This window comes from Kitasatospora cheerisanensis KCTC 2395, from assembly GCF_000696185.1.
GTDB lineage: Bacteria > Actinomycetota > Actinomycetes > Streptomycetales > Streptomycetaceae > Kitasatospora > Kitasatospora cheerisanensis.
On the sequence record NZ_KK853997.1, the window covers coordinates 6,066,002 to 6,123,672 of the forward strand.

The following is a 57,671-nucleotide window of genomic DNA, read 5'->3' on the forward strand; positions in this document are numbered from 1 at the left end:
CGAGGCGCCGGTGGAGCATGAGGGTGCCGTTGACCTGCTCGACCACCCACCGCTTCGGTTGCGGGACGAACCCCTTGCCCGCGTCGTCGGGGTTGCGCCGGACCACCTCGACGGTGATGTCCTTCACCGCCCCGTGGATGATCACGGCGTCCTTGAAGCCCTGGTCGACCAGGGCCTTCTCCAGACGCATCCCGCACCGTTCGGCCGCCTGGTCCAGCAGAGCGATGCCGGCCTCGTTGTCGTGTGCGCTCGCGGCCAGGACCACCACGCCGATGATCAGGCCCAGCACGTCGACGGCCAGTCCCCGCTTCCTTCCGGGCGTCCTCTTGTTTGCGTCCAGCCCCGTGGTCTCCTTCGGCACGCCGGCCGCCGCGCGGACGGACTGAGTGTCGATGATCACCAGGGACGGGTCCTCTAATCGGCGGGCCCGCTCACGCACCTGGCAGCGCAGGATCTCCTGGATCCGCTGGTCAAGGCCGTCCTGGCGCCACAGGGTGAAGTAGTAGAACACCGCCGACCAGGCAGGTAGGTCGTGCGGCAGGAGCCGCCACTGACAGCCCGTCCGGTTCTGGTACAGCAGGGCGTTCACGACCTCGCGCAGGTCACAGGAGCCCGGGTCTCCGGTCGCCGATCGCGACACCCGCTCCTTCTTCCAGGCGGTGACCAGCGGCTCGATCAAGGCCCATTGCCCGTCGGACAAGTCTGTTGAGTACGGCATCCGTTCCATGCCCCGACCCCATCATGCACACGACACGCGAGTCGGCTCGAAAGCCTCCGTACCCACGAACGGGCGACACCAGATCATCCAGAAACGGACTTAACGTCCTCTGAGTTCTCGACCTTCATGACCTCATGCAGGGAAAGTGCTTCGATCGGCCACTTGATCTCGAGGCACAGGCCGCGACGCCTGCCCGGGTCCACGACGACCACGTCCAGATCCCGTCGGTCCTGACCACCGGGACCCGTTCCGCGACCAAGGTGCCGGGCGTCGTGCGTAGCCAGGCAGCCCATGCTGCTGCGCGCTCGCCTTGTTCCCTACCTATGCGACCGAATCCCCCAGAGGCATGGGCGGCCGAGCGAAGCATGATCGGGTCCACAGCCCTAGGCGTCACGAGGGGCGGGCAGACGATGAGGACATCGCCGTGTCGGATCAGCGGGGAGGTCCTGCACGAGCGCCCGGTCCGGTAAGTGAGCCTTTCCACTACCAGAGCCCGGTGTGCCTTCGAGACGTTCGGGCACATCTCCGCGATGACGGCCATCAGCCGGGTGTAAGCCAGGTGGAAGAGCGTCGTCTCCAGCCGGGAGAGTCTGTGCGCTGTCTGCTCACACAGGGAGGCGATCCCCATGATCACAGCCAGGACGCTGATCATGTCGCCGGCGGTCATCCCTTCACCCAGGGGACAGGAGTCAGGCACCTGTCCTTCGGGCACCGACTGCCGGTATGCCTCGATCGTCGTGGAGGCACGCTGGACGGCAGCGCGCAGGACCTCTGGTGGCGGGGTGGTCCGAGAGTCGACAGGCCGAGTGGAGATCCATCGGCGCTCCATCTCGGAAAGCTCCGGTAGCCGTGTGGGACGAGCGTCGCGTTCGAGGAACATGTCGGCTACTTCGGCCGATGCGTTCCAGCGGTGGCGCATCCGGAAGTTTCCCCTGGTCATCCGTACCTGATAGGCCCCGCTCCGCACGCCGGTCTCCACCAAGTCCAGCCGTTGGACTGCCGCCGCGGCAATGACGATCTCGGCTGCGTCCTTCTCCGAGCACGTGCCCGTGCCGAAGGGATAGTCGTGGTGCCAGACGACGAGCTGGGCGAGGACGCTTTCCCACGGCAGGTCCGTCATCATTCCTGCGCTGATCTCCATCGCGCGGAGTTTCGTCGCCGTCCGGAGAAGGTCGTAGATCCGCTCCGGTCCGGAGTTCCAGCCACGCAGTGAGCGGACCTGGTCACGAGCGCTGGCTATGGTGTCCAGCAGGTCCAGTTCGGGTTTCACACAGGCTCCACTTGTGGACGATCGGTGTTCGACAGGCCCTGCGGCGTCTGGCGGGGCCGCTGGTGGGGAAGGCAGAGCGCGGGCCCTCCCCACCGGGCATTCACAGGGTGGGGTCCCAGTACCCGACTTTCGAGCCGTCCGGAGAACCGAAGAGGTGCCAGCGGGAGAGGTTCCGGTTCCAGGACTGACAGGCCGTCTCGGGGAGCTGGAGGCAACCGTGGTCCGCACCCTCGTTTGTGATCATGCAGTTGGGGTCGTACAGACAGGAGTCGTTGTCGACGGCCCGGCTAACGACCGCGTCGAGGTTCTGCTCAAGTACGGTCCGCATGGCACCGAGGCTGAACTCGCTTCCGCCGTTGGGATAGATGGCGAAGGCCAGGTCGTACGGGAACAGGTATTCGGACAGGCTGGTCTCGCTGTACCCACTGTCGACTGCCAGCGCCCGCAGGAGCTGATGTGACAGGGAGTGGAGCAGACCGAACAGCTCGTGGACGGGCAGGTCGGGATGCCCCGGTGCGGGGCGGGTCTCGTGTGAGAGGGCCTTGCCGTCGCTCGGACCGAGCTGGTGCACCAGCCACTGCCCGACGCCGCCGGCGTCGTCGAGGGTGCGTCGACTCACGAGCTCGTTGCGGACCAACCACCGGCTCACCCGTTCCCTGTCCACCGGGAAGAGCAGTGCCTCCGCCTGTGTGGGATGCGCGTAGAGCAGGGTTTTCTCAGGGGTGCCCCGTGAGGCGCGCCCCCGGTAGGGCACGAGATCCGCCTCCTCGGGGCTGAAACCCGTCCGGCTGTAGCCGATCGCGAGGTAGGTGATCGGGAGATCGCTCACCAGACAGGTGTCCCGGCCGAGGCCGGCAGCCGCAAGGACCTCGGGGTAGCGCTCGTACAGGGCACGGCGCTCGGCGTTGCGTGCCTCCCGCTGGAGGCGGGGGACGCCTAGGCGCTCCAGGTTGAGGACTCGACGGTAGGTGTGCAGCTCGGCTGCGAGCCCGCGGGCGTCGTCGCTCTCGGTGTCGAGTCCGAGAGCCTTGCCCACCCGCTCCTTCAGGTGATCCACCTCGACGGGCATGAAGCGCGCCCGCAGCGCACGCGCCTGGTCGTGCAGACCGGCCTCCTCCATCACACGGATGCTCTCGACGACCTCGTCGGGGACATCCACCGTGTGCCCGTCCGTGAGTCGCCGGAACTCCTCCTCGGTGATCTCACCGAGCCACCAGCCGAGCACGGAGGCCGTGTACAAGGGGTTGCTCTGACGGGTGGCCTCTTCGGTCGTCGTCACGTTCACGAGCGTCAGGCCTTGGCCGACATGCGCAGTCCCCGCCGTGTGGAGCAGGGGATGCATGAACTTGTCCGGGTAGCTGCACGAGGAGTTGCTGCAGCTCCACTGCACACCCAGCGGGAAGCCGCATGTCATGCACTCCCACCGGAAGTCACGGAACCGACTCGCACGGTCGTCCAGTCGGAACCGGGTGTGTCCCCTCGGGCACTTGCTCGGCGGGTACATCGGTGACATCTCGCCGCACCTGTGTGCGAACACGAACTGGAGCTGCCGGTTGCCGACGGCGTTGCCGCACGCGGGACAGGCCGGCGGCCAGTCATCCGTCCCCGGCCGGGGGTCACTGGCCGACCAGACGTGTCCGCACCTGCCGCTGGCGCAGCGCACCACCCGGGGCCAGATGCGGCAGAAGACCTTGCCGGGGACCACGACCTCGTAGTGGCGATCGGCGAGCCGGTCCTCGTCTCCGGGAAACTCGGGTGCCCGGTCGGAGCCGGCGGCGAACGCACGGCCGGCAGCCCGCCACCTGCGTACGAACCGCATGGCCTCCTGGACTAGGTGTTCGCGGTCGAGCGAGGGGCCGTCGAACTCCTCGTCCCGTCCGAACTGCACCACTTGGGCGGTGTAGCCACCACGGTGGTCGAAGGTCTGACCGGGGCGGTACCGGTAGAGGACCTGGCCCCGGTCGCGGGCCATGTCGTCGTTCCTCGGGTTGAACGCCATCACGACCTCCTGCCGTCGGACACGATGTGGAACGGGATGCCCTCGGACACATCCCGGAGACTCGTCATGGGCCGGTACTCGAGGCCCAGGTAGTCGCCCGTTGCGCGGTATCCGCGGTTGTTCCCACCGGAGAGGCCGGCAGAGGCTCCGGCGGAGCGGAGGCTGGCGAGTGCATGCTCCACCATGTCCTCGAGATCACTGTGGAGCTCCTGCCCCTCCGGGCGCTCCGACTGGAAGACCGTGTGAAGTGCCTCCAGCAGTTTGGTGAGCTGGACGCCTTCGAGTCCTCCGACAGAAGGATCACGGAGCGCGGCCTGCATCTTCGAGAGGTCGTGCAGGTGCCCTGGTGCGTTACCCGCTTGCCACCAGTCGCGGTTGGCGATCTGGAGGAGGTGGCCCATCAGTATCCCGGGGAGGGTCCTGCGCACGGCGAACCGGCTCCAGCGGTTGATGGCCACGGGCTCGACCATGCGGTCCAGGTACTCGTGGAACTTGCCGTGGTACCGGTAGTGCGACCGGTCCCGTTCCCTCACAGGGTTGAAGAGCATGAACACGAGGCCGTGGTACGCACGGCCTACCCGCGACGACGCCTGGATGTACTCGGCCATGGACCTGGGCATCCCGTTGAACAGCATGAGGTTCAACCGGTCCACGTCGACCCCGTGGCTGACCATGCTCGTCGCGACGACCATGCCCGTGCTGCCGTTGGTGCTGCCCAGGTCGTCCAGGACGCCCCGCACCTCGTCCAGGCGTGTCTCGCCCTTCAGCTCGGCTACGCGGAGATCCGGGAACCCCTCCCTGCGCAGGGCCTCGTTGACCTGGGTGTCCAGCGAGCGCCGGATACGCCCGAAGTCCACGAGGGTGGTCGCGTACGTGAGACTTGTGCGGTACAGGTCTACGACTGTGCGGAGCTCCTCCTCCGGCCAGGCTTCGAGAGCCGGGGGGAGATCACGACGCTGGTCGAGCTTCCAGAGAGCGCGGTGCGCGGACGTCAGGATTCTGACCAGCGTCATCTCCGCCGTACCCCGTGTCGGCATGACCCCGACGAAGCGACGCAGGGGAAGACTTCGGTCGAGACGCCAGTAGAAGCTCTCGTCGAGATTGGGCCCCGGAAGCGGTACCACCACCGACCGAAGGCCGAAGAGGTGCTCGCTCTGGCGGTCCTCGCCGCGGATGGTAGCGGTGGTCGCGACCACCTTCATCCGGACGCCGCGTCCGTCGGGGCGCTGCCTGGCTGTCAGTGTGCGCTGGACCTCCGCCAGAAGCCCCTCGTAGTGCCCCGAGAACGCGCCGAGTTCCTCGTTGACCATGTGGAGTTCATCGATGATCTCCAACGAGGGGGAGGGGTCGTAGAGGGGAGCCCCCAAGGCCTTGGGAGGCGACTTCGGATGCCCCGGGGCATGACGCTCGTGGCACTTGCCGCCCCGACCGAACCCGTGGGGGGTGCACCAGCAGTCGACGTCCCCGAAGAGCGCGCCGAACCGGTCCGACAGCCCGATGTTGGCGAGCTTGTCCAGAGTGCCGACCACGACGGTGGGGAGGTAGCGGTAGATCTCCGTGTCCACCACGACGATCGGGAGGACCTTGCCGCACCGTTCGTTGCCGCAGACGTGTTCCAGCCTGAGTCGCTGAGGGTCAGGCGGCGGGATCCGTACCGACCGTTCCCCGCAGTAGGGGCAGTCGTGCACGAGCCGGTACGCGTGCCGCTCCGCCTCGCTGGACCGAAGGCGGTCGAACGTATGGTCGGCCGTCAGTGAGTTGGGGGTGTTACCGCCGCCTGCGTAGAACCCGATGAAGAAGGGCCACCCAGGGTCGCCGCCGATCTTCCTGAACCTGTCGGCGTTCCGGTCCCGGACGGTGTCCGCGGCGGCGACGACGTCGAGCTGCCGCTGCGTCTGCTGCAGCGTCAGCAGCCTGAGAGGGAACCGGCACCAGGCCGAGACCCCGACCTTCTTCCCCCTGGCCCGGTCGTAGAACATGCACACCAGAACCAGTCCGAGGTACGCCTCGGTCTTGCCGCCTCCGGTCGGGTACCAGACGACGGTTGCGGCCTCGGTCGGGTCCACGCCCTGGTCATCACCCCAGAGTCCGGGGGAGAAGAGGTGCTGGGGGTGCTCCCGCCAGGCCAGGGCGCCGAGCTGGCTGACGATGGCCACGAGCTGGAACAGCCGCCATCCCCGGCTCGGCCGCTTCCGACGCTGGTTGAGCTCCATCATGGACTCGTTCGCGAGCTGGAACGCGAGCAGCAGGCGCTCGTCCCGTCGCAACCACGCGATGCCGTCTCGGAATCGCGAGACCTCAAGCGCGGCGGCCCGGCGGTCGGCCTCCTTCCGGTCGGCCAGCCCGGGCCTGTCCTGGAGGTCCGCTGTGCTCCAGGCCGGCGCGTCCAGGTACGCCTCCATCTCGTTGGCGAGATCGTCGAGGACCGGTAGCGGATCGGCGGCGAGTGTCGCGTAACCCCATCGCTCGTCGGTCCGGGCCACGGCGCGGTGGGTGTCATGCTGCGGAACGGGCACGCTGCGCACGGCGACGAGCTGGCCGTCGTGCCAGCGTGACTCGACACCGCAGTTGTTCGAGTACGCCCCGAGTTCCCCGGAGTAGCGGTAGGCGTCGGCACCGAGGTCCATGGTGATCGGCAGCAGGCGGTCGCCCTCGACCTCCAGGCATGCTCGGAACAAGGCGTTGTCCCTGGCCTCGTCGCGGCGCGTACGGCCAGCGTTGCTGCCCCGGCCTTGGACCGTCACGACAGGGTCTGTGGCGAGGTTCTGCAGTGTGGCGGTGACACGGAGTCGGCCTGAAGCCACCGGCCTCGACGTGACGACGACATGTGCGGCGGGGGACGGCACCACTGGGCTCCCGACCACCTCCTGAGCGAGCCACTGCTCGAAGGCCCTGTCGTCCACCATGGCGACGGGAGGGACCAGCCGCTCCCTGCGATCGTTGCCGACGCGGCGGTCGATCCTCGGGTCCCGAAGAGCCTGCTCGACGGCCTCCTCGAAGGCATGCCGGAACTCGTGCTCCATGGTCTGACGCAGTCCGGCCTCGTGCCCGAGAACGATCTCGACCGGTCCGACGGCCACTTCGAGCCGCTTGAACAACGGCGCCAAGCGGTAAGGTTCCTCGCGCTCACCAGCCCACTCCCGTTGCTGGGCTCGGGTCGGAAGGGCCGCGTAGTAGAACGACGCCCGTGCCTTGACCGTGATGGAACTGGCGTTTTCGGCCTCGAACTCAAACCCGAGGCTGTCCGGAGTGGTGCGCCCGTACCTCGGGGCGGCGCCGCCCGGCTCGACGGTGTGGGGGCCGAGGCTTTCCATGAAGTAGCGCGCGCTAGGAGGTTCGCCCAGGCAGACGCCGCCTTGGGCCTCCCCGGTCGCGTCACTGACCACCGCGTTAACGAGATGTTCGACGAGTGCTGTCTGCTGGGCCACAGTCGGCTCGTACGGGGGAGAGGTCACAGCGTCCTCCCGCGGGCCCGAGCGTATGCCGACGGCAGCGGGGAAGGACTGCGGGACGACGTGTTGCAACAGGTGCGGTCGCTTGCGAAAGAGCGACGCTGGAACCGATGCGGCTCCGAAGCGCGTGCCGGGGAAGGGGCGCATGCCCAGCCGGCCCGCAGGACAAGGGTGTCCACGGGAACTCCAAGGTCCGTGAGTCAGAAGCCGCCATGGCACGACGCCATAGCCGGACATCCTCTGCTTCTTCGAACCTGAGCAGCATGGGCTCAGGTGGTGCGAAGTCGCAAGCCGCTAACCCAAGTTGACCAAATCTGTCTCGAACAATTCGATCTCTTGCCTGAATCGATCACGCGCGCCGATGAAGTCCTGCTCGGCGTGGTCGGCAGCCCCGTCCTCTTCCACCGTGAACGGGGCTGCCGACCTCTGCTGCGGGAGCAGGCTACGAATAGTCCCGCCCTCGCCTGACCGGTTCGGTCTCCCGGTGAGCCTGCTCTGCTCGGCGGGCTGTCAGGCACCTTGAGACCGTCGCCACCTCTACCGCTTGGCGGCCTGCCCAGGAGCCCACCTGGCGAGCAGCGCCTCCACCGGCAGCCCGGTGACAGGCGCCGGTTCCGCACCGATATTGAGCGCACGATTTTCGCGCTGGTCGCCAATCAGGCCATCGCTCCCGCCTCCAAGCTCGCCGCCGCCGACTGGGCCATCCATGGCCAGGTGATCCCCGGTCTGGACGCGCTCACCGAGCAGCACGCCACCGGGCCATGGGCCTGCTCATCGGGGCCAACACCCAAGGCGCCGTGCAGGAAGCGGTGTTCTTCGCCGCTGCCCACATGGGCGGGTTGGAAGAAGCGATTCGGGGACGTCCCGGGGACCACGCGGCGATCGCCACCGCCTCCGAGACGCCTTTCGGTGAACGAACAGCGCGGGCTGTCTACCGTCTGACGTGCAGCGATGGCCATCGCCGGGCGACTCGGGGTCAAGGGGGCGCAGGTTCAAATCCTGTCGTCCCGACCAGCGTTTTCGCAGGTCGGAGGCCGTTTCCACCGAATGGTGGGGGCGGCCTCTTTCCGTTGGTGGTCGTTGGGTGGTCGTAACTCTGGCCGTCGGTGTCTCCGGGCATCGGATGTCGTTCTATGTCGCTCGTCCGTATTGGGGTTGGGAGCCGGCGTCGACAGCTTGGTGGGCGGTTCGTGACGTGAGGTGGGCGTAGAGGGACACGATCGTGAGGCCGACGCCATCGCTGAGGGCGAGGGTGGCGCAGGTGGTGGAAGCTGCTGCGGGAGACGTCGGCCTGGCGGGCGAGGTTGGAAGTGGTTGAGGACGTACTCAGGGCGGAGCGGGCGACCGTCGGCATGGTGGAAGACGAGCGTGGCACCGGCCGGCCTGCGTGTGGGCCTCCCGATGCCTTGCTGTGCGGTGCGGCGTCGAGCAAGGGGCTTGTGGAGTAGGGGTGAGATGGGAGCGGGAGGAGAAGCGGGCGGCCATACTGCCCCTCGCCCCCGCGGCTCGCCGGCGTTGACCTGGCGACGTTCGGCCACCTGATTGCCGAGGAGGTGGACGACGATGGGTTCATCATCGCCTGCGAGACCGCGGAACTCGCCGCCGGCGCGCTCGTGGTCGATCGACATCCTGATCGACGAGCTCTTTCAGGACGTCAAGGCGGCTCGGCAAAGGCCCGAGCGTCGCGCAGTGCGACGCCGTGTTCTTCCAACTCGACGGACTGCGGGAGCAGTTCGTTCACCTGTGCACGCCGCTGTTTGCCCGCAAGCTCATGGTTGCTGCTGTGGAGCTGACGGGTCGCCTGTGTCGGCCCGACTCTCGGCAGCTCGACAGTCTCCGTCGAGGAAATGCTGCTCCGGCTCTATGAACGGGCCGAAGCGATCCTTGACCTCCCCGGACTGCTTGACGACGTCGAGGAAATGCTGGCGTCCTTCCGGGAGAACGTGTTCGAGGACTCGGACCACGAACTGCTCTACGACCCCGCCGTGGACGACGTCTGGGAGGGTCCTCCGGCGGTGCACCCTGGCATCGCCCCCTCCGGGGTCGGCGAATGGTTCGTGCCGCTGCCGCGGGTCATCCCGCCTACCCCTACCTTGCAGCAGCCGGCGTAGGGCCTGGGTCCGGAGAGGATCGGTCAATGGGAGACCAGTCGTGGCCTTGGGGCAAGGTCGTCAGTGCGACGCTGGAATCGGCGGACCGCGGAACCACCTTGGTCTGCCTGGCAAGGTGCAGACGCCCAGGTCCGCGATGGCCCTGCTCGTTGTCGGTGCGGGCGTCATCTGTCCCGGCTCCACCACAAGGTGCGGCCCGAGTTGTGGCGGATCTTCGCGGCAGGCGGGGGATCCCCATCTGCTGGGCCGTCGTGGAGGTCTCTGGGACGTTCGCCGTCAAAGCCGACCGTGGTCGGAAGCCCTTCGCTTCTCGCCTGCAGCGGTGCATCTTCGAAACTTTCGGTGATCTTCCGCTGAGAAGGCACCCGCGAACCTTTCATTTCGGCGGGAAGGGACGGTGCCTTGGGTGCCGCCGCCGCCTTTGAGCTCCTGACCTGTGTGTATCTGTGCGTCACCGGGCGGTGCGACATTCGAACGTATCGATATTCCGAACGAAAGCGTTGACACTCCGTCAGGGCCCGCTCGACACTGGCGCCGTCGACACGGCCGACCGGCCCGGAGTCGGGCCCGTGTGTGGGCCCCGGTCGGTGTCAACCATGTTGACGGTACGTCGGTCACGTGCCGTGCTGCGCGACGTCCCCGCCTCTGCGAGGCTCGTCGGCGTCCGCAGCGCCGCACCCCACCCCACCCACCGGCAGAACGGATGATCTCCGTGAACTTCCCTCACCCCCACAGTGGTTCGGTCAGCCGCCTGCGGCGACTGCTCGGCAGGACGCGCGTCCTGGCCGTGGCCTTCGCCGCTGTCCTGCTCCTCCCGGGCACCGCCGATGCGGCGACCATCACGACGAACCAGACCGGCAGCGACGGCGGATACTTCTACTCGTTCTGGACCGAGGGCAGCGGCGCGGCCTCGATGTCCCTGAACGGCGGCGGCAACTACAGCACCTCGTGGACCAACGCCGGCAACTTCGTCGCGGGCAAGGGCTGGAGCACCGGCTCGCGCAACCCGGTGACCTACTCCGGATCGTGGAGCACCAGCGGCAACGCCTACCTGTCGCTGTACGGCTGGACCACCAACCCGCTGGTCGAGTACTACGTCGTCGAGAACTACGGCTCGTACAAGCCCACCGGCACCTACAAGGGCACCGTCACCAGCGACGGCGGCACCTACGACATCTACGAGACGACGCGCGTCAACGCCCCCTCCATCGAGGGCACCAAGACCTTCAACCAGTACTGGAGCGTCCGCCAGAGCAAGCGGACCGGCGGCACCATCACGGTCGGGAACCACTTCGACGCGTGGGCCAGCCACGGCATGAACCTCGGCACCATGAACTACGAGATCCTGGCCACCGAGGGCTACCAGAGCAGCGGCAGCTCCAACCTCACGCTCGGCTCCTCCGGCGGTGGCGGTGGCGGTGGCGGCACCGGTGGCAGCTGCACGGCGACGCTCTCCGCGGGCACCTCGTGGAGCGACCGCTACAACCTGAACGTCTCGGTCACCGGTTCGAACAACTGGAAGGTGACCGTGAAGGTCCCCTCCCCGGAGAAGGTCAGCTCGACCTGGAACATCAACGCCAGTTACCCCGACGCCCAGACCCTCGTCGCCACCCCCAACGGCGCGGGCAACAGTTGGGGCATGACCATCATGACCAACGGCAGCACCACCTGGCCGACGGTCTCCTGCGCGGCGAGCTGACGTCCCCACAGCTCATCGACCGGACAGTGCGCGTGACGGCCGCCGGGCCGTCACGCGCCACCGCATGTCAGTTCGGCGGTGCCGAAGGGGTCCTGTTGGAGGAGACGGTCGGCCGCCGCGACCTGGACGGGGGAGGCTTCCTTCCGGCTGAGGAGCACGGCCAGCTGGGCTCGGCAGGTGAGGTCGCCGAGTTCGGCGCTTTTTGCTGCCGCGAGTTCGAGGGCGGCCTCGGCAAGGACGGCCTTTTTCGGCGATTCGGCGCTGAGACCGTGGAGGGCACGTCCGACGCAGGAGCAGCTTGCCGGGCCCAGGCCGGACGGTGGCGCTGCCGCGAAGGCCGGCTGACGTGTCGGCTTCTACGGCCCGGCCTGCCGAGTGACCCGCAGCCATCGACGGGCGGTGAGTTTTCGGGCCTGCAGGCAGCCCTCATCTGCGGTCAGGTTTGGGCGAATGGACGGGAGTAGGGGCCGGTGCCCGGCGTAGGCCGGATGTCGGGGTGGCCTTGCCCGGGTCCGAGTCCCGGCAGCATCTCTGCGACTGCTTCGCTCGAGGTGCGACGGGGCGGTGCTTCTGGACGGCGTGTCGGAAGGAGTCGGCCGGTGGGTGCCGGTGGTGCCGTCCGTGAGGATTCCCCCGGTGCCGCTCGGCAGCGGCTGGTGGGACGCAGGGGCCAGCCGTGCAACGCTCCTTCGAGTACCTGCCAGTAGGACTGCGTACCGGTGGTGGAGGTGATGAGCCCCTCGACCGTGTCGTCGGTACAGGCGTGTCCGAGGTCGCAGGTGGTGACGATTTACGGCGAGGTACGGTCCTCGCGTCGTGCCCCTGACCGGCGACGGGAGGTGGGAAGCAACGGTAGGACGAGTGCTGGCAGCGTCGGAGAGCGCCCGAACGCGGATCGACCTGGACCCCCACCTGCACGCCCACTGAGACAGCAGCTGCGACGGCCCGCTCTCCGCCCTGTTCCGTTCCCGGGTGGACGGCTCCGGCGGCCCCGTCCAAGGCGTCCTTGAATGCGGGTTGGCGCCGTCGACGTCCGGCCCGGCGATGAGAACGACCGGGCCGAGCAGCACCTGTCTCTGCGCCCGGACGTCGACGGCTGGGAACCCGAAGGGTCATTGATCCCTCGCCGGCCGCAACGGAAGAGCTGGAACAGCTGCGTCCGGGGGATCCGTACCTGCGGCCAAGGTGACGACTGAACCGCGAATGCTCCGATGCCGAACGGCTTGGACGGCCCGAACGCCTTCGGCGGTCCGGTCCACGTGTGACGGTGTGCACCCCGCTGCGGGCGGGAGAACGGTGTCGGTGTGCAACTGAGTTGATTGATCATCAGATCTGATGATTTGATGCGCCTGCGCCGCCATCCCCAGGCCCTCAGGCCGCCTCCCCCAGTGCGGCGCGGAAGCGAGGTACGCCACCTATGGCGAAGAAGTACCGCTACGAGCTGCCGGAGCACCCTGTTGACTACGGGGTGAAGGTCGCTGCGGCTGACCTCAAGATCGAACAGGAAGCTCAGCGTACGCTCAACCTGGCCCGTGCTCGGGCAATTGCCGCCGAGATCAAGCCGCATGCGCTCGGGTCGATCATCGTTTCCCAGCGGTCGAACGGCGATCTGTACATCATCGACGGGCAGCACCGTCGTGAAGCGTGCCGCATCGCGGGCATCGACACGCTCGTGGCAGAGGTCCATCGCGGCTTGACGATCCAAGAAGAAGCCACTCTGTTCCTCATCAAGAACAGGGAAGCATCGAAGACCAACGCTCACGACGAGTACCGGATTGGCCTCACGGCCGGCCTGCCGCTGTTCGTCGACACTGAGAACGTGCTTGTTTCGCACGGTCTCAAGATAGGCAGCACCTCGTCCAACCAGATCGGTGCCGTTCAGGGAATCCTGGCGATCACCGACAAGTACGGTCCTGATGTGCTGGACGACGTTCTCACCGTTGCCGAAGCGGCCTACGGTCGCACCGCAGAGGCATGGGATGGGATCGTCGTCGGCGGACTGGGCGAGTTTCTCGGCCGGCACCGTGACGTCATCAGCGGCGATGCCGACCTTGATGAGCTCGCTCGCAAGTTGGCGAAGCGCTCTTCGGCGGCGCGACTCATCGGAGATGCGCGCAGCCAGGCAACGGGCTACGGCTCGAAGTCGGACGGCACTGGATCCCGGAAGATGGCTGCGTACCGGCTCGTCATCGAGGCGTGGAACAGCGGACGTCGCAAGAACAGGATCGGTGCCAACTAGCCACCTGGGAGTGGCGGCGGCCCCAGGATCACACGGTGTGCGAGGAACTCGACAACTGCAGTCGACTGTGCCCGTGTGGTGAACTTGGTGGGCCCTGACCTGCGGAAGCGACTCGCGCCAGGACCGGGGGCAAGGGGCCGCAGGGGCAGATTCTGTCAGCCAGACAGCGATGTCGATGGTGAGAGCCGGCACTTGGGAAGCCAGGTGCCGGCTCTCTGACGTCCGGTCAACTGGCGGTCGCATGACGGTCGTCGGGGCTGCGGGTGACGACAGATCATCCGATCTGGTCGCGCGGCGCGTTGGTACTTGCACATGCTTCCGAAGAGTCGGTCTCGGCGTTGGATCTCGAGGTGCTCCGGGTCTGCGGGGCCGGTCAGGGGTGGGGGGTGGGGGCGTGGTGCGGGTGAGGGTTTCGAGGGGGCGGGTGAGGATGTCGGAGAAGGCCAGTTCGGCGGCGCCGATCAGGATGGTGTCGTCGCCGAGTTCGCTGACCCGCAGGCGCAGGTTCTCCCGCAGGGCGGCCAGGGCGTTGGTGTTGATGCGGCTGCGGACTTGCGCGGCGGAGCCGAGGAAGACGTCCCGGAGGGTGCCGCCGAGGACGACCAGGTCGGGGTCGAAGAGGTTGACGACGTTGGCGATGCCGATGCCCAGCCAGTCGCCGACGCGGTGCAGGGCTGCGCGGGCGGTGACGTCGCCGAGGTCGGCGGCGGTGACCACCGACCGGACGGCGTCGGTCCCGGTGGTGCGGACGTCGCGGCCGGCCGCCTCCAGCAGGGCGCGTTCACCGGCCTCGGCCTCCAGGCAGCCGCGGGCGCCGCAGCCGCACGGCCGGCCCTGGAACGGATTGACGGTCATGTGGCCGACCTCGCCGGCGTATCCGCGCTCGCCGCGCAGGAGTTCGCCGCCGCTGATCACGCCCGCGCCGATCCCGACCTCGCCGTGGAGGTAGACCAGGTTCTGGCTGCCGCGGCCGATCCCGCGGCGGTGCTCGGCGAGCGCGCCGAGGTTGGCCTCGTTCGCGATCAGCACCGGGACGTCCAGGCGGAGCCGGTCGGCGAACGCGCCGGTGAAGTCGAGGTCCCTCCAGCCCATGTTGGGGGTGAGCCCGATCAGCCCGTCGGGGTGGCGGACGATGCCGCGCACCGCCACGGCGACGCCGACGCAGGACCCGCCGGCCGGTGCGTCCGCCAGCATCTGTTCCGCGAACTCGGCCAGGACGGCGGCGACTTGGGCCGGATCGGCCGGGTGCCCGTCGGGCCACGGGCACTCGCGCCGGCCCAGGAACACGCCGCCGAGCCCGATCAGGGCCGCCGCCAGCCGTTCCACCCCCAGGTCCACCGCGAGGACGTGCACGCGGGTGGACTCCGGTTTGACGACCAGTGAGGGCCGGCCGGCGCGACGGGTCTCCTGCGGCAGTTCCTCGCGGACCAGGCCCGCGGCCGTCAGCTCGCCGACCAGGCCCAGGATGGTGCTGCGGTTGAGGCCCAACTCGGCGGCCAGCACGGCACGCGAGGTCGGCCCCTGGAAGTGCACGTGGCGCAGCAGCGCACCCAGGTTGTGCTGGCGGACCTCTTCCTGGGAAGGACCGGCTTTCATCGCGGGCGGCTCTCATCGTCGGGCGGTGCGGCGGCGGGACATGGCGTCCACACCGGCGGCCACCAGCAGGACCGAGCCCGTGACAGCGTACTTGACGCCCGAGCTGTATCCCATCAGTCCCATCCCGTTCTGGATCACCGCGACGACCAGGCCGCCCAGCACCGCGTCCACCACCCGGCCCCGGCCGCCGAACAGGCTGGTGCCGCCGATGACGGCACTGCCGACGGCGAGCAGCAGGACGTTGCTGCCACCGGTGTTGGGGTCCACCGAGTTGCCCCGGGAGGCGGCGACGATGCCGCCGACGGCGGCGAGGCAGGAGCAGATGACGAAGGCCGCGATCCGGATGAACGCCACGTTGATGCCGGCCCGGCGGGCGGCCTCCGGGCTGCCGCCCACGGCGTAGACGTGCAGGCCGAAGCGGGTCCGCTGGAGGGCGAAGGTGCCGAGCAGCAGCAGGGCCCCGATCACCGGCACCACGATCGGCACGCCCTTCAGCGAGCCGACCAGCACGTTGCGGCTGCGCTCCTGGTTGAGCAGGTACACGGCCGCGCCGCCGAGCACCACCACGGCGCCGATCCGGATCGCCAGCAGGGCTGCCGGGGTTCCGGCCAGGCCCCGGCCGCGGCGGTCGCGGCTGCGGCGCAACTGCAGGGCGGCGTACCCGGCGGCGCAGCCGGCCAGCAGCAGCCAGCCCAGCACCGGGCTGAGGTTGTCGTTCGCGATCGCCAGGACGGTCGGGTCCTTGACGGAGATGTTGGTGCCTTCCTTCAGCAGCATCAGCACGACGCCCTGGAAGCCGAGGAACGCGGCGAGCGTCACCACGAAGGACGGGATGCCGACTTTGGCGACGAGTGTGCCGAGCAGCAGCCCGATGGCCGCGCCGGTCAGTACGGCGGCGGCCACCGCCGCGTACCAGGGCCAGCCGTGGTCGGTCAGCAGGATCGCCAGCACCGCGGCGCAGACCCCGCTGGCGTAGCCGGCCGACAGGTCGATCTCGCCGAGGAGGAGGACGAAGACCAGTCCCATCGCGATGGCGATGCTGCCGGCGCTCTGGGTGAGCAGGTTGGCGAAGTTCAGGTTGGACAGGAAGACCGGGCGCAGCAGGGAGAAGAACACGCACAGCACGACCAGGCCTGCGACGGCGGGCAGGGCGCCGAGCTCGCCGGCGCGCACCTGCTCCAGGTAGCCGCGGCCGACCGCGTCCAGGCCGGTGGCCGCGGGCCGGTCCGGCGAGGGGGCGGCGGGCAGGTCCGGTCCCTCGGGCTTCTCCGACGTCTCGGGGGCGGGGGCGGTCATGCGGCGGCTCCGTGGGGGTTGGTCTGCGGGCCCAGGTCGCCGCTGCGGCCCGAGGTGATCAGTTCGACGACCTGAGCGTGCGTCACGTCGGTGGCCTTGACCTGGGCGGCCATCCGGCCGAGGTACAGTGCGGCGATTCGGTCGGAGACCGCGAAGACGTCGTTCATGTTGTGCGAGATGAGGACGACGGCCAGGCCGTTGTCGGCCAGTCGGCGCACCAGTTCGAGGACCTGCGCGGTCTGGGCGACGCCCAGGGCCGCGGTCGGCTCGTCGAGGACCACCAGCTTGCTGTTCCACAGCACCGCCTTGGCGATGGCGACGGTCTGGCGCTGGCCGCCGGAGAGGCTGGAGACCTTCTGGCGAAGGGACTTGACCGTGCGGACCGAGAGGCTCCGGAGCGTCGCGGCGGCCATCTCCTCCATCGTGGAGTCGTCGAGCACCAGGCCGCGGAGCTTCTCCCGCCCGAGGAACATGTTCTGCACGATGTCGAGGTTGTCGCAGAGCGCGAGGTCCTGGTAGACGATCTCCACCCCGAGCGCGGCGGCTTCGCGCGGGCTGTGCACCTGCACCGGGCGGCCCTCGAAGAGGTAGCTCCCGGCGTCGATGGGGTGGATTCCGCCGATGCACTTGACCAGCGTCGACTTGCCGGCGCCGTTGTCGCCGACGAGTGCCGTCACCTGCCCCGCGTAGGCGCTGAGCGCGACGTCGTGCAGGACCTGGACGGGACCGAAGCTCTTGTCGATCCCGCGCAGTTCGAGGATTGGTGTTTCTGCCATGGGTGGGGCTCCTGGGGATGGGCGGGGCGGGCCCCGGCCGGGCGGCGGCCGGGGCCCACGGGTACGGCCTGGCGCGCTAGTTGATCCCGTTCTTCGTGCACAGGGCCGCGTAGTCGCCGGTGCACAGTTCCGCCTTGGTGACGAAGCCGTCGGCGACGACCTTCTGCACGGTGTCCTTGAAGATCGCCTCGGGGGCCAGCAGCACCGACGGGACGTCCCGGTTGCCGGTCGGGTCGTGGACGGTGGCGGTGGTCTGGCTCTTCTTGCCGGCCGCCAGCTCGACGGCGAGGGCGGACGCCGCGTCGGCCTCCTTCTTCACGGCCTTGTAGACCGTCATGCACTGGTCGCCCGCCAGGATGCTCTGCAGCCCCTGCACCGTGGCGTCCTGACCGGTGATCGGCACCTGCCCGTTGCGGTGGTTCTTGCGCAGCACGGCGACGGCCGCGTTGGCCAGGCCGTCGTTGGCCGCGAGGACGCCGCCGATGTCCGGCCGGCTGGTGTACATCTGCTCGAAGATGGTCTGCGCCTGGGCGTTGTCCCAGTCCGGCACCGACTGGTTGGGGCCCTTGGTGTACTCCCCGGAGGCGAACTTCGGGTCCAGCACGCCGTTGTAGCCGTTGGCGAACAGGGTGGCGTTGTTGTCGGTGGGGGAGCCGTTGAGCTCGGCGACGACGGGGTTCTTGGCGCCCATGTCGGTCAGGCACTTCGTCAGGCCCTCGCCCTGCAGCTTGCCGACCTGGGTGTTGTCGAAGCTGACGTAGTACTGGGCGGAGCCGCCGAGGGTGAGCCGGTCGTAGTCGATGGTGGCCACGCCCTGCGCCTTGGCCTTGTCGAGCACGGCCTTGCCGGTGCCGCTGTCCAGGTTGACGATGACCAGCACGTTCACGCCGCTGGTGATCATCTGGTCGGCGATGGTCTGGAACGCCTGCTTGTCGCCCTCGGCGTTCTGGATGTCGTAGTCCACTCCGGCCGCCTTGAAGGCCGCCGCGAGGTACGGCCGGTCCGCGGTCTCCCAGCGGACGGACGACTTGCTGTCCGGCAGGATCACGCCGATCTTCGGCTTCTTGGCACCCGAGGAGCCGGTGCCGCCGGAGTCCGCCGAGGAGCAGGCGGTGACGGTGGAGAGCAGGGCCGCCGACACGGCGGCGGTGGCGAACAGGAGCCCCTTGCGCATGGGCAGGGTCCTTTCGGGGCGTGTCCGACCTGCGCCGGACGTGCATGGGTGGGGGAGGGTGGGGGCGCGGACACGTAGCGGGAACCAGCCGACCGCTGTCGCGCGCCTATTTGTTGCCTGCGACAACATACGGGTTGGGGTGGGGCCCGCCAAGACCCTGAGCCGACGCGCGCGGGTAACGATCGCGTCACCGGAGCCGGGCGGCGCGGCGGGGGCGGGGCGGTGTGCGGGGGTGTGACGGATCGGCGGTCGGGCGGTCGGGCGGCCCGGTGGGCATGCGCAGCGCCGTCGGGTGTTCGAGGCAGACCGGACGGTGTCCGGCGGGAGGTGGCCGCGGTGAGCGCAGGAGCTGTTCGGCGCGCAGGGCCGGGCCCGGACACAGCGGCCTTGGACGGCATCGTGTGTCGGGCTCTCCGTCGCGGTGGCGTCGAAGCTGTCGGAATACGCTGTGCCGCTATGGACTGGCTGGAGCGGGTGGCGAAGCTGAGACGGTGGACGAGCAACGACGTTCGGGCGCCGCACAAACCACTGCTGCTGCTGTACGCGCTGGGCAGCTACCAGCGTGACACCGATGCTGAACTGCGGTACAGCACGGTCGAGGAGGAGCTGAAGCGACTGCTCGACGAGTACGGACCGTCCCATCCCACCACCCCCGCGTACCCCTTCCACCATCTGGTCAGCGACGGCGTCTGGGAGGTCAGGACCGACCGGGGGCCCGGGAGTCCGGGGAGCGGCGTGCGGGTACTGCGCTCCAGCGGCGCCACCGGGCGGCTCGCGCCCGAGCTGCGGGCGGCGCTGCGGAAGGACCCGGCGCTGCTGGGCCGGCTGGCGCGGGTGCTGCTGGACTTCCACTTCCCGCCGTCGTTGCACACCGAGCTGTGCGAGGCCGTCGGACTCGACCTGGACCTGGCCGACACCGAGGGCCTGGCCGGGGGCGTCCCGGGCGGGGCGAGGGAGCGGGCGGCACGGCGGCAGCGAGACCGGCGGATGCGCGAACTCGTGCTGACGGCCTACGAGTTCCAGTGCGCGTTCTGCGGCTACGACGGGATGCTGGGCGCGAGTACGGTCGGCCTGGAAGCAGCCCATGTGCGGTGGTGGTCCTACGACGGGCCGGACGAGGTCGACAACGGCCTGTGCCTGTGCTCACTCCATCACAAGCTCTTCGACAAGGGCGTCCTGGGGCTGGGGGAGGGGCACCGCGTTCTTGTCTCCCGGCGCTTCGTCGGCCGCAGCGAGGCCAGCAGGCAGCACGTGCTGGCCCTGAGCGGTCGGCCGGTGATCGGCCCGCAGCCCGGGACCTTCCCGGTCGCGGACCGGCACAGAGCGTGGCATGCGGAACAAGTCTTCCGCGGCGAGCCGCGAGAATTCCCGAACCTGCTGTCCACCGTCTGACCGCGGCCGTCCGACCGCCGTTCGGTCGGCATCGACCGCAGGCGCGGCCGACGGGCGGACGTCAGCCGCGGCGGAGGTGCCCAGCTCCCTTGCCCGTGGTGGAGACGTTGCCGTGTTCGTCCGCCTCCAGCCGGGACGCCGAGGCGAGTTCCGGGGCTTGGGTCAGCGCCCGCTGGACGTACTCCGGGCGAGGAGCCCGGTGGGCGGGAGTGGGCCGGACGTGCGGTGGTGGGGGCGGGGGCGTTCACTGGGCCAACTGCGGGGCCTGGCGCGGCGCGTGATTCTCGGCGCTGCGGAGAGTGCGGGTGTGCGGTGCCGACTGTTCCGCGACCGTGCCGGGCAACTTCGTCGTGCCGAAGCCGGAGTGACGTGCAGTCAGAGGGCTTGCTCCGGTGGCCCGGTGGGACGGCTCAGGCGTCGAGTTCCCGGGAGCGTGCGGCCCATCGGACCACGAACGGGATGGCGAGGCCGGCGGCGACGAAGAGGGTGCCCATGGCCAGCCAGCCCGGGGCGCCCCAGGTCAGGCAGAGCAGGCCGAGCAGGGCGGGGGCGACGGTGTAGCAGAGGCCCATGCCGATGCCGAACATGCCGGAGTACTGTCCCTGGGCGTGTGCGGGGGCCAGGCGGAAGCGCAGTTCGAGCGAGCCGGCCGCGTGCCAGAGCGAACCGAGGGTGTGGACGGCGACGCCGGCCAGCATGATCGCGGCGGCGGCCCAGCCGGGCAGGCCCGGGGCCAGGGCGATGACGCCCATGCCGATCAGGAACGCCAGCCCGGCACGTTGCGTGGCCCGGCCGGCGAGGCGGCCGCCCTTGATCCCGCGGCTGGTGCGGATCTGGAGGAGGACCACCAGCACGGTGTTGACGGCGAGTGCGACGCCGGTGAACCAGCGCGGCGCCTCGGTGTGCAGGACCACCCAGAGCGGCAGCGCGTACGTCACCACCTCGCCCTGGATCCACAGGATGCCGTCCAGCACGACGAACGCCATGTACGGCCTGTCCTTCAGCGCGAGCCACCGGTCCGACCCGGTCGAGGCCGGGAGCGGCTCCAGCCGGGGCAGTCGGAGCAGGACGGCCGCGCAGCCGAGGAACGTCAGGGCGTTGGCGACGATGAGCGCCCGGTAGGCGGCGGAGGAGTCGAGCTGGATCACCACGCCGGCGGCCAGCGCGCCGAAGGTGCTGGCCAGGAAGGCGACCGAGCGCAGGTAGGAGCGGAACTTCGGCACCTCGTCACCGCCGAACCGGCGGATCATCGGACCGCGGGCCGCACCCCCCGAGGCGCCGGCCAGGTCGGTCACCGCCACCGCCGCCATGAACGCCACGAACGAGTGGGCGAACAGCAGCGACACCATGGCCGCGGTCTGGATCAGCAGGGTGGCCAGGAAGACGCCGTTCGGGCCGCGACGGTCGGCGAGGTGCCCGACGGGCGGCCCGGCGAGCAGGCCGACCACTCCGGCGACCCCGAGGCCGAGACCGACCTGCCCGACGGACAGGCCGATCACCCGCATCGCGTACAGCGGCGCCGTCGCGAGGAAGGCCGCGGTGCCGAGTTGGTTGACGAAGCCGCCGAGAGCCAGCCGGCGCTGCGGCCCGGACTCGAGGAGCAGCCCCCGCCGCACTAACCAGGACCGACGGTCCGGTGGGGCGGCCTCCTGGCGGTCGGGGGACAGGGTGCTGTTCGGGTTCACCTGGTTCTCCTGGCGGTCGATCACGACTGGGACGGGACGGGGTGCCAGGGGGCGCCGTGTTCCAAGTGCCCGCAGCCGGGGTGCGGTTCACCGACCCGCGGTCGAGGCACCGGCCGCAGTCACGCTCCGCCGGCACGGCCTCGTCCCTGCCCCCCGTGGCCCTCACGAACGATAGGTCATCGCGGTGCGCCTTCGGCCCGGGCGGGTGCGGTGCGGGGAGGTGAGGGTGTGCTGCCGGTCAGGTCGAGGGGTCGGGGTCGGGCCGGAGGACGGTGTGGGGGAGGGGGGTGAAGCCGTTGAAGCCCTGGGTGAGGTAGCTGACGGCGTAGGCGCCGGTGGAGAGGATCCAGACCGGGTCGCCGGAGGCGAGGGTGCGGGGGACGGGGGTGCGGCCGGTGGTGCGGGTGTGGGGGAAGGTGTCGTCGCTGTCGCAGGTGGGGCCGGCGACGACGGCGGGGACGGGGTCGGGGGCGGGGTCGGGGTGGGTGGGGAAGACCAGGCGGTACTGGAGCTGGTCCATCTCGTAGAGGCCGTTGAACTTTCCGCAGCTCAGGTAGAGCCAGTGCTCGTGCTCGCCGTCGAGCTGCTGACGGCTGGTCAGGCGGTAGACGTGGGCGCGGACGGCGCCGTGGTCGGCGACCAGGTGGCGGCCGGGTTCGAGGACGAAGTCCAGTGCGCCGCCGTGGAGCCGGCGGAGCTCGTCGACGCCCTGGCGGACGGTGTGGAAGATCTCGTCGAGGGGCGGGTCGAGGGCGGCGCCGTGGCGGTCGAGGTAGCCGAGGGCGGGGAGGCCGCCGCCGAGGTTGAGGTGGTCGAGTTCGATGCCGTGGCGCCGGAGGTCGAGCAGGACCTCGCCGAGCAGGTCGAAGGCCGCGCTCCAGGCCTTGGACGTCAGTTGCTGGGAGCCGACGTGCACGGAGAGGCCGGCCGGGGTCAGGCCGGCGTCGCGGGCGGCGGTCAGGACGCGGACGGCGTCGGCCGGGGAGCAGCCGAACTTGCGGCTGAGGCCCCAGAGGGCGCCCTCGCCGTCGGTGGCGAGGCGGCAGAACACCCGTGAGCGCGGGGCGTGCCGGGCGATGGCGGTGACGTCCGGGAGGCTGTCGGTGGCGAAGGTGCGGATGCCCAGGCGGTAGGCCTCGGCGATGCCCCGGTCGGACTTGACGGTGTTGCCGTAGTGCACGCGGTCGGCGGGCACCCCGGTGCGCAGCGCCTGGGCGATCTCCTGCGGGCCGGCGGCGTCGAACCCGGCTCCGAGGGAGGCCAGTTCGGCGAGCACCTCGTCGACCGGGCAGGCCTTCATGGCGAACCGGACGGCGACGCCCGGCAGTTCGTCCAGCAGGGCGGTGCAGCGGCGGGCGATGCCGGCCAGGTCGTAGAAGATCCGGTCGTCGGTGGACGCCGTCAGGGCGGAACGCAGCGCGGGGCTGAGGGAGTTCAACGGGCCGGGTCCTTGTCGTGCCGGGACGGGAGGTCGGGCGGGTGCTCGCCGAGCGGGGCCGGGAAGGTCTCGTCGTCCGTGGTGGAGTACGGGCGGGCGGTGCCGGGACGGTCCGTCGGCAGGCGGTCGCTGCCGGGGAGACGTCGGGCGGGCGTCGGGCAGGCGTCGGGCTCTACTTCATGACGGCGCGTACGGCGTCGCGGAGTTGGTGGCGCCCGGGTTGCAGGGCGCGGTCGAGCGGGAGGGCGAACGGGAGGACGGTGCCGTCGGGGCGGGTGACCCGGCGGGGCGGGGCGAGCAGGCGCATCTCCTCGGCGGCGGTGGCGAGGATCTCGGCGGCGATGCCGCAGCTCCGGTTCGAGTCGTCGACGACGACGAGGCGGCCGGTGCGTTCGAGGGAGGCGGCCAGGGCGGGCCAGTCGAAGGGGTGGAGGGTGCGCGGGTCGAGGACCTCGACGGAGATCTCCGGGGCGAGCTCCTCGGCGACGGCCAGGGCCTCGTGGACCAGGTGGCCGACCGCGACCACGGTGACGTCGGCGCCCGCGCGGTGGATCCGGGCCGTGCCGAGCGGGATGGGCGCCAGCTCCCAGGTGACGGTCTCGCGGACCGGCAGCGCGGCGGCGGGGGCGAACACGACCACCGGGTCGGGGTCGGCGATCGCCGAGCGGAGCAGTCCGTAGGCGTCGGTGGGGGTGGCGGGGACGACGGTCTTCACCCCGGCGTGCGCGAACAGGCTGTACGGGTGGTCGGAGTGCTGGCCGGCCCAGCCGTCGCGGGAGCCGGAGCCCGGCACCAGGCAGGTGAGCGGGACGGCGGCCTGACCGCCCGTCATCAGCGAGAACTTGTGCGCCTGGTTGACGAGTTGCTCGAAGACCAGGAAGAGCAGCGAGGGGATCTGGAACTCGATCACCGGCCGTCGCCCGGTCAGTGCGGCGCCGATGGCCATCGAGGTGAAGGCCTGTTCGGAGAGCGGGGTGTCGACGATCCGGCCGGGCCCGAAGCGGTCGAGCAGGTTCAGGGTGGGGCCGGCCAGGCCGGCGCCGATGTCCTCGCCGAAGACGCAGACCGCCGGGTCCTCGGCGAGGGCGTCGGCGAGGGCCCGGTTGAGCGCCTTGGTGTAGGAGAGCCTCATGCCCGCGCCCCCGTCCCCGCCGCCGACTCCGTCACTCCCACCGGTCCCGCTGCGCCTGCCGCGGCCGACACGCCCGCTGCGCCTGCCGTGCCCGCCGCGCCCGCCCTCGGGCGCAGCCCGTCGGCGTACAGGTGGTCCAACGCCCCTTCCGGCGAGGGGTGTTCGGAGGCGAGGGCGAACTCCCGTGCGGCGGCGAGCTGTTCGGTGACCGAGGCGTCCAACTGCGCGGCGAGGCCGGGCGGCAGGAGGGCAGCGGCGCGGGGCAGCGGGTCGTGGCCGCGCCAGTCGGTGATCTCCTCCGGGGTGCGGTAGCGCAGTTTCATCAGCCGTTCCATGGTGTGGTGCCCCTCGAAGCGGTAGGTGCGGCATTCGAGGAAGCCGGGTCCTTCGCCGGCGGCGGCCCGGGCGACGGCCTCGGCGGTGGCCGCGCGGACGGCCTCGGTGTCCATGCCGTCCACCTCGGCGGCCGGGATGCCGAAGGCGGCGGCCCGGCCGGTGGCGCTGCCGGCCACCGCGGTGGCGGCCGGCAGGGTGGTGGCGTAGCCGTTGTTCTCGCAGACGAACAGCACCGGCAGTCGCCACATCGCGGCCAGGTTGAGGGACTCCAGCAGGACGCCCTGGTTGAGTGCGCCGTCGCCGAAGAAGGCGACGGCGACCCGGTCCTCGCCGGCCTGCCGCGCGGACCAGGCGGCGCCGACGGCGATCGCGCCGCCCGCGCCGACCATGCCGTTGGCGCCGAGGATGCCGAGCGAGAAGTCCGCGGCGTGCATGGAGCCGCCCCGGCCGCGGTTCAACCCGCCGGTGCGGCCGAGGAGTTCGGCCAGCAGCCGGTCGGGGGCGGCGCCCTTGGCGAGGACGTGGCCGTGGCCGCGGTGGGTGGAGGTGATCCGGTCCTGCGGGCGCAGCGCCGAGCAGACGCCGACGGCCACCGCCTCCTGGCCGATGTACGGGTGGATGCCGCCGGTGATCGCCCCGGACCTCACCAGGCCGAGGGCGAGTTCCTCGAAGCCGCGGATCAGCCGCAGCATCCGGTAGCGCCCGGCGGGGGTGCCGAGGTCGGGCAGCCCGGTCACCGGGCTCCCCGCCAGATCACCGGGCAGATCTCGGGGTCGGCGTAGTCGGGGCGGCCGTCGGCGGTGCGGCGGACCAGCACGTCGTGGTTGTAGGAGGCGGGGGTGCCGTCCGGGCGGGCGGCGTGGCGGTACTGGTTGGCGCCGTCCTGGAGGTGCAGCGAGATCGCCCGGCGCGGGAAGTCGGCCAGGTTGGCGCCGCTGCCGTGGTAGGTGCGGCAGTGGTGGAAGCTGACGTGCCCGCGCGGGATGACGACCGGGACCTTGCGGACCTCCGCGCCGTTGTGGGCGGCGTTGGCGGCGAGGATCGACTCCAGTTCGGAGCGGTCGCGCTGGGCGAAGTGCCGGGTGGCGTCCTCCGCGGAGGGCAGTTCCTCCCAGCGGTTGCTGCCGTCGACCATGGTGATGGTGCCGTTCTCCACCCCGCAGTCGTGGAACGGGATGAAGGCGGTCAGCATCTCCTCCGAGGTCGAGGTGTGCCAGTAGTGCTTGTCGAAGTGCCACGGCACCTGGTTGGAGGGCTCCTCGGGCACCGGCGGCTTGAGGATGAGGGTGGACTGGAAGATCCGGATCTCCTCGGCCCCGGCGAGCACGGCGGCGACGGCGCCGATCAGCGGCTTGCGCAGGATCGCGGCGATCGCGTCGCTCTCGTAGTGCACGTAGTCGTTGTGCCGCTGGACCGGACCGTGCGCGGGCTGCCAGGCGGCGAGGTTCGGCGGCCGGACGGCGAGGGTGCGGTCGCGCCGGCCCTCGTAGTAGTCGTCGGTGGCGGCCTGGAGGGCGTCGATCTCCCGGTCGGTGAACAGCTGCCGGGACAGGTACCAGCCGTGCTCGCGGTACTCGGCGACCTCCTCGGGGGTGGGCAGCAGGGCGGTCTCGGCCGGGGTCAGGACGAACGCGGGGGCGGTGGTCACGGGGTGTGCCTCCTCGGAGGACGGGTGCGGGGCGGGCGGGGTCGGGTCAGACGGAGGCGCGCTGGCGCTCGACGGCCTCGTAGAGCGCCTTGATGTTGGCGGTGCCGAAGGTGCCCGCGCCCTGACGCTCGATCAGCTCCAGGAAGAAGGTCCGCCGGGGGTGGGTCGAGCGGGCGAAGATCTGGAACAGCTGGCCGCCGTGGTCCTGGTCGACCAGCACGTCCAGTTCGCGCAGCGTCTCCACCGGGATGGCGGTGTCGCCGAGCCGTTCGGCGAGGCCGTCGTAGTAGGCGCCGGGGGTGGCGAGGAACTCGACGCCGCGCGAGCGGGCGGTGCGGACGGCGGTGGCGATGTCCTCGGTGCGCAGTGCCAGGTGCTGGACGCCCGCGCCGCCGTGGTCGGCGAGGAAGGTGTCGATCTGGCCGGCCCGGCGGCCGGTGTCGGGCTCGATCAGGGTGAAGGTGACGTCCCCGGAGGGGCTCTGCACCACGCTGGAGTCCATCGCCTGCTCGCCGACCGCGATGTACTCGCCGAAGATCCGGTGCATGCCGAGCGCGGCCTCGCAGAACAGCACGGCCGCCGCCAACTGCCCGGCGGGCACGCAGATCGCGACGTGGTCGAGGGCGTCCAGCAGTTCGCCGCCGGCCGGCTGCGGGGCGTCGTCCGGCAGTGGGACGAGGCGCAGCGCGGTGTCGCCGAAGCCGGCGATCAGCGCGCCGTCCCGGTCCAGGACCTCGGCGCCGTGCCGTTCGGCCCGCTCCAGCGCGGCCCGCGGGTCGGTGCAGCCGAGGGCCAGCACGGCGACGCCCTCGCCGTGCCGCTCGACCCAGCGGGCCACCGGATGGTCGCCGAACTCGCTGGATTTCAGCCGTAGTTGGATGGTGCCCTGGCGGAGGTGGACGGCCTGCACCCCGGGCTTCCAGGCCGGCTGCTCGGCGTCGCGGCGGAAGCCGAAGCCGGTCTGCAGCTCGCCGGCGGTCCGTGCGGCGTCCGCGCAGTGGTACTCGACATGGGTGATCGTCTGGATCGACAACTGGACTCCCTGCAAGCGGAGTTGAGTGGGAATGGGGTGGCCGCGGCGCTACTTGGCGGTGCGGGTGGGCGTCGGCCCGAAGACCAGGCTGGTGTTGTGGCCGCCGAACGCGAAGGCGTTGCTCAGCGCGGCCCGCAGGACGGCCGGGCGGGCGGCCCCGCGGACGTGGTCCAGGTCGCAGGCCGGGTCCGGCTCCGCCAGGTTGAGGGTCGGCGGGAGCAGGCCGCGGGCCACGGCCAGCGCGGTCACGGCGGCCTCCACCGCCCCGGCCGCGCCCAGCAGGTGTCCGGTGGCGCCCTTGGTGGAGCTGACGGCGGGCCGGTGCGCGCCGAACACCGCGTTCAGCGCGGCCGATTCGGCGACGTCGCCGAGCCTGGTGCCGGTGCCGTGCGCGTTGACGTAGCCGATGTCGGCCGGGGCCAGGCCGGCACTGGCGAGGGCGGCGCGCACGGCGTCGGCCGCGCCCGCGCCGTCGGGGCGGGGCATCGTCGGGTGGTGGGCGTCGGTGCTGGAGCCCCAGCCGATCAGTTCGGCGTACCCGGCCGCGCCCCGGGCGGCGGCGTGTTCGGCGCTCTCCAGCACCAGGACGGCGCTGCCGTCGCCCAGCACGAAGCCGTTGCGGCGGGCGTCGAACGGCCGGGACGCCTGCGCCGGGTCGTCCCAACCCTGGGCCAGTGCCCGGGCGTTGGTGAAGGCGGAGACGATCGTCGGGTGCAGCGAGGCGTCCGTTCCGCCGCACACCACCACGTCGGCGTCGCCGGCGCGGATCAGCCGCAGGCCCTCGGCCACCGCCTGGGCGCCGGCCGCGCAGGCCGTCACGATCGCGGTGCTGAAGCCGCGGATGCCGTGCTTGATCGCGATCCGGGCGGTCGCCATGTTGGAGAGCATCCCGGGCAGCAGGTACGGGCTGACGCCGGGTCGGCCGCGCTCCTGGCGGCGCTGCGCCTGCTGCTCGTAGGTCTCCAGGCCGCCGCCGCCGGTGCCGAGCACCACGGCGGTGCGGCGGGCGTCGGCGTCCCGGCCGACCAGCAGCCCGGCGTCGGCGAGGGCGTCGTCCGCGGCGGCCATCGCCAGCAGGACGAAGCGGTCGACGCAGCGGGTCTCGGTCGGCGGCAGCACCTCCCGGCCGTCGATGTGCGGGGCGATCCCGGCGGCGGGCAGCCAGCCGTGCGCGACGTGGCCCTCCGGCACGGCGGTGATGCCGCTGAAGCCGGAGGTCAGCGCCTCGAAGACCTCGCCGGGCTTGCGGCCGAGCGAGGTGACCAGTCCGATGCCGGTGACGACGGCGCCCGGCCGGGTCATCGGGCGGCCACCGCGGCGAGGTGGCGCTCGCGCAGCAGGACCTTGCGGACCTTGCCGGTCGGGCCGAGCGGGAGGTCGTCGGCGCCGACCACCAGGACGGAGCGGACGGTGGCGGCGGTGTGCTCGTCGAGCGCGGCGAGCACCTCCGCGGTGCGGTCGGCGGCCGGGTCGGCGCCGTCCGCGAGCAGCAGCAGCACGTCGGTGACCACCCGCTCGCCGTCCTTCACCGCGACGACCGTGCAGTCCAGCACGCCGGGGACGTCGGCCAGCACCCGCTCCTCCGACATCGCGGTGTACAGCCGCCGGCCGCCGCCGAGGTCGACCGAGTCGACCAGCCGGTCCACGTGGTAGTAGTAGCCCTCCTCGTCCCGGTACATCAGGTCGCCGGTGAGGAAGCGGCCGCGCAGCCGGGTGCGGTAGGTGGTGACCGAGTCGTTCCAGTAGCCGGGCGCCAGGGTCGGTGAGGCGGTGGCGAGTTCGCCGACCTCGCCGGGGCCGAGCGGCTCGCCGTCCGGGCCGACCACCTCGCAGTCGACGAAGGTGTGCGGCCGGCCCACGCAGCGGCCGTACTTCTCGGTGCCGGGGGCGTGCGTGATGTGGAAGTGCGAGTGGCCCATCTCGGTCGAGCCCAGGCCGTCGACGAACACCGAGCCGGGCAGCCGGCCGCGGCCCTCGCGGGTGACGGTCTCGCGCGAACCGGCGGCGATCAGGCGGCGGATGTGCGCCTCGTGCGCGCAGTCGCCGGTGTTCCACCACAGGCCGACCGAGGACACGTCGCGGGCGGCCAGGTCGTGCCGGGCCAGGTCGGCCCAGGTGGTGGCGAAGCCGAACACGGCGAGCGGCTGCCAGCGCTCGATCGCGTCCAGCACCACCGGGCCCGACTGGCTCGACAGCAGGTGCAGTCGGCCGTCGAAGCTGAGCGCCAGGTTGACCGCGATCAGGGTCGCGGCGTGCGCGGCGGGCAGCGCGCTGAGCACCCGGTCGATGCCCTGCGGCCGGGGCAGCGCGGCGCGGTGCCGGACCGACGCGTACAGGCTGGCGTGCGAGTGCACCACGGCCTTGGGCATGCCGGTGGTGCCGGAGGAGTGGGTGATCGCCACCGGGTCGTCCGCGGCGTGCCGGTACGGTGCGGGCGCCGACTCCGGGTCGGCGTCGCCCAGTCGGGCCGCGTCGGCGAGCACCGGGGCCGCCGGGTCGTGGCCGGCCAGCACGGCCCGGTGCGCGGGATCGGTGAGGATGCCGACGGCGCCGAGGCGGGCGATGTAGCGGGCCGCGCGCTCGCCGTCCACGCCGGGGTTGAGCAGCGCCGGGATCGCGCCGAGCCGGGTCAGCGCCAGGAAGGACAGCACCTGGTCGGCGGCGGCCGTGGTGTACACCACGACCGGATCCCGGTGGCCGACGCCGAGGGCGTGCAGGGCGGCGGCCCGGGCCCGGACGGCGCGGTCGACCTGACGCAAAGTCAGCGCCTCCCCGGCCGCGTGCCCGTCGACCGGGGTGTCGAAGGTCAGCAGCGGGGCGTCGAGACCGAGGCCCAGGGCGATCCTGCTGGCCAGCACGTTCCCGGCGCCGACGTCCGGGTCGTTCGCCAGGAGGCTGCGGATGCTGCGGATGCTCACGGTGATGGATCCCTCCCACGGTGCTGGCCGTGCGGGTGCGGTGCGGCGTCCGGGGACGCGTACGGACGGGGTGTCGGAAAGCGGGTGCGCGCGGTCAGGCGGTGACCAGGACGGCGGTGGCGAAGCCGCCCTCCGCGGCGGCCTGCTCGGCCTCGTTGGCGTCCTCGGCCTGTTCGGCCTGTTCGGCCTGTTCGGCGGCGATGACCAGGACCTGGTCGGCGTCGCCGTCCGCGAGCAGCAGGGCGGCCAACTCCAGCGCGTCCGGCGGGACTTCGCCGGGTGCGGCGGCTGCCGCGGGGCTGATCGCGACGACCGGGCCGGTCAGGCCCCAGCGGGCGGCGATGTGCCCGAGGACGGCGTTCGGGTTGGACTGGAAGAACAGCAGCGGCGGCATCCGGTGCCGCTCCGCGCCGGTGTCGATGGCCAGCGCGGTGGCCCGGTCGCCCCCGGCGCTGGCGAGCAGCAGGCCGGTGCGGCGCGGCTCCCCCGGCTCGCCGTGGTGCGCGGCCAGGCAGCGCTCGGCGACGGCCGCGACCAGCGGGTTGAAGGCCGAGGCGGCGAAGCCGGGCAACGGGGGCGGCGGCTCGCCGGGCGGCCAGCTCGCGGTGGCGAGGGTGCGCAGCCGGCTCACGCGGCGGCCACCAGGAGTGCGGTGTTGGCGCCGCCGAACGCCGAGTTGAGGCTCAGCGCGTAGCGCGGACGGGCGTCCCTGCGCGGCCCGGCCAGCACCAGGTTCAGCCCGATCTCCGGGTCCGGGCCCAGCCAGCCGGCGTTGACCGGCAGCCGGCCGCTGTCCAACGCGCCGATGGTGACGGCGAGTTCGAGCAGCGCGGAGGCCTCCAGGGCGTGCCCGTGGACGGACTTGCTGGAGCTGACCGGCAGCCCGGCCGGCGCCTCGCCGAACACCTCGCGCAGCGCCCGCGCCTCCGCCAGGTCGGACAGCGGCGAACCGGTGCCGTTGGCGTTGACGTAGCCGACCTCGGACGGGGCGACCCCGCCCGGGCCAGCGCGGACCGGGCCGCCCGGGCCACGCCCGCACCGTCCGGCCGCGGCCGGCACACGTGGTGCGCGTCGCCGGAGCGGCCCCAGCCGGCCAGCCTGGCCAGCGGACGGGCGCCGCGCCCGGCGGCGGCGTCCGCCGCCTCGACCACCACGGCCACCGCGGCGTCCCCGAGCAGGGTGCCGCTGCGCCCGGTGCTGAACGGGCGCAGCTCGCCGTCGCGGGCCAGCGCCCGGCCCGCGTCGAACGCCGCGAAGACGCCCGGCTCCACCAGGTGCCCGGCCGCGACCAGCACCCGGGGGTGCCGGCCGGAGCCGACCAGGGCGGCGGCGTCGGCCACCGCGGTGGCGGCGGCCACGCACGCCCCGGTGTAGACCCGGGTCACCCCGGCCAGGCCGAGCGCGGCGGCGCCCCGCGACACCTCCGCGGCGACCTCGCGGGTCCGCAGGTCGCTGTGCAGGGCGAGCAACAGCGGTGCCCCGTGCGGGAGTTCGGACTGCGTGCAGGCGTCGGCGACGGCGCCGAGCACCGCGGCGGCGAGCGGCGGCGGGTCGGCCAGCAGGGCGGCCCGCCGGGTGCCGCGCCGGGCGACGTCGAAGCGGGTCACCTCGGTGAACCCGGCCCGCCGGTGGCGGTCGCGGCGGCCAGCGGGGCGAGCCCGGCGCCGAAGGCGCTGAGCACCCCGAGGCCGGTGAACACCGGCCGTCCGGCCGGCGGTGCGCTGCTGTTCATGACCGGGCGACCCCGCCGGGGGAGGCGGAGAGCACGGCCTCGCGCAGGACCGCGACGGCGTCGTCCACCGTGCGGACGGCGCCGAACTGCTCGTCCGAGAGGTCCAGCTCGATGCCGTGGCGCTGCTCGAACTCGGCGACCAGCCAGGTGAGTTCGAGTGAGCCGAGGCTCTCGGGCACGCGGTCGGCGGACCGCTGCCCGAACGCCGCGAGCATCGCCACGACCTCGGCCCGGCCCGGCAGCACGGGCGTGCTCACGCGGCGGTGCCGGTGGCGGCGGTGGCGGCGATCCGGCGGGCCACGTCGGCGGTGAACTGGTCGACGGTCATCAGCGCGGTGGTCTCCATCTCCTCCACCTCGAACTTGACCCCGAACTCGTCCTCGACCTGGACCGAGAGCTCGGCGAGCGCCAGCGACTCCAGGTCGAGGCCGGCCGGTCCGAGGTCGGTGTCGCCGGTGATCCCGTCGACGTCGTAGTTCATCCCGGCGAGTGCCGCGACGACGAACTCGCGAATGCGCTCCTGCATGGTGTGCTCCTCGTGCTGGGTCGGGTTGCGGTGCGGTGGACCGGCGGTCGGTCAGGGTGCGGCGGCGCGCAGCACGGCGGCGTCGCGGACGAGCTTGCCGGTGGCGGTGCGGGGCAGGGCCGGGAGGAAGGTGAGCTGCCGGGGCCGCTTGAAGGCGGCCAGCTCGCGGGCCAGCGCCGCCCGGACGGCGTCGGCCTGCCTGGTGACCCCGTCGGTCCCGCCGGTCCCGTCGGTCCCGGCGCACTCGGTGGCCAGGTAGGCCTCGATGGCGCCGTCCGCGAAGACCACCACGGCCTCGCGGACCTCCGGCAGGGCGGCCAGGGTGTGCTCGACCTCGTTGAGGTCGACCTTGAGGCCGCCGATCGAGACCTGCGAGTCGCGCCGGCCGAGCACGGTGACGCGGCCGGTCGCCGGGTCGACCCGGCCGGCGTCGCGGGTGTGCAGCCGGCCGTCCGACCAGCGGGTGGCGTCGGTGAGGCCGGGGTACGGGGAGGCGGGCATCGCGATGTGCAGTTCGCCGCCGTCCTCGCGCACGTCCATGCCGTGCACGGGCACGGCCTCCGGGTGCAGGTCGCCGTCGAGGTCGGTGGCGATGACGCCGAGCTCGGTCATCCCGTACATGGTGCCCAGCGGCACGCCGTACCGGTCGGTGAAGGCGGCGGGCAGGCCCGGGCGGACCAGCTCGCCGGCGACGATCATCCGGCGCAGCTGCGGCAGCGGCGGCGGGTCGCTCGCCCCGGCCAGCAGCTCGGCGTGGAACGGGACGCCGATCACGGTGGTCGGCCGGTCGTCCGCGGCGATCGCGGCCAGGATGCCGGCCGTGGTCATCCGCTCGGGGACGGTCAGCGGCACCCGGGCGTGCAGGCTGTTGAGCAGCCCGCCGACCAGGCCGAGGACGTGCACCACCGAGGACAGCAGGACGACCCGCTCGCCGGCCTTCGGGAACTCCGCCAGCCGTGCGTAGCAGTCGAGTTCGCGCAGCAGGTCGGCGGCCGTCCGGGCGATCACCTTGGCCGGGCCGGTCGAGCCCGAGCTGAGCTGCACCAGGGCGTGGCCGGTCGCGGCCGGGCGGCCGTTCGGCAGCGCCACCGGCACCGGGTCGGTCTCGGCGAAGCCGCGCATGGCCGCCGCCGGGCCGTGCGCCGACTCGACCAGCACCTCGGGCGCCAGCCGTTCGACGGCGCGCGCCACCTCGTGGTCGGTCAGCCGGTGGTCCAGCAGGACGGCCTGGGCGCCCAGTTGCCAGCAGGCGAGCAGCGCGGCGGTGTAGCCGAGCGAGGGCGCCAGCCGCAGCGCGGCCGTGCCGCCGCGGCGCAGGCCGGCGGCGGTGAGCCGGGCCGCCTGCTCGGCGACCAGGGCGCGCAGCGCGGCCCGGTCCACGGGGGCGCCGAAGCGCAGGCACTCCTGGTCGGCGGGGCCGGCCAGCAGGCAGCGGTCCACCCAGTCGTCCGGGTGGGGCGGGGGAGAAGAGGTTCCGGTCAACACCACTCCACGAAGGGGAGGTTGGAAGGACGCCGGGCACGGCCGGCGGGCCGGTTCGGCTTCCCGACGATTGCACAGCCGTTCGAGCCGAAGCAAGGTCTAGACCATTGGGGGTGCGGCCTCCTACGCTGCCGGGCCGGAGCGGGCCCGACCGAGGCTTGCCCGGAAAGGCAGACCCGTGGAAGCGCTGGAACTGGCGGACTTCGAACGCGCGGCCCGCGACCGGCTCCCCGCCGAGATCTGGGACTTCGTGCAGGGCGGCAGCGGCGCCGAACGCACCCTCGCCGCCAACCGGGCCCGGTTCGAGGAGTGCCGGCTGCGCCCGCGCACCCTGGTCGACGTCTCCGCCACCGACCAGGGGCTCACCCTGCTCGGCAGCCGCCTGGAGACCCCGGTCGGCATCGCCCCCATGGCCTACCACCAGCTGTTCCACCCCGAGGGCGAGGTCGCCACCGCCCGTGCCGCGGGCCGCGCCGGCGCGCTCCTGGTGGCCGGGATCTTCGCCAGCCGCACCCTGGAGTCCATCGCCGAGGCCGCCACCGGCCCGCTCTGGCTCCAGCTGTACTGGCTGCGCCGCCGCGAGGTGCTCGCCGCCCTGATCGAACGCGCCGAGGCCGCCGGATTCCGCGCCCTGGTGCTCACGGTGGACGCCCCCCGGATCGGCCGGCGCCTGCGCGACGCCCGCAACGGCTTCGCGATCCCCGCGCACGTCCGCGCCGTCAACGTCGACCGGGCCGTGATGGCCGCCAGCCACCGTGCGGGCCGCGGCAGTTCGGGCCTCGCCGACCACGCCAAGGAGCAGTTCGACCCCACCCTGACCTGGGCCGACCTCGCCTGGCTGCGGGCCCGCACCCGCCTGCCGATCGTCCTCAAGGGCATCCTCACCGCCGAGGACGCCCGGCTCGCCGTCGAGCACGGCGTCGACGCCGTCCTGGTCTCCAACCACGGCGGCCGCCAGCTCGACGGTGCCCTCCCGTCCCTCGCCGCGCTGCCCGAAGTGGCCGCCGCCGTGCCGCCGAACCTGCCCGTCCTCCTGGACGGCGGTGTCCGCACGGGCACGGATGTTGCCCTCGCGGTCGCCCTCGGGGCCCGCGCCGTCCTGATCGGCCGCCCCGTCCTGTGGGGCCTCGCCGTGGACGGAGAGCGGGGCGCCGCCCGGGTCCTCGACCTGCTGAAGGCCGAACTCGACGACACCCTCGCCCTGTTGGGCCGACCGCGGCTCGGCGACCTCGATCCCACCGCGGTGGCGCCCGGAACGCACCGCTGACCGGCCGCTGCGCGACGAACGCAGAGCCGGGAAGCGGTCCCCGGCACGCCTGTTCCCACACCCGCCCGCCCTACGTCAGGAAACCTCCCTTGCCACTGCACCCCCAGGCCGAGGCCATGCGCCGGCAGCGCGCCGCGGCCGGTACGCCTCCGCTGTACACCCGCACGTTGGGCGAGGCCCGCGCGGCGGACCTCGCCGACATCCGGGCCGCCGCCGGGAATCCGGAACCCGTCGGTTCGGTCGAGGAGTTGAGCGTTCCCGGCCCCGGCGGTGCGTTGCCGCTGCGGGTGTACCGGCCCGAGAGCGACGGTGAACTCCCCGTCCTGCTTTACCTGTTCGGGGGCGGGTGGACGCTCGGCTCGCCGGACACGAGTGACGCGATCTGCCGGCGGCTGACCAATGCGGTCGGGTGCGTCACCGTCTCGGTCGGGTACCGGTTGGCGCCGGAGCACCCGTTCCCGGCGGCCGTGCACGACGTGCTCGCCGCGGCCGAGTGGATTGCCGGGCACGGGGACGAACTCGGCGTCGACGCCGGGCGGTTCGCGGTCGGCGGGGACAGTGCGGGCGGGAACCTGGCGGCCGCGCTGACGCTGGCCGCGCAGGAGCGGGGCGGTCCCGCGCTCCGTCACCAGCTGCTGGTCTACCCGAACACCGACCACGGCGCGGACACCCCGTCCGTCCGCGAGCACGACGACCCGCTGCTGTTCAACCGCCGTTCGGTGGCCTGGTACTGGGGCCACTACCTGGCCGACCCGGCCGACGGCGCGAACCCGCTGGCCTCCCCGCTGCGGGCCGCCTCGCTGGCCGGTCTGCCGCCCGCGACGGTGATCACCGCCGAGTACGACCCGCTGCGCGACGAGGGCGAGGCGTACGCGGAGGCGCTGCGCGCCGCCGGCGTCCCGGTCGGGCTGCGGCGCTACGAGGGCATGCCGCACGGCTTCTTCGCGATGGCCGGCGTCCTGGACGACGGCCGGGACGCCCAGCGGTACGCCGCCGACCGGCTGCGGGAGGCGCTGCGATGAGCGCCGTCACGCTGCCGCTGGACGAGCTGCACGCCAGCCTGGCCGATCCGCTGCTGGACGCGATGACCTTCCTCAACGAGGTCACCGAGCGCTACCCGGAGGCGCTCTCCTTCGCACCCGGCCGCCCGCACGAGGGATTCTTCGAACCGGAGGACGTCCACGAGCACCTGGACGCCTTTCTCGCGCACCTCTCCGGACGCGGCCTGAGCGGCAGCGCCGTGCGCACCGCGCTGTTCCAGTACGGGCCGACCAAGGGCATCATCGGCGACCTGGTCGCCCGGACCCTCGCCAACGACGAGGGCCTGGACGTCGATCCGGCCTCGCTGGTGCTGACGGTGGGCGCGCAGGAGGGCATGCTGCTGGTGCTGCGGGCGCTGTGCGCCACGCCGGAGGACGTCCTGCTGGTCAGCTCGCCCTGCTACGTCGGCGTCACCGGCGCGGCCCGGCTGCTCGACCTGGCGACGGTGCCCGTCCCGGAGGGGCCGGAGGGCGGCCCGACCCGGCGGCCGTGCGGGAGGCGGCGCGCGCCGTCCGGGCCGGCGGCCGCCCGCGCGCACTGTACGTCGTCCCCGACTTCGCCAACCCGTCCGGCACCAGCATGCCGGTCGGGGCGCGCGCCGGGCTGCTGGAGGCGGCGGCCGAGGAGGGGCTGCTGGTGATCGAGGACAACCCGTACGGGTTCTTCGCCCGCGAGCCCGGCGCGCGCCCCACCCTGAAGGCGCTGGACGGGCGCCGCCAGGTGATCCACCTCGGCTCCTTCGCCAAGACCTGCTTCCCCGGCGCCCGGCTCGGCTACGTGGTCGCCGACCAGCGGGTGCTCGCCCCGGACGGCCGCAGCACGCTGCTGGCCGACGAGCTGGCCAAGCTGAAGAGCATGACGACGGTCAACACCCCGGCGCTCAGCCAGGCCGTGATCGGCGGCATGCTGCTCCGGTCCGACTGCCGGCTGCGCGAGGCCAACGCCCCGGCCCGCGCCCACTACGCGGCCAACCTGGACGTCCTGCTGCGGGAGTTGGAGCGGCACTTCCCGCCGGCCGAGCGGGACCGGCTCGGCGTGTCCTGGAACGAGCCCGCGGGCGGCTTCTTCGCCGTGCTCCACGTCCCGTTCACCGCCGACGAGCAGGCGATGGAGCGCTGCGCCCGCGAGCACGGCGTGCTGTGGACGCCGATGGCCCCGTTCTACCCGGCGGGCGGCGGCGAGCGCCGACTGCGGCTGTCGATCAGCGCGCTGAGCGGGCGTCAGATCGAGACCGGGGTGGCCCGGCTGGCCGAGTTCGTCCGGGCCGAGGCGCACTGAGCACGACGGAGCGGGGAGGGGCCGCGGCCCCTCCCCGCTCCTGCTGTGCGCGCGCTACCGGATCCGGGCCGAGAACAGCCGGGCCGAGGCGGACACCGCCACCGCCGTCAGCACCGCGACGATCAGCAGCCCCTGCCAGACCACGCTGTCGCCGGGGTGCCCGGAGAACAGCGCCCGCATGCCCTCCACCGCCCAGTAGAAGGGGTTCCACTCCGCGACCCGCTGCAGCCAGGCCGGCGCCAGCGCCAGCGGCAGCAGCACGCCGGAGAGCAGGCCGATCGGCTGCGCGACGGTGTTCACCACCGGCGACATCGCGGCGTCGTTGGGCAGCGCCAGCGCGATGCCGTACGAGAGCGCCGAGGTCATCAGCGCCAGCAGGCCGAGCAGCACGTACGCCAGCAGCAGGCTGCCCGGGTCGACGCGGAGGCCGAACGGCAGCGCGCACAGCGTGATGATGACCGCCTGGACGAGCAGGCCGACCATCTCGCGCAGCGCCCGTCCGAGCAGCAGGGCGAGCCGGCTGACCGGGGTCACCCGGGAGCGCTCGATGATGCCGGCCTTGAGCTCGCCGAGCAGGCTGAACCCGGTGTAGAGGCCGCCGAAGATGCAGAGCACCGCCAACAGGCCGGGCACGTAGATCTGGTAGGCCTCGGCGTAGCTGGTGGCGCCCATGGGCGCCAGCACCTTCTTCAGCAGCGGGGCGAACAGCAGCAGGTAGAAGACCGGCTGGGTGATGCCGACGACGATCCAGATCGGTGTGCGCCACATCAGCAGCACTTGCCGCTGGAAGACCAGCCAGGTGTCACGGGCGAGCTTCACGGAAGGAACCCCAGGGATCTCTCGTCAGGACTGTTCGATGGAGCGGCCGGTGCGGGCCAGGAACACGTCGTCCAGGCTCGGCCGCTGGAGCTGCACCGTCCCCGGGACGATGCCCGCCGCGTTCAGGACGCTCAGCAGCTGCGGGATCGCCGCCGCGCCGTCGTCCAGGTAGAGCCGCAGGCCGTCCTCGCCGGGCTCCAGCCGGTGCAGGTACGGCTGCCCGCGCAGCGCGTCGGCCGCCGGGCCGGCCTCCCCGGCGGCGAGGCCGAGCAGGACGACGTCGCCGGAGATCTCGCGCTTGAGCGCCTCGGGCGTGCCCTCGACGACGACCCGGCCGTGGTCGACGATCGCGACCCGGTCGCAGAGCGCGTCGGCCTCGTCGAGGTAGTGCGTGGTCACCACCACCGTCATGCCCTCGGTGCGCAGCCGCTGGATCTCGGCCCACACCTGGCCGCGGCTGGCCGGGTCGAGGCCGACCGTCGGCTCGTCCAGGAACAGCACCTTGGGGGAGTGGATCACCCCGAGGGCGATGTCGACGCGGCGGCGCTGGCCGCCGGAGTAGGTGCTGCAGTGGCGGTCGGCGAACTCGGTCAGGTCGAAGGCCTTGAGGGCGTCCTCGGCCTGGCGCAGCGCGTCGGCCTTGCGGATGCCGTACATCCGGGCCTGCATCACCAGCTCCTCCCGGCCGCTGACCGCGTCGGCGGTGCCGCCGCCCTGGGCGACGTAGCCGATCCGGCGGCGGACCTCGGCCGGGTCGGCCAGCAGGTCGGCGCCGGCGATCAGGGCCGCGCCGCCGTCCGGGCGGATCAGGGTGGCGAGCATGCGCAGCGTGGTGGTCTTCCCGGCGCCGTTCGGGCCGAGGAAGCCGAAGATCTCGCCCGCGCGGACGTCCAGGTCGATGCCGCGGACGGCGTCGACGGTGCGGCCGTGCTTGCCGGACGGATAGGACTTGCGAAGTCCCTTGGTCTCGATCAACCAGAACTCCCGGGCTGGGGTGGGGGCGTGGGCCCCGCGCCGGCCGGCCCCGGGCATGGAACGGGGGTCGGCGGGGCGCGGGGCGGTATCAGGGCGCGACCAGCGCTTCCATCCGGTCGGCGGCGGCCAACGCCCCGCCGCCGGACAGCAGTTGACGACCGATCGACTCGGCGGCCGTCCGGCGGGACGGCTCGTCGAGCACCCGCCGCAGCCGCTCGGCGATCACCGGCGGGCCGACCCGGGCGAACGGGACGCGCAGGCCGGCCCCGGCCTCCACGACCCGCTGCGCCACGAACGGCTGGTCGTTGCGGATCGGCGCCGCCAGCACGGGGACACCGTGCGCCAGCGACTCGACCACGGTGTTCATCCCACCATGGCAGAGCACCGCGTCCAACCCGCCCCTGGACAGCAGTTCCAGGATCGGTGCCCGATCGACCACCAGGGCGGAGTCCGGAAGGGCAGCCGGCAGTGCCCCGCGGGGCGAGGCGATCACCGCCTGCACGCCTGCACCGAGGCGGGCCAGCGCCTCGACGGTGCGGTGCAGGAAGTCCGCGCCGACCGCGTCCGACATCGTCCCCATGGTGACCAGCACGGTGCGCCGGCCCGGCTCCAGCCGCTCCCACGGGAACGCCGGATCCGCCGGACGTGCCGTCAGCACCGGTCCGACAAGGGCGAGTTGCGGCAGGCCGGAGAGGTCGCCGAGGAGCGCCCGGCCGGTGGTGGCCAGCACCAGGTGCGGCGAGAACCGCGGGTCGGTGAACTCCCCGGCGGGCAGCCCCGCCCGCTCCCACAGCCCGGCCAGCAGGCCCGCCGTCCAGGCCTCGACCCGCGGCAGGTGCCGGTACGGGCGGCCCAGCTCCAGCGCCCCCGGCGCCAGCGTCGCCCACGGCAGGCCGTGCCGGTGCGCGACCAGCGCGCCCGCCGGGGTGTGCTGGTCCACCAGCAGCGCGTCCGGCCGGAACTCGCGGACCACCGCGTCCAGCGGCTTCAGGGTGAACCTGGCGTAGGGGACGACGAAGCCCTCCCACAGCGAGCGCAGCGAGGCCAGGCCGTGGCCGCCCATCGCCCGGAACATCCGGTTGCCGGTGCCGAAGATCCGGGCGTCGGGGCCGAGCAGCGGTCGCAGCATCGTCTCGGTGCCGGTCCAGGCGACCTGGTGGCCGCGGGCGAGCAGCTCGTCGGCGATCCCGGACGCCGGGTTGACGTGCCCGGCCAGCGGGGGCACCACCAGCAGGAAACGGCTCATCGGCGCACCAGCTCCGCCAGGTCGCCGACGGTCAGCGCGGCCAGGCCGTCCGGGCCGAGGCCGGCCCGCAGAGCGGCCAGGTCGGCGCCGAAGCGCTCCCGCAGCAGCGCGTCCAGCACCGCGAACTCGGTTTCGTCCAGGGCGAGATCGCCGTCGAGTCGGTCCTCGGGGGCGAGCGACTCTGCCCATTCGGGCAGCGCGTCGGCGGCCTCCGCCAGCGCGGCCAGCAGGCCCGGATCGAGCCCGGCGGACGGCTCGGAGGCCAAGCCGGAAGCGGTTTCTGGGTACACGAAGGAAGGCAGGGGATCGGTCATCGGAAGACTCCACCGGCTCGACGGCAACGGGGGTGCGGGAGGGGGCCCCAGGGCGGTGATCGCTTGTGCGACCCGCGGGGCGTGGGAATACTAACCGGCGTGACCGCACTGGAGGCAGTGGCCGTCCACCTCCCCCCGCGTCTCGAACCGATCGAAACCGTGGGCGCCCGGATCGGCCTTACCCCACGTCAACTCCGACTCTTCCGCCGCTTCCACGGCCTGGACCAGGTGCGCCTGGACCCGGACGGGACGCTGCTCGACCTGCTGGACGCCGCCGTCCGGGCACTGCCCGAACTGCGCGGCAACGAACACCGCATCCGCTACCTGCTGTACGCCCGCAACACGCCGGTCGCCGTGCCCTACCCGCTCAACCCGCTGCACCAGCTCCAGGAACGCTTCGGGCTCGCCCACGCCGACGCCTTCACCGTCACCCAACAGGCCTGCGCCGCCTCGCTGCTGGCCGTCGACCTGGCCGGGCGACTGCTGGCCGACGACGGCGACCCGTCGGCACTGGCCCTGGTGCTGGCGGGGGAGAAGACCTTCACCCGGGACGCCCAACTCCTCCCGGAGACCACGATCTTCGCCGAGGCGTCCACGGCCTGCCTGGTCAGCGCCGACGGCGAGCGCAACCGCGTGCTCTCCTACGCGGTCCGCCAGCGCCCCGAGTTCTACGGCCGCCCGGCCGAGGACCCGGAGCTGATGGTCCGCTACCAGCGGGAGTACCAGCCCGCCATGGTCGAGACCGTGCAGGCCGCGCTCGACCAGGCCGGCCTGGAGCTCTCCGACCTCGCCCTGCTGCTCCCGCACAACGTCAACCAGGCCTCCTGGCGGATGATCTGCCGTCAACTCGACTTCCCGGTCGAGCGGGTGGTGCTGGACAACGTGACCGCGGTCGGGCACAGCTTCGCCGCGGACGCCTTCGTCAACCTCCGCACCGCCCTCACCGGCGGGGCGCTCCGGCCGGGCGACCACTACCTGATCGCCGCCGCCGGTGTCGGCGCCACCTTCGCCGCGATGGTCCTGCGGCACTGAACTCCCCGTTCCTCCTCCACCATCGGACGGTCCACCCATGTCAGACCCCGCCTTCCCGGCTGCTGCCGCGCCCACTGCCGCACCGGTCGCTCCCGCACCGGCCGCTCCCGCACCGGCCGCCGCCGCACCGGTCGCTCCCGAGGAGCGCGACCGCATCCGGCGCGGCATCGAGGACGTCCTGCCGCGCGTCCTCGGCGTCGAACTCGCCGACATCCCCGCGAACGCCTGCTTCTTCGAGGACTTCGGCCTCACCTCCTCCGGCATCGTCGAACTGATCCTGGACATCGAGGAGCAACTCGCCATCCAGGTCGACGTCGAGCACCTCGCCATCGACGACGTCCGCACCGTCGACAGCCTCACCGCCTACGTCGTCGGGCACTACGCCGACGAGGACTGACCCGATGCCCGCCGAGACCCGCGGCCTGCGCGTGACCAGGGCGGTCGCCGCCGGCTTCGACGGAAGCTCCGCCGCCGCGCTCCACCCCGACCTGCGCGTCTTCACGGCCGATCTGGTCCGCCCGTACGGCCTGCCGCTGCGGGAGGACCTGCTCGCCGAAGGCGCCGGCCACGACTACGGCGAGATGGCCGCCGGCCTGTTCGCGCGGGCGCTGCCCGCGGGCGAGCCCGCGGACCTGCTGATCCTCGCCTTCTCCTCGCCGGACGTCCGGCCCGCCGCGCCCTCCTCGCTCCGGCTCAGCCGGTACTGCCCCGGGCAGCCGACCGCCTTCGCCGTCTGCGACCAGGGCAGCGCCACCGCCTTCGCCGCGCTGCGGATCGCCGCCGCCCACCACCGCACCGGCGGCTGCCGGCGCGCCGTGATCGTGCTCGCCGAGCAGAGCGCCCTGCACCACCGGCCCGCCGAGCCCGTGGAACTGCCCGCCGGACACCGGGCCGTCGTCCTGGTCTGCGAGGAGGCCCCGGGGGAGGGGATGACGGTCCGTCAGCAGGCCGAGCCGGACGGCGCGGCGGCACTGCGCTCCGTCCTCGACCGGCACCGCGAACTCGGCCCGGGTGCGGGGCTGTTGCTCGCCGCCGGCCTGGACCGCGGCGGCCTCCCCGAGGGCGCGGAGGCGGCCCGCCCCGGGCAGCCGTTCACCGGTGTCTGGAGCCTGCTCGCCGACCGCCTCGCCGACGGCCCGCTGCTGGTCGCCGACCACGACCGGCGGCTCGGCTGGCTCAGCACCCTCATCCTGCCGTGACCGCCGCCGCCGATCTCGTCGACGTGTGGACCATCCCCACCGACCAGCCCCCGGCCGTGGTCCGCCGGCTGTACGGCCTGCTCGATGCCGAGGAGCGGGAGCGCGCCGACCGGGCCCGCGACCCGCGGCAGGGCGCGCGCTTCGCCGTGGTCCGGGGCGCCGTCCGGCTGCTGGTCGCCGAACGGCTCGCCGTCCCGCCCGCCGAACTGGTGTGGCGGCGCGGCCCGCACGGCCGGCCCGGCCCAGCGGACGGCGGCAGCCTCGACGTCAACTGGTCCGCCTCGGGCGCCCTCGCGCTGCTCGCCCTCGCGGACGGGCGCCGGGTCGGCGCGGACGTCGAACAGCTCCGCCCGCCCGCCGTCGGCGCCCGGATCGCCCGCCGCCACTTCCCGCCCGCCGACGCGGCACTCGTCCTCGACGCACCCACCCCGGCCGACGCCGCCGACCGCTTCACCCGGCTCTGGTGCCGCCGCGAGGCCTGCGTCAAGGCGTACGGCGGCCGGCTCGCCCAGGGCCTCGGCCTGCCGCTCGCCGGGCCCTCCCCGCTGCGCCTGGCCGACCCGGGCCCGCTCGGCCCCGGCCCGCTGCATCTGGCCGACGTGCCCGTCCCCGGCCCGTTCCGGGCGGCGGTCGCCGTGGACACGGACCGCCCGTTCACCGTCCGCCGGCACCACTGGGCCTGAACTCCCACGCGTAGAAAGCACGTTGAGCCCGGCCGGCGACAGACCGGCCGGGCTCGACGCGTGCGGGCTCAGCCCACCGGCCTCGACATGTAGACCGCGCGCCGCCCGTAGGACGCGGGCAGCGCCACCTCGCGGTGCGCGCGGTAGCCGTAGAAGCGCAGCAGGATGTCGCTGCCGCGCACCGCGACCATCGACACCTGCGTGAAGCCCCGCTCCACCGCCTGCTCCTGGGCGTGCTCCATCAGCCGCGCGGCGAGCTCCCGGCCGCGCAACTCCTCGGCCAGCACCAGGTCGTGGACGTGCAGGTTGTCCGAGGCGAACGCCCCGTCCTCCGGCGCGGCGAGGTCCGGGCAGCGCAGCGGCGGGTACGGCAGGCTCAGCAGGTAGCCGCGGACGGCGCCGTCCAGCTCCAGCACCCAGCAGGTCTCCGGCGAGCAGCGGGCCCGGGACTGCAGCGCCTCCCGGCCCTCGGAGAGGCCGTCGGCCGCGTAGGCGTCGTGCTCCAGCGCGACCACGGCGTCCCAGTCCCCGTCGGCCAGTTGACGGATCAGGAACTCCCCGCTCACCCGGCGAGCCCCCGCTCGCGGGCGGCGGCCACCATCGGCGCCCAGTGCTCGATCAGCACGGCCCAGCGCTCGGCGTCCTCCCGGGCCTCGTCCAGGAGCTGCTGCCGCTGCCCGGCCACCACGTCCGCCAGCTCGGCGTACTTGCCGCCCAGCTTGCGGTAGAGGCGGTCCACCTCGTCCAGGCAGGTCTCGTTCACGTCCCGGTCCAGGTCGACGGTGCCGCGCACCAGGGCGAGGATCGGCTCGACCTTCAACTCGTGCCGCTCGTCCAGGAGTCCGGTGCCGAGGTCGATCATCTGGCCGTACACCGGGTACAGGTACAGCATCGAGAGCAGCATCTTCACGAAGCGCAGCTGGTACGAGACGAAGCCGGCGCCGATCCGGCGCTCGGGCGTGTAGTAGTTGACGATGTGCCGCTTGTGGATGACGGCGGGCAGCTTGGCGTGCACCAGGGCGTGCAGCAGGGCGTAGTCGGCGCCGATGGTGCGCAGCGAGGGCACCAGCGGCAGTACCTCGTAACCCCGGTGGTCCAGGGCGACGTTGCACATGTAGACGTCCCAGATGTCCGGCACGCCGAGCACCGAGTCCGCGGGGTCGAAGGTCTCCGGCTCGGCGCCCTTGAAGGAGACGTCCACCATGGCGTCCTGCTCCTCGCGGGTCCACACGCGCGGCGTCCACAGGCGCACCAGGTCCCGGTAGACCTCCGGGTCCAGCTCGTTGATCTCGCCGATGTCCACGTTGAGTTCGCCCATGAAGGAGGCGCTGACCAGCATCACCGGCTTGTCCGCGTCCGCCGGGTCGAGCTCCGAGCGGGACACCCCGGCCACCGCCTCCCCGGCCGGCTTGCCGACGGACAGCAGCTCGTGGTGGATCGGGAACATCTTCGCGCCGTCGACGACCCGGTAGTCGAAGTCGTCGTTGCGCAAGTGCGCCGAGGTGCAGCCGAGGGCCGCTGCGCCCAGGAAGATCCGGTTCACGCAGGAGCCGTAGGCGACGTCCTGAGGGAGCATCAGGTCGAGCAGCAGCTCGGGGTCGGCGCCGCCGGAGCGACGGGCCACGTCGAGGAAGAACGCGCGCTGCTCCTCGTTGCCGAGGTGGTGGACGAACACGCCCGGGGCCGGCTTCAGCGCGGCCACGGCGTCCGCGTTCTTCGCGAACTCGGCGCCCACGGTGGTGTCCAGGACGAGCAGGTGGACCTCGGCCCCGAAGGTCTCGACGGCGTAGGCCGCCTCCTCGGCGAGGTCCGCGATGGTGCCGGGGCAGGCCCGCATGGTGGGCAGGGCGAGGCAGACGCGTTGCATGGGTGTGGGACTCTCCGTCCGATCGTCAGATGCGGTGCGGCGCCGGCCGGCCGGTCGGGCGGGACCCGGAGCCCCGCGCCGCGCCGTCCGGGACGGGCTCGCGGGCGGGCGCGGAAGGCTGCGGCGGCACCGTGGATGACCTGGTTCCACCACAGTGGACTGGACCAATACGGGGTGTCAACGCTCCGCCCGAGGGCCGCCCGGACCGCCCGCCGACACTGCCCGATGGGGCACTCGGCGCTGCCCCGGACGGTCTCCGCGCGGGCTCGGGACGGTCCGCCGGGCAGCGTCGGCGCGGGCCCCGGGGTGGCCCGCCGGGCGGCGTTGGCGCGGAAGGTTCGCGTACGCTCCGGGGTCCGCCGGGTGAACGGAGAACGCTCGTGCGGAATCCGGCCGGGAATCGCCGGCGGCCGCCGCGGGCCGTGTTCCGCACCGGAAGTCCGGAGAACCCGAACCCGGCTCCGCCGATTGAACTCCGGAACCCCAATTCGCTTCCCCGCCACCCGCACCGAGATAGATCCGTGATGATCGTTGCGCACCCTGCGGCGAATATCTCGGGAAGATCACGGACTTGCGGGGGAGTTGTTCCGGGGATCGGCGAAGGCCGTCGAATTCGAGAGCCCCGCCGAGGGAGCCGCTAGGCCAGGCAGGCCCGGCCGCGGTCGTGCTCCCCGAGGTCCAGCAGCGCCCGCCCGATGGCGTCCAGCGCGTTCGCCCGGCGGTGCTCCAGCCCGACCTTCCGGGCGATCGCCAACGCCTGCTCGGCCGCCTCCAGCGCCTGCGACGGCCGCCCCGCGGCCCGGCACGACTCGGCCAGGCCCACCAGCACACCCGGCATCCGGTCCCAGGCGCCCAGCGCCCGCAGCGCCCCCAGGCACTCCCGGTAGTCCTCGCACGCCTCCTCCGGCCGGCCCATCCCGTGCAGCGCCGTCGCCCGGGCGTACAGCATGTGCACCTGGCCGACGAAGTCCCCGAGCTCCCGGAACACCGCCAGGCTGCGCCCGGCCCGCTCCCGGGCCGACTCCGCCCGGCCCACCGCCAGGTCGGCCAGCGCCGCCATCCCCTCGACGAAGGCGTGCGCGGACGGACTGCCCGACTCGGCGCTCAGCGCGATCGCCTCCTCGCACCAGGCCGCCACCTCCTCGTCCGTGCAGTGCGGGAGACCGGTCAGCGCCAGCACGATCAGCGCCCCCGGCAGCAGCGCCGCCTGCCCCGTCCGCCGGGCCAGCGTCACCACCCGCACCGCCTCGGCCCGGGACTGCCGGGTGCGCTGGAACTCCCGCTGCGCCCACATCAGCGTGTACCGGGCCCGCGCCTCGCTCTCCGGCAGGCCGGCCGCCGCGGTGGCCTCCGCGACCCGTCCGGCCAGCTCGCACAGCTCCGGCACGGCCATGCCCAGGTCGATCAGCTGGATCAGCACCAGCGTCAGGTCCGCGACCACCGCCAGCGGGCCGTCCTGGTCCCGGGTGGCCTGCTCGGCGACCGCCAGCACGGCGGCGACCTCCTGCCGGGCCCAGCGCAGCCCCTCGGCCGGGCCGTCGAACTCCGGTGCGGAGGGCTCCGGTTCGACGGCCGCCGTCACCAGGTCCGGGAACGGGTAGCCGGGCCGGACCACCCGGTACAGGCCCGCCACCGTCGCCAGGTAGTGCCGCAGCAGCCGCTCCACGGCGGCCCGCCCGGCGGCCTCCCCGTCCACCTCCCGGAGCAGCTCGCGGGCGAACAGCCGCAGCAGGTCGTGGTACTGGTACCGGCCGGGGTACGGGCAGGACAGCAGCCCCAGGTCGGTCAGCGACTCGGCCAGCCGCTCGGCCTCCGGCTCCGGCAGCCCCAGCAGCACCGCGGCCGCCGCCGAGGACACCCCCGGGCCGTCCGCCGCCGACAGCAGCCGGAACGCGCGGGCGGTCTCCGGGTCGAGCTGGTCGTAGCTGAGCCGGAAGGACGCGGCGACCGCCAGCTCCCCGGCCTCCAACTCGGCCAGCCGGCGCCGCTCGGACGCCAGCCGGTCCGCCATGTGCGACAGCTGCCAGGCCGGGCGGGCCGCCAGCCGGGACGCCGCCGTCCGCACCGCCAGCGGCAGGAACCCGCAGGCCGCCGCCACCCGCCGGGCCGCCGCCGGCTCGGCCGTCACCCGCGGCTCCCCGGCGATCGCCGTGAGCAGCCGCACCGACTCCTCCGGGGTCAGCGGCTCCAGGCCGACCTGACGGGTCATCGGCACTCCCGACAGCCAGGCCCGGCTGGTCACCAGCACCGCGCACGAGCGGCTGCCCGGCAGCAGCGGACCGACCTGCTGGGTGTCGCGGGCGTCGTCCAGCACGATCAGCACCCGCAGGCCCGCCACCCGGGACCGGAACAGGGCGGCCCGCTCCGCCGTCCCCTGCGGGATCGCCGCGTCGGCCATCCCCAGCGCGCCCAGTAAACCGGCCAGCACCTCGCCCGGGTCCGCGGGGAACGCCCCCGCCCCTTGCAGGTTCACGTACAGCTGGCCGTCCGGGTACTGCCCGCCGACCGCGTGCGCGACGTGCACCGCCAGCGTCGACTTGCCGACCCCGCCCAGGCCGGAGATCCCCACCACCGGCATCGCCGGGCCGCCGGGCGCGAGGTCCGCGCAGAGCGCCGCGCAGAGTTCGTCCCGGCCGGTCCAGTCGGAGACGTCGGCGGGCAGCTGGGCCGGCACGGCGGGCGCCGGCACCGTCGTCGGCGCGGGTCCGGCCGGGGCGCCGCCGGGCCCGAAGGAAGGTCCGCCGCCCGGTCCGAACGAGGGCCGGCCGGGTTCGAACGCGGGTGCCGGGACCGCGGCCGGCGCCGCCAGTTTCGGGTCGCCCGACAGGACGCCCAGGTGCAGTTCGCGCAGCCGTGGCCCCGGATCGACGCCCAGTTGCTCCAGCAGCGTGCGGCGGGCGTCCGCGTACACGCCGAGCGCCTCGGCCTGCCGCCCGCTGCGGTACAGCGCCAGCATCAGCAGCTCCCGCATCGGCTCCAGCAGCGGGTACTGGTTGACCCACACGGTCAGCTCGCCGATCACGTCCGCGTGCCGGCCGGCCTCCAACTCGGTCTCCAGCCAGGCCTGGACGGCGTTCAGCCGGCGTTCGGCCAGCCGGGCGCGGTGCGCCTGGGCGAACGGTCCGGGCAGCCCGGCCAGCGGCTCGCCGTGCCACAGCCCGCACGCCTCGCGCAGCAGGCCGAGCGCCCCCGCCGGGTCGCCCAGCGCGCGGGCCCGGCCCGCCGCCGCGACCCGGTCCTCGAACACCTCGGCGTCCGTGCAGTCGGCCGGGAGCCGCAGCACGTAGCCGCTGCCCGAGGACACCAGCACCGTCGGATGCACCCGGTCCGGCTCCAACACCCGCCGCAGCCGCGACACATAGGTGCGCACGACGGCGGCGGCGCGGGCCGGCGGCTGCTCCCACAGCGCGTCGAGCAACTCGTCGACGGACACGATCCGGCGGGCCCGCAGCGCCAACGCGGTGAGCAGCGCCCGCTGTTGCGGCGGGCCGAGCTCCAACTCGCGCTCCCCGCGCCAGGCCTGCACCGGACCGAGCAGGGACAGCCGCAGCCGCTCCCCGCCGTCCGGCGCCGGGGCCGGCTCCGGGGCCGAGGTGCCGTGGGGCTCTCCGATTTCCGTCATTGTCAGAAGGTAGCGGTTCGGTGCGGCGGACCACGGGGCCGGGGCGGGTCCAATTCCCCTGCCGCGGACCGGTCCTGCCGGTCGCCCGCCCCCGCGCATTCGAATCCGCCGGGCCGTCCTCCCGGCGGGCCGGGAAATTCTCGAACTTTCTCGCGCGGAACGGGAACCGTCGGCGCAGATGCGCATCCGTCAATCTTTTATTGACCGGCGGCGGATAGCTTGGCCGAGTCCGCGGAACCGCCGGCGGACACGGGCAACTCCCGCGGTGCGGTCCGGGCCGCGGGAGGGACGGCGTCGCGTGCGGACGGCGCCGGCCGACCGGTTCTGACGGTGCGCCGCCGCCTGTGGGGGGCGGTGGGCGCACCGCCGAGCGCAACGAAAGGAATCCAGCGCCGTGCTCCAGTACGCCGACGACGTCCGTACGACGACCCGATCGATCCCGCAGCAGGCCACCCGGACGATCCCGGTGGCCGTCCACTCCCTGGACCCGCTCTCCAGGGCCGGAGTGGTGAGCTTCCTCCGGCAGTGCCCGGAGGTGTCGCTGGTGGACGAGAACCACCAGGGCGGGACCGGGGTGGCCCTGCTGGTCGCCGACGCCTTCGACGAGACGGCCCTGGCCGGCCTGTCCCGGCTCGTCCGGACCGAACGCACCCGCGTCGTCCTGGTCCTCGACCGGATCCAGGAACCGGAACTGCTCAACGTCGTCTCGCTCGGGGTGACCACCATCCTGTGGCGCCGCGAGGTCACCCGGGACCGCCTGCGCCAGGCCGTCCTCACCGCCGACCGCGGCCACGGCGACCTCCCGCCCGACCTCCTCGGCAAACTGATCGGCTGCATGGGCCGCCAACGCGCCGGCGACGGCCCGGCCCCCGACGGCGGCCCCGCCGACTTCGGCCTGCTCCCCCGCGAGGCCGACGTCCTGCGCCTGGTCGCCGACGGCATGGACACCGGCGAGATCGCGGTCAAGCTCCTCTACTCCGAGCGCACCATCAAGAACATCATTCACACCGTCACCACCCGCTTCCAGCTCCGCAACCGCGCCCACGCCGTGGCCTACGCCCTCCGCGAGGGCTACATCTAGCCCTCCGGTGCCGGTGGGTTCGCCGATCGGGCCCGTTGAGGCCAACTACGGTCGATGCAACGTGAGTTGACGGGGCATTTGACGTAGCGGTCTTCGTCGGGGAGTTCGGCCCGGCGGGGAGTGGGCGGGGTGTCGGCGGGACAGGGATCGGGGCGGACCTGTCGTTCCGGTGATCCCTGGAGGAGCACGTGCGCAAGAGGTTGATCGTTTCGGCGGCCTTCGGGCTGAGCCTGCTGCTGGCCGTTCCCGCCTCGGCCTCCGGGTTCCATCCGGGCGCGGACGGGCTGGGGGATCCGTACTACGCCACGCTCGGCAACGGCGGGTACCGCGTCTCGCACTACGACATCCGGCTGAAGTACCAGCCCGCCACGGACGAGTTGGAGGGGACGACGACCATCCTGGCCACGGCCACCGAGGACCTGTCGCGGTTCAACCTCGACTTCGCGCTGCAGGTCACCGAGGTCCGGGTCAACGGGCGGGTCGCGGCCTTCGCCACCAGCGGGGACCAGGAGTTGGAGATCACCCCGGCCCGGCCGCTGCCCAGGGGGACCGAGGCGACCGTGGTGGTCCGCTACAAGGACGTGCCGTCGACCGTGCAGCGGTACGGCGGCTACACCGCTTGGCGCCGCACCCCGGACGGGGCGGTGGTGGCCGGGGAGCCCGTCTCGGCCGGCTGGTGGTTCCCGAGCAACGACCACCCGAGCGACAAGGCGACCTTCGACGTCTCGGTGCTGGTGCCGGACGGCACCCAGGTGATCAGCAACGGCGTGCTGACCGGCACCGGTTCGCGGGCGGGCTGGACCCGGTACAACTGGCGCGAGAACAAGCCGCAGGCCAGCTACCTGGCGACCCTGGCGATCGGGAAGTTCGACATCACCCAGGGCACCACGGCCGGCGGGGTGCCGGTGTACAACGCCTACAGCAAGGACCTCGGCGAGAACGCGGGAGCGGCCCGGGCCAGCGTGGAGCGCACCGGCGAGCTGGTGGACTGGCTGAGCGGCTACTTCGGCGCGTACCCGTTCAGCTCGGTCGGCGGCTTCGTGCCGAACGTCCGGACCAGCGGCGGCCTGGAGACCCAGACCCGGGTCTTCTACGGCCCCGGACTGTTCGCCCGGGGCTCCAACACCTCGGTCGTCGTGCACGAGCTGGCCCACCAGTGGTACGGCGACAGCGTCTCGCTGTCCCGCTGGAGTGACATCTGGCTGAACGAGGGCTTCGCCCAGTACGCGCAGTTCCTCTGGTCCGAGCACGAGAACGAGGGCACCGCGCAGGAGTTGGCCGACTACATCTACGCCTCCTACCCCGCCGACGACCCGTTCTGGACCGTCAGGCCCGGCGACCCGGGCGAGGAGAACCAGCTCGCCGACGCCGTCTACCAGCGCGGCGCCCTCGCCATCCAGGCGCTGCGCAACACCGTCGGCGACGAGACCTTCTTCCGGATCCTGAAGGGCTGGCCCACCGAGCGCCGCTACGGCAACGCCACCGTCCAGGACTTCCGGGCCTACGCGGAGCGGATCTCCGGCCGGAGCCTCGGCGAGCTGTTCACCACCTGGCTGTTCACCCCCGCCAAGCCCGCCACCGGCCCGGTGCCCACCGGCGCCGCGACGGCCGCCACGAGCCGGACCGACGGGCCGCTGCCGGCCGAACCGAAGTCGTGGAAGGAGATCCAGGCGGCCAACTCCGTCCACAAGAACGGGAAGTGAGAGATTCCGGTACGGGGCGGGCCGGTACGACAACCCGGACGCCGTGGCGCGGCACCGGCCCGTCGCGGGAACGGCCCCCGATGACGGGCGCGGCCGGACGGGTCCTCACCTCGGTGGACCCGCCCGCCCGCCCGGGCCGTCAGCCGCGTCAGTGTCCGGACGAGAGCGGCTCGCCCTGCTCGAAGCGCAGGATCTGCTCGCGCAGCACCCGCTTCGCCCGCGGCAGGAACGCACTGCTCGGGCCGCCCACGTGCGGAGTGATCAGCACGCCCGGGGCGTGCCAGAGCGGGTGATCGGCGGGCAGCGGCTCCGGATCCGTCACGTCGAGCGCCGCCCGCAGGCGACCTGCCGACAGCTCCGCCAGCAGCGCGGCGGTGTCCACGACCGGCCCGCGCGCGACGTTGACGAGCAGCGCGCCGTCCTTCATCCGGGCCAGGAACCCGGCGTCCACCAGCTGGCGGCTCTCCGGCGTCAGCGGCGTGAGCAGCACGACGACGTCCGCCGCCGGCAGCAGCTCCGCCAACTCCCCGACCCCGTGCACCCGTTCCTCGGGCCGCGCCCGCCGCGCGACCTTCACCACCTCGCACTCGAACGCCTCCAGGCGCGCGGCCAGCGCCCGTCCGATGGAGCCGTACCCGACGATCAGCACCCGCCGGTCCGCGAGCGAGTCGTGGAACTCCTGACTCCACCGACCCTCGTCCTGCAACCGCACGAAACGCGGCACCCCGCGCAGCGACGCGAGAATCAGCGTCACCGCCAACTCCGCGGTGCTGGCATCGTGCAGGCCGCGCGCATTGCACGCCACGACCCCCTCCGGCACGTACGGCAGCACGTCGTCCATCCCCGCCGTCAGCGTCTGCACCACCTTCAACGACGGCAGGCGCCGGATCACCGGCACCGCGGCCGCATGCCGCAAGTACGGCAGGCAGAAGAACTCCACCCCCCGGAGCTCCTCGTCCCCCGGCGCCGCCCCCTCCCCGTCCCACACCAGGGCGTCGAGTCCGGCAGGCAGCCCGCCGATCACACCGGGGGCATACGGAAGCAGATAGCGCGCACTCATACCCCGACCCTAACCACCCACCCGCCCAGGCCGCCGACCAGGCCGGACGCCGATCCCCGGCAGGGTGCTCGACAACCCCGCCGGCCGGGCGTGGGGGCTGGTCGGTGCTCGGGGTGACGGATCCGGTGTCGCTGCCTGCTGGCGGTCGGCTCCGGGGGTGGGGCGGGAGGGGTGAAGTCGCTGTGCTGGTGCGGACGTTATGTTGACGAACAGGTCCGGCTGGGCAACACTGACAGGCGGTCGTGTCATGTGCGCGCCCACGGCAGTCTCTGTCCACCGCACGGCGCCCGGTCACCGGAGGTTGTGGTGGCCCGCCCGGCATTCCGGTCAGGAGGACCCTTCATGGAAGCTCCTACCCTGCAAGCGGAACAGCGCGACACGCTCGTCGTCGACGAGGCGTTCGACCTGGTGGTCGGTGAGCTGGAGCAGTCCGCTCCGGCGCACACGCCGAGTGCCACGACCTGCGGCTGGCACCTCTACTGCGTGCTGCAGTAGGCGTCCCGGACCGTTCACGCTCGACAGCAGCTCCGCCCGTTCAAGGCCGGGTGCAGCACCCGAGGGCGCCCGGCCGTCGCTGTGCCACTTCTACCGTCAGGGGAAAACGATGGAGACGTTGACCGTGCAGGCCCCGCAGACCCTCGTCGCGGACGAGGCGTTCGACCTGGTGATCGGCGACCTGGAGCAGGACGTCCCGGGCCACCGCCAGGACGCCCTCCCGCAGGCGACCACCTGTGTGCGCGTCTACTGCGTACCGAACCTGTAGTCCCGGCGCCCGACCCGAACCGCGACGCCGCGCGGCGCCGGCCCGGCCGGTCGCGCGGCGTCGTGCCGCGACCAGCCGACCAGGAGCCGCATGGACCTGCGCGACCCCGGGGCCGCCGCCCGGAGGCCCGAACTCCCGCCCGGCACAAGCCGGTTGCTGACGGCGCTGGCCGAGGGCCGGGCGGGCCGGGCGTTTCCGCCGGTGGCCGTCCCGGCCCGGACGGCACGCTCGCCGTCGCCCGCGCGCTGGGCGGCCCGGCCGACGCGCGGGCCCTGGCGGACGCGCTGGCCGACGACCGGTTCGCGCCGCTGCACGAGGCGGTGCGGCGGATCGACGAGGCGGCCGCCGGGGAGCGGCGGATCGATCCGCGGCTGCTGCGGCCGGAGAACGCGGACCTGTTCGGCCCGCTGCTCACCGAGATCCTGGAGAGCTGCGTCGACGGACCGCCCGGGCACGCCGCCGCCTTCGCCGACCTGCGGACCGGGCAGTACCTGGACTTCCTGGCGCTCTTCCTGGAACGGCTGGCCCGCGACCGGCCCTCCGGCCACCCCGTCACCGGCCTGTGGGCGAACGGCGACGAGACGCACAACGGCGGCCAGCGGGTGCTGCGGGTCGAGTTCGCCGACGGCGCCCGGCTCGCGTACAAGCCGCGCCCGGCGAGCGGCGAACTGCTGTTCCTGGCCACCGAGGGCTCGGTGTTCGCCCTGCTCAACTCGCTTCCCCCGGCGGCCGGTCCGGTCCGGCTGCCGACGCTGCGGTGCCGGCCCGGCAGCGGCCCGGACCGGGCCTGCTACTCCTGGCAGGAGTGGATCGAACCGCCGGACGCCCGGGGCGTCCTGCGCACCGACGGCGGGTGGACCATGCGCGGCGCCGTCCTCGACGCCGACGCGGCGCCCCGCTACTGGCACCGCGCCGGATCGCTCGCCGCCGCCGCGTTCGCGTTCGGGATCACCGACCTGATCGGCGGCAACCTGCTGATCGGGCAGCGCCCGGAGGACGGCGAGCCGCTGCCGTTCCCGGTCGACCTGGAGGCCTACTTCGCCGACCTCAAGCGCCTGTTCGAGACCGGCCTGCTGTTCGACCCCGCGGCCTCCGCACACCACCACGCCGGCCTGGAGAACCTCGCCCGCTGGTGCGAGCCGGACGGCCCCGCGACCTGCTGGCGCCCGCAACCCGACAGCGCACTGCGCCTGGAGCGGCGCACCCGTTCGCTGACCCGCACCGAGACCCGCACCGTGGTCGGCGACACCGAAGGCCGCACCGGGTACGGCCCGCACCTGACGGCGATGCTGCGCGGCATGTTCGACGCCTGGACGCTGATGTGCCGTCACCGCGCCCGGATCGCCGAGTTCCTCGACGAGCGGGCCGCCGGGCACCTGGTCCGGGTGATCGCCCGCCCGACCGCCGAGTACCCGCACGGCGGCGAAGTCCCTTTCACAGAAGACGAATTGGAGCAGCTGGCGCGCGGCGACGCACCGTACTTCTTCCGCGCCGCCGACGGCGGCCCGCTGCTCGCCCTGCGGACGCCGCCCGGCCGCGAACTCCGCACTCGCCCGGCCGACGCCCCCGGGCCGGCGGAGCGCCCGCCGTCCGCCGCCGTCCGCGAAGGCCGGAAGCTGGACCTCGCCGGGCTCGGCATCGCCCTGCGCGACGCGGTCGAACACGTCCACGCCGACCTGGACGCGGCCGAACTGCACGACCCCGGGCGCGGGGTGCGGATCCGGCTGCGCGGCCCGCGCGAGGGCGAAGCCTCCTTCGACTGGCCCGAGCAGAACCGCCGCATCACCTACAGCTGGGACGAGACCACCCTGCGCCTGCGCATCGACCCGCCGGCCGAGCCCCGCCCGGCCGCCGGGATCCGCGAACGGCTGCTGCGCCTGGCCCGGACCGACGCCGCGCTGCGCACCCCCTGGGCCGCCGGCGGCTTCACCGACACCGAACTGGAGGCGAAGCTCGAACGGCTGACCTCCGCCGGCATCGCCTGGCTGCGCGGCGTGGTCGCCGAGCACGGCTGGCCCGGCCACGCCCTGGTCGGCGCGGAGGCCGCCGCGGCCGCGAGCGCCCTGCTCCAGCACCACACCGGCGACCTCGCCTTCCGCCGCGAGTGCCTGACCCTGATCGAGGCCGCGGCCGCGCGCGGCGACATGCGACGGCAGGACGCCGCCTACCTCGCCGACTCGCTGCGCCGGGCCGAGGGCCGCCCGCAGCTGTACGGCACGAAGTTCGAACGGGCGGCGGACGGCCGGCTGCGGCCCTGCCCGATCGAGGACGCGGACCGGGTGGACCAGCGCCGCGCGGCCGTCGGCCTCGGCCCGCTCGCCGACTACGCGGCCCTGCTGGCACAGACCTTCCCCGCGCCCGCTAACGCGCCCGTGCCCGCGAATGCGCCCGGGCCCGCACCCGCGAACGCTCCCGGGGCCGCGCCCGAGCGCACGCCCCGAACGCACCCGAGAACGAAGGGGTACCGGCGTGACCGCGCCCGACTGGACCGCACTCCTCGCCCGCGTCTGGGACAAGGAGCCCGCCCTGCTGCCGGCCGCCGCCCCGGCGGACCCGGCGCACCTGCACCGCACGGTCGTCGCCGCCTGCGAACCCTTCCGCGCCGGAACGGTGTTCCGCACCTTGCCGCAGGTCCGCCTGCACACCCCGCTCGGCTGGCTGGGCGCGCCGGGCCGGCTGCTGCCGGACGCCGCCGACCCCGACCCGGCCGCCTACCGGGCCCGGCTGCGCGCCGAGCCGCCCGGCAGCGGGACGGACAGCGGGTTCCTGCTGAGCGTCCGTCAACCCCTGCACACCGACTGGGAGCTGTGGTCGGCGGTCCGGGACGCGCTGGCCGACCTGTGGCGCCGGGTCGGCCTGCCGTGCCTGCCGGTCGAGGCCGAACTGACCGAGGCGGACGCCTTCGCCCGCACCGCGGGCCTCGCCGTCCCCTCCGAGCACGCGGTGCTGACCTGGGTGCTGGACGGCACCCTGGAGGCCGAACTGCACGAGCCGGACGGCGAGTTGCGCGTGCTGCGGGCAGGCGCCGGTGAGCTGCTGTACTGGCCCGGTGGCACCCGCTGGCGCGAACGCCACCTCGACGGCTGCACCACGCTGCGGATCTCCGTCCCCCGCGCCCGGCGGCTGGCCACCGGGGCGGTCAAGGACCTGCTGGCCGAGGCCCTCCAGAGCCGCCACCCGTACGACGGCACGGTGCCCTGCCTGCCCCACCCGCCGCCCGCCGACCGCCCGCTCGGCCCGGCCGGGCCGGTGGCCGCCGTCGGCGAGGCGGTCCGCCTGCTGGCCGGGGGAGCGGAGCTGCCGACCGCGCTGCGCACCCGGTGGGCGGCCTGGTGGTCCGCGGCCGGGCTGGACCCCGCGCCCGATCCCCGGGCCGGCGTGCCCGTCCACCCCGGGCAGCGGCTGCGGGTGCTGCGCGAGGTCGTCCGGGTGCCGGACGGGCCCGGCCGGCGGATCTGGGCCGTCAACGGGCACGCCTTCCCGATCGGCGGGGCCGCGGGGGAGCGGATCGCGGAGCAGCTGCGCCCCGGCCGCGAGCTGACGGTCGCCGAGCTGTGCCGCGCGGTCGGCGCGGACGAGCACAACGCCGCCGTCCTCGCGCTGCTGCGCAGACTGCACACCCTGCGGGGGATCGACCTGGCCGACGGCGGGAGGACGGACGGATGACGACCGGGCACGACAGCGAGCTGACGACCGTTCAAGGGCCGCTGGACTGGGACGAGTTCACCGCGCACTACTGGGACCGGCGGCCGGTGCTGATCAAGGCCGCCCTCCCGGCGCCCTTCGAGCTGGGCGAGGTCTTCGCGGCCGCCACCCTCGCCACCAGGCCGCCCGGCCCGCACCGGACGGCGCCGAACGCCCAGTTCGCCGTCGGCCGGTTCCAGCAGACCGAGCCGGCGAACTGGTTCCCGCGCCCCGAGGACGGCGGCTTCGACGGCTACCGGCGGCGGCTGGACGCCGAGTTGGCGGCTTTCTCGCCGGAGACGCGGTACGCGCTCACCGTGCACGCCTTCCACGCCTTCCACCCCGGGCAGTGGGAGCGGCAGCGGGCGTTCTACGAACCGCTGTG

The 57,671-nt window shown here is 73.0% G+C and carries 48 protein-coding genes and 3 pseudogenes (1 of these 51 cut by a window edge); 19 read left to right on the forward strand and 32 right to left on the reverse strand.

The features are described from left to right. The 4 genes from KCH_RS27360 to KCH_RS27375 all read right to left on the reverse strand — a co-directional run. On the reverse strand, positions 1-727 hold a 727-nt coding region (locus tag KCH_RS27360), incomplete at its 3' end, for an IS5 family transposase (RefSeq protein ID WP_035862081.1). Positions 728-842: 115 nt separating this feature from the next. Next, the gene (locus KCH_RS27365; protein WP_035867366.1) at positions 843-1,988 is read right to left on the reverse strand and encodes a hypothetical protein; all 1,146 of its coding nucleotides are present in this window, start codon (positions 1,986-1,988) and stop codon (positions 843-845) included. Positions 1,989-2,088: 100 nt separating this feature from the next. After that, positions 2,089-3,987 (reverse strand): hypothetical protein, encoded by a 1,899-nt coding sequence (locus KCH_RS27370; RefSeq protein ID WP_035867368.1) that lies wholly within the window; start codon positions 3,985-3,987, stop codon positions 2,089-2,091. Beyond that, complete coding sequence (locus tag KCH_RS27375) at positions 3,987-7,442, reverse strand: helicase-related protein (RefSeq protein ID WP_167574123.1); 3,456 nt, start codon at positions 7,440-7,442, stop codon at positions 3,987-3,989. The genes KCH_RS27370 and KCH_RS27375 overlap by 1 nt, the downstream gene beginning before the upstream one ends. Positions 7,443-9,286: 1,844 nt before the next feature. Between KCH_RS27375 and KCH_RS27385 the strand changes: the two genes are divergently transcribed. From KCH_RS27385 to KCH_RS27400, 3 genes are all read left to right on the forward strand, one after another. Then, a complete protein-coding gene (locus KCH_RS27385; RefSeq protein WP_035867375.1) occupies positions 9,287-9,550 on the forward strand; it encodes a hypothetical protein in 264 nt (87 codons plus the stop codon). A 703-nt stretch (positions 9,551-10,253) separates the two neighbouring features. Continuing rightward, positions 10,254-11,249 (forward strand): glycoside hydrolase family 11 protein, encoded by a 996-nt coding sequence (locus tag KCH_RS27390; protein WP_084223951.1) that lies wholly within the window; start codon positions 10,254-10,256, stop codon positions 11,247-11,249. A 1,417-nt stretch (positions 11,250-12,666) separates the two neighbouring features. Further along, positions 12,667-13,488, forward strand: coding sequence for a ParB/Srx family N-terminal domain-containing protein (locus KCH_RS27400; RefSeq protein ID WP_035867379.1), 822 nt, complete (start codon positions 12,667-12,669; stop codon positions 13,486-13,488). Positions 13,489-13,989: 501 nt separating this feature from the next. Here KCH_RS27400 and KCH_RS40100 read toward each other — a convergent pair. From KCH_RS40100 to KCH_RS27420, 4 genes and pseudogenes are all read right to left on the reverse strand, one after another. Then, positions 13,990-15,084 (reverse strand): annotated as a pseudogene (locus KCH_RS40100) (ROK family protein); the annotation flags it as partial. A gap of 12 nt (positions 15,085-15,096) precedes the next feature. Beyond that, positions 15,097-16,380, reverse strand: coding sequence for a sugar ABC transporter permease (locus tag KCH_RS27410; RefSeq protein WP_084223952.1), 1,284 nt, complete (start codon positions 16,378-16,380; stop codon positions 15,097-15,099). After that, positions 16,377-17,156: an ATP-binding cassette domain-containing protein gene (locus KCH_RS27415; protein WP_035867385.1), complete on the reverse strand. Its 780-nt coding sequence runs from the start codon at positions 17,154-17,156 to the stop codon at positions 16,377-16,379. Before KCH_RS27415 ends, KCH_RS27410 begins: the two co-directional genes overlap by 4 nt. A gap of 76 nt (positions 17,157-17,232) precedes the next feature. Then, a complete protein-coding gene (locus KCH_RS27420; protein ID WP_035867386.1) occupies positions 17,233-18,330 on the reverse strand; it encodes a sugar ABC transporter substrate-binding protein in 1,098 nt (365 codons plus the stop codon). Between the two features lie 456 nt (positions 18,331-18,786). Here KCH_RS27420 and KCH_RS27430 point away from each other — a divergent pair, with 456 nt between their 5' ends. Beyond that, a complete protein-coding gene (locus tag KCH_RS27430; RefSeq protein WP_035867391.1) occupies positions 18,787-19,722 on the forward strand; it encodes a phosphorothioated DNA-binding restriction endonuclease in 936 nt (311 codons plus the stop codon). 410 nt (positions 19,723-20,132) lie between these two features. On the opposite strand, the gene KCH_RS27435 is transcribed toward KCH_RS27430, so the two are convergent. From KCH_RS27435 to KCH_RS27495, 16 genes and pseudogenes are all read right to left on the reverse strand, one after another. Further along, positions 20,133-21,431, reverse strand: a complete 1,299-nt coding sequence (locus KCH_RS27435; RefSeq protein WP_051653497.1) for an MFS transporter — start codon at positions 21,429-21,431, stop codon at positions 20,133-20,135. A gap of 214 nt (positions 21,432-21,645) precedes the next feature. Further along, the gene (locus tag KCH_RS27440) at positions 21,646-22,845 is read right to left on the reverse strand and encodes a type III PLP-dependent enzyme (protein ID WP_035867392.1); all 1,200 of its coding nucleotides are present in this window, start codon (positions 22,843-22,845) and stop codon (positions 21,646-21,648) included. Positions 22,846-23,017: 172 nt separating this feature from the next. Beyond that, positions 23,018-23,977, reverse strand: a complete 960-nt coding sequence (locus KCH_RS27445; RefSeq protein ID WP_035867395.1) for an alpha-ketoacid dehydrogenase subunit beta — start codon at positions 23,975-23,977, stop codon at positions 23,018-23,020. Next, positions 23,974-25,050 (reverse strand): thiamine pyrophosphate-dependent dehydrogenase E1 component subunit alpha, encoded by a 1,077-nt coding sequence (locus KCH_RS27450; protein ID WP_244305454.1) that lies wholly within the window; start codon positions 25,048-25,050, stop codon positions 23,974-23,976. Before KCH_RS27450 ends, KCH_RS27445 begins: the two co-directional genes overlap by 4 nt. Beyond that, positions 25,047-25,961 (reverse strand): phytanoyl-CoA dioxygenase family protein, encoded by a 915-nt coding sequence (locus KCH_RS27455; RefSeq protein WP_035867397.1) that lies wholly within the window; start codon positions 25,959-25,961, stop codon positions 25,047-25,049. The genes KCH_RS27450 and KCH_RS27455 overlap by 4 nt, the downstream gene beginning before the upstream one ends. Before the next feature lie 46 nt (positions 25,962-26,007). Beyond that, positions 26,008-26,994, reverse strand: a complete 987-nt coding sequence (gene hppD / locus KCH_RS27460) for a 4-hydroxyphenylpyruvate dioxygenase (protein WP_035867399.1) — start codon at positions 26,992-26,994, stop codon at positions 26,008-26,010. 48 nt (positions 26,995-27,042) lie between these two features. Continuing rightward, positions 27,043-28,296: a beta-ketoacyl-[acyl-carrier-protein] synthase family protein gene (locus KCH_RS27465; protein WP_035867401.1), complete on the reverse strand. Its 1,254-nt coding sequence runs from the start codon at positions 28,294-28,296 to the stop codon at positions 27,043-27,045. After that, positions 28,293-29,912, reverse strand: coding sequence for a class I adenylate-forming enzyme family protein (locus tag KCH_RS27470; protein ID WP_035867404.1), 1,620 nt, complete (start codon positions 29,910-29,912; stop codon positions 28,293-28,295). The genes KCH_RS27465 and KCH_RS27470 overlap by 4 nt, the downstream gene beginning before the upstream one ends. Positions 29,913-30,006: 94 nt before the next feature. Then, positions 30,007-30,543 (reverse strand): beta-ketoacyl synthase N-terminal-like domain-containing protein, encoded by a 537-nt coding sequence (locus KCH_RS27475; RefSeq protein ID WP_063750189.1) that lies wholly within the window; start codon positions 30,541-30,543, stop codon positions 30,007-30,009. Then, positions 30,540-30,710, reverse strand: a complete 171-nt coding sequence (locus tag KCH_RS45015) for a hypothetical protein (protein WP_244305745.1) — start codon at positions 30,708-30,710, stop codon at positions 30,540-30,542. The genes KCH_RS27475 and KCH_RS45015 overlap by 4 nt, the downstream gene beginning before the upstream one ends. Positions 30,711-30,743: 33 nt before the next feature. Beyond that, a pseudogene (locus tag KCH_RS45020) lies at positions 30,744-30,971 on the reverse strand (3-oxoacyl-ACP synthase); the annotation flags it as partial. Between the two features lie 134 nt (positions 30,972-31,105). After that, positions 31,106-31,519, reverse strand: a pseudogene (locus KCH_RS46695) (beta-ketoacyl synthase N-terminal-like domain-containing protein); the annotation flags it as partial. Continuing rightward, positions 31,516-31,644: a hypothetical protein gene (locus KCH_RS46230; RefSeq protein WP_279635915.1), complete on the reverse strand. Its 129-nt coding sequence runs from the start codon at positions 31,642-31,644 to the stop codon at positions 31,516-31,518. The pseudogene KCH_RS46695 and the gene KCH_RS46230, both read right to left, overlap by 4 nt. After that, complete coding sequence (locus tag KCH_RS27485; protein ID WP_035867405.1) at positions 31,641-31,901, reverse strand: hypothetical protein; 261 nt, start codon at positions 31,899-31,901, stop codon at positions 31,641-31,643. Before KCH_RS27485 ends, KCH_RS46230 begins: the two co-directional genes overlap by 4 nt. Next, positions 31,898-32,170 (reverse strand): acyl carrier protein, encoded by a 273-nt coding sequence (locus KCH_RS27490; protein WP_035867407.1) that lies wholly within the window; start codon positions 32,168-32,170, stop codon positions 31,898-31,900. Before KCH_RS27490 ends, KCH_RS27485 begins: the two co-directional genes overlap by 4 nt. Positions 32,171-32,221: 51 nt before the next feature. Continuing rightward, positions 32,222-33,658 (reverse strand): class I adenylate-forming enzyme family protein, encoded by a 1,437-nt coding sequence (locus tag KCH_RS27495; RefSeq protein ID WP_063750190.1) that lies wholly within the window; start codon positions 33,656-33,658, stop codon positions 32,222-32,224. A gap of 172 nt (positions 33,659-33,830) precedes the next feature. Between KCH_RS27495 and KCH_RS27500 the strand changes: the two genes are divergently transcribed. The 4 genes from KCH_RS27500 (at position 33,831) to KCH_RS46705 (ending at position 37,238) form a co-directional block, all read left to right on the forward strand. Beyond that, positions 33,831-34,919, forward strand: a complete 1,089-nt coding sequence (locus KCH_RS27500) for an alpha-hydroxy acid oxidase (RefSeq protein WP_035867409.1) — start codon at positions 33,831-33,833, stop codon at positions 34,917-34,919. A gap of 89 nt (positions 34,920-35,008) precedes the next feature. Beyond that, positions 35,009-35,941 (forward strand): alpha/beta hydrolase, encoded by a 933-nt coding sequence (locus KCH_RS27505; protein ID WP_035867411.1) that lies wholly within the window; start codon positions 35,009-35,011, stop codon positions 35,939-35,941. Beyond that, entirely contained in the window at positions 35,938-36,600 is a 663-nt protein-coding gene (locus KCH_RS46700) for an aminotransferase class I/II-fold pyridoxal phosphate-dependent enzyme (RefSeq protein ID WP_341865416.1), read from the forward strand. The genes KCH_RS27505 and KCH_RS46700 overlap by 4 nt, the downstream gene beginning before the upstream one ends. Continuing rightward, positions 36,540-37,238: an aminotransferase class I/II-fold pyridoxal phosphate-dependent enzyme gene (locus tag KCH_RS46705; RefSeq protein ID WP_341865417.1), complete on the forward strand. Its 699-nt coding sequence runs from the start codon at positions 36,540-36,542 to the stop codon at positions 37,236-37,238. Before KCH_RS46700 ends, KCH_RS46705 begins: the two co-directional genes overlap by 61 nt. 54 nt (positions 37,239-37,292) lie before the next feature. On the opposite strand, the gene KCH_RS27515 is transcribed toward KCH_RS46705, so the two are convergent. The 4 genes from KCH_RS27515 to KCH_RS27530 form a co-directional block, all read right to left on the reverse strand. Continuing rightward, positions 37,293-38,057: an ABC transporter permease gene (locus tag KCH_RS27515; RefSeq protein WP_035867413.1), complete on the reverse strand. Its 765-nt coding sequence runs from the start codon at positions 38,055-38,057 to the stop codon at positions 37,293-37,295. A 24-nt stretch (positions 38,058-38,081) separates the two neighbouring features. Beyond that, complete coding sequence (locus tag KCH_RS27520; RefSeq protein WP_035874068.1) at positions 38,082-39,032, reverse strand: daunorubicin resistance protein DrrA family ABC transporter ATP-binding protein; 951 nt, start codon at positions 39,030-39,032, stop codon at positions 38,082-38,084. 88 nt (positions 39,033-39,120) lie between these two features. After that, complete coding sequence (locus tag KCH_RS27525) at positions 39,121-40,278, reverse strand: glycosyltransferase (protein ID WP_035867416.1); 1,158 nt, start codon at positions 40,276-40,278, stop codon at positions 39,121-39,123. Further along, entirely contained in the window at positions 40,275-40,592 is a 318-nt protein-coding gene (locus KCH_RS27530; RefSeq protein WP_035867418.1) for a hypothetical protein, read from the reverse strand. The genes KCH_RS27525 and KCH_RS27530 overlap by 4 nt, the downstream gene beginning before the upstream one ends. 99 nt (positions 40,593-40,691) lie before the next feature. Here KCH_RS27530 and KCH_RS27535 point away from each other — a divergent pair, with 99 nt between their 5' ends. From KCH_RS27535 to KCH_RS40105, 4 genes are read left to right on the forward strand one after another with little or no spacing between them, the layout of a single operon-like run. Next, on the forward strand, positions 40,692-41,624 hold the full coding sequence (locus tag KCH_RS27535; RefSeq protein ID WP_035867421.1) for a 3-oxoacyl-[acyl-carrier-protein] synthase III C-terminal domain-containing protein: 933 nt from the start codon (positions 40,692-40,694) through the stop codon (positions 41,622-41,624). Positions 41,625-41,661: 37 nt separating this feature from the next. Continuing rightward, positions 41,662-42,021: an acyl carrier protein gene (locus KCH_RS27540; RefSeq protein ID WP_051653499.1), complete on the forward strand. Its 360-nt coding sequence runs from the start codon at positions 41,662-41,664 to the stop codon at positions 42,019-42,021. A 4-nt stretch (positions 42,022-42,025) separates the two neighbouring features. Next, on the forward strand, positions 42,026-42,823 hold the full coding sequence (locus tag KCH_RS41670) for a hypothetical protein (RefSeq protein WP_051653500.1): 798 nt from the start codon (positions 42,026-42,028) through the stop codon (positions 42,821-42,823). Continuing rightward, positions 42,820-43,506: a 4'-phosphopantetheinyl transferase family protein gene (locus KCH_RS40105; protein WP_035867428.1), complete on the forward strand. Its 687-nt coding sequence runs from the start codon at positions 42,820-42,822 to the stop codon at positions 43,504-43,506. Before KCH_RS41670 ends, KCH_RS40105 begins: the two co-directional genes overlap by 4 nt. Positions 43,507-43,574: 68 nt before the next feature. On the opposite strand, the gene KCH_RS27560 is transcribed toward KCH_RS40105, so the two are convergent. The 3 genes from KCH_RS27560 to KCH_RS27570 form a co-directional block, all read right to left on the reverse strand. Next, the gene (locus KCH_RS27560) at positions 43,575-44,072 is read right to left on the reverse strand and encodes a GNAT family N-acetyltransferase (RefSeq protein WP_035867430.1); all 498 of its coding nucleotides are present in this window, start codon (positions 44,070-44,072) and stop codon (positions 43,575-43,577) included. Next, complete coding sequence (locus KCH_RS27565; protein WP_035867432.1) at positions 44,069-45,373, reverse strand: DUF6271 family protein; 1,305 nt, start codon at positions 45,371-45,373, stop codon at positions 44,069-44,071. The genes KCH_RS27560 and KCH_RS27565 overlap by 4 nt, the downstream gene beginning before the upstream one ends. A 637-nt stretch (positions 45,374-46,010) precedes the next feature. Continuing rightward, positions 46,011-48,995: an AfsR/SARP family transcriptional regulator gene (locus tag KCH_RS27570; RefSeq protein WP_051653501.1), complete on the reverse strand. Its 2,985-nt coding sequence runs from the start codon at positions 48,993-48,995 to the stop codon at positions 46,011-46,013. Between the two features lie 394 nt (positions 48,996-49,389). Here KCH_RS27570 and KCH_RS27575 point away from each other — a divergent pair, with 394 nt between their 5' ends. After that, positions 49,390-50,076: a helix-turn-helix transcriptional regulator gene (locus tag KCH_RS27575; protein WP_084223955.1), complete on the forward strand. Its 687-nt coding sequence runs from the start codon at positions 49,390-49,392 to the stop codon at positions 50,074-50,076. 188 nt (positions 50,077-50,264) lie between these two features. Further along, complete coding sequence (locus KCH_RS27580) at positions 50,265-51,779, forward strand: M1 family metallopeptidase (protein ID WP_035867434.1); 1,515 nt, start codon at positions 50,265-50,267, stop codon at positions 51,777-51,779. A gap of 148 nt (positions 51,780-51,927) precedes the next feature. Here KCH_RS27580 and KCH_RS27585 read toward each other — a convergent pair whose 3' ends face one another. Further along, positions 51,928-52,839, reverse strand: coding sequence for a 2-hydroxyacid dehydrogenase (locus tag KCH_RS27585; RefSeq protein WP_035867437.1), 912 nt, complete (start codon positions 52,837-52,839; stop codon positions 51,928-51,930). A 342-nt stretch (positions 52,840-53,181) separates the two neighbouring features. On the opposite strand from KCH_RS27585, the gene KCH_RS41675 reads away from it, so the two are divergent. The 5 genes from KCH_RS41675 to KCH_RS27600 all read left to right on the forward strand — a co-directional run. Continuing rightward, on the forward strand, positions 53,182-53,334 hold the full coding sequence (locus tag KCH_RS41675) for a hypothetical protein (RefSeq protein WP_157032208.1): 153 nt from the start codon (positions 53,182-53,184) through the stop codon (positions 53,332-53,334). A gap of 109 nt (positions 53,335-53,443) precedes the next feature. Further along, entirely contained in the window at positions 53,444-53,602 is a 159-nt protein-coding gene (locus KCH_RS42700; protein WP_167574125.1) for a hypothetical protein, read from the forward strand. A gap of 62 nt (positions 53,603-53,664) precedes the next feature. After that, entirely contained in the window at positions 53,665-56,634 is a 2,970-nt protein-coding gene (locus KCH_RS42705; protein WP_167574127.1) for a DUF4135 domain-containing protein, read from the forward strand. After that, positions 56,546-57,268: a hypothetical protein gene (locus KCH_RS42710; RefSeq protein ID WP_051653503.1), complete on the forward strand. Its 723-nt coding sequence runs from the start codon at positions 56,546-56,548 to the stop codon at positions 57,266-57,268. Before KCH_RS42705 ends, KCH_RS42710 begins: the two co-directional genes overlap by 89 nt. Further along, positions 57,265-57,671, forward strand: the start of a protein-coding gene (locus KCH_RS27600) for a JmjC domain-containing protein (protein WP_051653504.1). 718 nt of this gene lie beyond the right edge of the window; 407 of the gene's 1,125 nt are visible here — the first part of the coding sequence; it begins with the start codon at positions 57,265-57,267; the stop codon falls past the right edge of the window. Before KCH_RS42710 ends, KCH_RS27600 begins: the two co-directional genes overlap by 4 nt.

Bases quoted from the DNA above. Each gene is read 5' to 3' on its own strand.
- KCH_RS27400 (WP_035867379.1), top strand. From the start codon at position 12,667: ATGGCGAAGAAGTACCGCTACGAGCTGCCGGAGCACCCTGTTGACTAC.
- KCH_RS27530 (WP_035867418.1), bottom strand. From the start codon at position 40,592: ATGACCGATCCCCTGCCTTCCTTCGTGTACCCAGAAACCGCTTCCGGC.
- KCH_RS27370 (WP_035867368.1), bottom strand. From the start codon at position 3,987: ATGGCGTTCAACCCGAGGAACGACGACATGGCCCGCGACCGGGGCCAG.
- KCH_RS46230 (WP_279635915.1), bottom strand. From the start codon at position 31,644: ATGAACAGCAGCGCACCGCCGGCCGGACGGCCGGTGTTCACCGGCCTC.
- KCH_RS27465 (WP_035867401.1), bottom strand. From the start codon at position 28,296: ATGACCCGGCCGGGCGCCGTCGTCACCGGCATCGGACTGGTCACCTCG.
- KCH_RS27490 (WP_035867407.1), bottom strand. From the start codon at position 32,170: ATGCAGGAGCGCATTCGCGAGTTCGTCGTCGCGGCACTCGCCGGGATG.
- KCH_RS27525 (WP_035867416.1), bottom strand. From the start codon at position 40,278: ATGAGCCGTTTCCTGCTGGTGGTGCCCCCGCTGGCCGGGCACGTCAAC.
- KCH_RS42700 (WP_167574125.1), top strand. From the start codon at position 53,444: ATGGAGACGTTGACCGTGCAGGCCCCGCAGACCCTCGTCGCGGACGAG.
- KCH_RS27565 (WP_035867432.1), bottom strand. From the start codon at position 45,373: ATGCAACGCGTCTGCCTCGCCCTGCCCACCATGCGGGCCTGCCCCGGC.
- KCH_RS27410 (WP_084223952.1), bottom strand. From the start codon at position 16,380: ATGACCGCCCCCGCCCCCGAGACGTCGGAGAAGCCCGAGGGACCGGAC.
- KCH_RS27570 (WP_051653501.1), bottom strand. From the start codon at position 48,995: ATGACGGAAATCGGAGAGCCCCACGGCACCTCGGCCCCGGAGCCGGCC.
- KCH_RS27385 (WP_035867375.1), top strand. From the start codon at position 9,287: ATGCTGCTCCGGCTCTATGAACGGGCCGAAGCGATCCTTGACCTCCCC.
- KCH_RS46700 (WP_341865416.1), top strand. From the start codon at position 35,938: ATGAGCGCCGTCACGCTGCCGCTGGACGAGCTGCACGCCAGCCTGGCC.
- KCH_RS27445 (WP_035867395.1), bottom strand. From the start codon at position 23,977: ATGAGGCTCTCCTACACCAAGGCGCTCAACCGGGCCCTCGCCGACGCC.
- KCH_RS27540 (WP_051653499.1), top strand. From the start codon at position 41,662: ATGTCAGACCCCGCCTTCCCGGCTGCTGCCGCGCCCACTGCCGCACCG.
- KCH_RS41670 (WP_051653500.1), top strand. From the start codon at position 42,026: ATGCCCGCCGAGACCCGCGGCCTGCGCGTGACCAGGGCGGTCGCCGCC.
- KCH_RS27430 (WP_035867391.1), top strand. From the start codon at position 18,787: ATGGACTGGCTGGAGCGGGTGGCGAAGCTGAGACGGTGGACGAGCAAC.
- KCH_RS41675 (WP_157032208.1), top strand. From the start codon at position 53,182: ATGGAAGCTCCTACCCTGCAAGCGGAACAGCGCGACACGCTCGTCGTC.
- KCH_RS27390 (WP_084223951.1), top strand. From the start codon at position 10,254: ATGATCTCCGTGAACTTCCCTCACCCCCACAGTGGTTCGGTCAGCCGC.
- KCH_RS27420 (WP_035867386.1), bottom strand. From the start codon at position 18,330: ATGCGCAAGGGGCTCCTGTTCGCCACCGCCGCCGTGTCGGCGGCCCTG.
- KCH_RS27415 (WP_035867385.1), bottom strand. From the start codon at position 17,156: ATGGCAGAAACACCAATCCTCGAACTGCGCGGGATCGACAAGAGCTTC.
- KCH_RS27585 (WP_035867437.1), bottom strand. From the start codon at position 52,839: ATGAGTGCGCGCTATCTGCTTCCGTATGCCCCCGGTGTGATCGGCGGG.
- KCH_RS46705 (WP_341865417.1), top strand. From the start codon at position 36,540: ATGCCGGTCGGGGCGCGCGCCGGGCTGCTGGAGGCGGCGGCCGAGGAG.